Raw genomic sequence first — 57,671 nt, 5'->3', positions numbered from 1 at the left:
CGGCCGAGGCCGGCACCACCCTGATCACCGCGGCCCGCGCCACCCCGACAGGCACCCTGTGGCCCGTCGACCGGGATCGCCACCTGTCCGACTCGCCCGATCTCGCCCGGCACTGGTGCAGCGGGTCGTCCGGCGTCGGCACCTTCCTGACCAGGCTCTGGGCGGCCAAGGGCGCACCGGGCGACGACGTCCGCGACCTGGTGGACGGGGCGGCCCTGGCCGTACGGGCAGGGCGGACCACCGACTCGTCCGCCACCTGCCACGGACTCACGGGCAATGCCGAATTCCTCCTGGACGCGGCGGAGTTCACCGGCGGCGACGCCCACCGCGATGGTGCCGAACTCCTGGTGGAACACCTGGCCACGCAGGCGGTCCTGCGCGACGGCAGGCTGCTGGTCCCCGACGAGACCCGCAAACGGGTCCTCGCCGGTTACGGCACCGGTCTGGCCGGCGTCCTCGCCCTGCTGCTGCGCATGCGCGACGGCGGCCCCCGCGCCTGGCTGCCCGACCTCGGGTACCCCCGCCCCTCCTGAGTTTCCGGCGGCCACCGGCCACCGGAGAAACCAGCACAACCCCTCTGTTCCACCATCGAAGAAGGAGACAGTCATGACCGAGTACGACGTCGACGCCCTGCAGGTCCTGCCCGAGGACGTCCGCACCGAGGACGCCCGTGGTGAAGAGCACGCCGCCGCGCTGATCACCTCCTGCGGCTGGCGCACCAGCGGCTGCTGACACACGCCGCACCCCCTACGTGACCGGACCGGCCGAGGCCGGTCCGGTCACGGCCTTCTTCCTCCGCCCGCTCGGCACGGTGGTACGGGTGGCGCGCTATCCCACCGACCGCTCTCCCGCGCCGAGTTCGATCGTCGTCGTGATGCGCGTGAGGGCGGGCTCGCGGGGAACCGACCCGAACCCGAAGCGGACCGGCGGGTCGACCGGGGCGAGGTTGCCCACGTCGGTGCCGTCGAAGGTGCCCGACAGGGCGGTGACCGGGTGCAGGTCGCGTGCGCCGTACCACTCGCGGCGTCCTCCCCCGGCGCTGCCGCGCGTGCGGACGCCGGAGAGCAGGAACCGTGCGGGCACATCGGTCACCGCGCACCAGGCAGGACGGGCGGCCAGTGGGCCGGGGACCGCCCGGAGCAGGAGGCCGAGGGGGCCGCGCCGGCCGACGCGGAATCGTAGATCGAGCGGACCTGCGGACACTGCCCAGAGGCCGTCCGCCACGCTCACGCGGACCGGCGCGACGCGCACCGTGTCATAGGTGTACGTACGGCGGATGAACTCGGCGGTCTCGGGAGTGGGGGCCAGCAACAGCCTTTCCCCGTCGGCCCGTTCGACCATGGCGTCGCTGAGTGGGCCGAAGGGCGAACGCGGCCAGTGACCCAGCACGATCCGGGTTCCGCCGGAGGTTCCCATCCCGGCGATCCAGCCGTCGAAGCGCAGCCTGCGGCGAGGGGGGTGTCGGGTCGTGCTCGATGACGGATTCACCCTCACATAGTGGCTCCGGTCCGCCCGTATGTCTGCTCGCCGCACAGCTCCAGGAGCTTCTTCACCGGAGTGATCGCCACCGCCACCGGCGCGCCGAGGGGAGTACGCCTTCGTCGCGCCGCCGTGTGAGGACTCCGGGAACGGACTGCGCACAACGATGTATGCACGTTTCGTCACGGCGGATGACGAATGCCCGCTACGTGGCCGCGAGCCTGAGAAGAGGAACGGCGGTTCCGTTCCTCTCGCTCCTTTCCGGAAGGACACGTCATGCCGGGAACACGCACGACCACACGCATGCGTACGGGATCGGCGGTGCTGGTCGCCCTGCTCGCCGGGGCCGCCACCCTCGCTCCCTCCCCCGTCTCCGCCACCGCACCGACCGCACCGCCGGACCTGCGCGCCGACGTCGACCAGGACGGCCTCGTCGACGTCACCGGCGAATCGGACGAGGCCGGTGAGGAGCAGTGGCGGCCGGGGCGGGGCGCGGTGTTCCTTCCCAACCTCGATGACGACGCCCGCCGCTGCCGGGCGACCGACGCCGACCTGGACCGCGTCGACCCAGCCGTGGACGAACGCCTCGCCGCCTGCCACGACGCCGCCGACGAGCGGGTGAACGGGCCGCGCGACGAGGCGGACCTCGCCCCGCTGCGGGTGCGGCCGATGCGGGTCGGCGACGACGCCTCCGGCCGGATCGACGTGCCGCCCGGCCAGGCCCCGTACGTACGGATCTTCATCCGGCGGAGCGGTCAACTCACGCCCCTGCACGGCGATCTGACGGCACGTGAGCTGCGCACCGGGGTCGAACTCGCCGTCGAGGGACGGGACGTGGTACGCGATCCACGCCGCTGGAACGGCGAGGTGGACTTCGTTCTGACGGTACGTCAGGGGCCGTCGGGTGCGGTCACGTCCGACCGGGTACGGATGAAGGTCGCGCCCGTGCTCGTACAGCACGATCTCCAGCGCGCGGAGTCCGTGTTCGCCGCCGCACCGGGGCCCGGCAGCGGCATCGTGCCGGGCTGGATCGGGGCCCGGTACAAGCCGACGGAGTGGAAGCCATTCGCGGACTCGCTGCGCAGGGCGGCCGAGCGCGCCGGGCTGCCCCGCGACAAGGTGACGTTCACGCCGGGCACCGCGCAGTGGTGGCGGGACATCTGGCGGCAGGACATGGTCGAGCCGGGGACGGTGAGCATGCCGGTGGCCGGCGGGGTGCACCGGATGCGCGTCCTGCTGCGGGCACCGGTGGTGTGGCCGGAGAACGCGTGGGGCCCGAGCACGCTGAGCCGGTCCGCGCGGCTGCTGTTCCGGGACCTGCGCGGGCCCGACGTGGGCGTCGTCCAGCAGTTCACCCGGGCCCGCCCGGCGAACGTGGACGACCTCCAGAACTTCGCCGGGAACTTCGAGTCCGTACCGCCGCAGCCCGGCCACCCGCAGGGCCGCGTCGTGTACGGCACGAGCGCGACGCGCGCCCCCGACCCCTCCTTCGTGCGGATGCTCGCCGCGCAGGGGCAGCAGGCGCCGATCGCGATCGACACGTCGTGGCTGGTGGTGGGGCACACGGACGAGACGGTGCACGTCGTGCGCGCCGACAACGCGCGCGGCTGGACCCTGATGGTCTCCGACCCCCGGCAGGCGGTGCGGCTGCTGAAGGAGGCGTCCGCGCGGGGCGAGGGCGGCCGGAAGCTCTTCGAGGGTACGACCGCCGAGGACCGTCCGACGGTCGACGCGGTGCTCGGCGACGGGAAGTTCGTCGCGGGCAACGAGGAGGCGGCCCGCCGCATCGACGGCCAGCTCGCGACGCTCCTGCACGAAACGGGCCTGCCTGAAAGGGAGTTGGTGCGCGTTCCCGTCCTCTACGTCTGGGGGAAGTTCGACCCCTCGGTGCCGGAGGCGCGGGCCGTCGCCTTCTCCCCCGGCCTCGCCAACGGCCTCTCCCTCACCGCCCGCGACTACGCCGCCCCCGACCCGCACGGCCCGAGGGTGGGCCGCGAAGACCTGTTCCGTACGGCCACGGAACGCGCCCTGCGCGGCCAGGGGGTGCGCGTGCACTGGGTGGAGAACTTCAAGTGGGCGCACCTGGCGGGCGGCGAGGTGCACTGCGCGACCAACGCCCTGCGGGACACGTCGCGGGAAGCGCCCTGGTGGCGGGGCGGGGGCGCGCGGCAGTGAGATCCGGACATGACCGGGTGGGCACCGAGGGTGACTTCTTCGCCTCGATGTCGGGGGCCCGCCTGTTCCTGGCCGAGTCCGTCCTCGGCGAGGGGGGCCGAGCCCCGGATCGCCGCACTACTGGACCTGACGATGATGGGCATGCTCGACGGCCGTGAACGTACCCGCGCCGGTGTGCCGGGCCGGTACCCGCCCGAAAGGGTGGGTACCGCACCCTCGACGGAGATCGCTACGGTTCTCGAAGTCGGAGCGGCACTCGCGAGGGCAACGACCACCGTGGCTGCGATCCACGCCTGCTTCTCGCGTCGTACGCCGCCTCGGCAATCCTCCATGACCACCGGACACCACGAAGGAGACCTGGTGAAACGATCGGCCGTCTTGGGTCTGCGCTCCACCGCCGCTGCTCTCGCCGCATCGGCATGCCTCGTCGGAGGTGCCACGTTCGCCCGGGCGGACCCGGCCGGGGGTCGAACCGCCCCGGGGAGCGGGCACGAGTACCGCAGTTCCGCGACCGCCACGTGTCTGGACGTCCCGGCCCACGCCCGTGAACTGGGCTCCTCGGTCCGGCCGTTCGACTGCAAGAGCGCAATCGATCAGCAGCACGTCTCGACCGAGGTGCGCACGTTCACCGGCAGCGGGATGGGAACGTCGCCGTCCCAGGCGGTGGACGGCGCCGCCCGGATGGCCTACTCGATCGCCCAGGGAGCGGGCTGGCAGGCGAACCAGTGCTACGTCCGCGCCACCGATGTCCGGTGGGTCGGCGGTGGCGTGTACTCCGCGGTCGCCAGCCTGTTCTGCCAGCGCTGAATCACACCAACCTCCAGAGAACGGATACCGACATGACCTCGAAACTCATCCGAGGCGGGGCCGTCATGGCTCTCGCGGCCCTCGCCGCGCTCGCACCGACCGTGGCGCAGGCCAGCACGCAGACCAGCACGCAGGCCACGCAGGAGACGCGGGTGTTCACAGGCTTCCACTCCGGGAACAGCCCGAAGGAGGCGAAGCGGAAAGCCGAGACGGCGGCCCGCCAGAACGCGATGATCGGCGGGTTCCTCAGCGAGCAGTGCGTACTGCTCTACGCCAACTCCAGCCGGATGGGGCCCGGGTACTACTGGGGCGACGCCGCGATCAACTGCACCCGCTGATCAACTGCACCGCTGATCAGCTGCCACCGCTGATCCGCTGATCAGCCCCCCGTTGAGGCGAACCGGTGCGCCTCAACGGAACCCGCCTCCCCTGCCCACAACAGACCTTTCCTGTCAGGGCGTTGGCGGTCCTGTGACCGCCTTCACGGCTCACAGTCGATCGAGCCCGTCTTCGCGGACCCGCTGGGCCAGGTCGATCTTCGTGTAAGCAGGTCTGCCCACGGTCCGGTACTTGGCCTTGACCTGGCTGAGGTAGTACTTGGCCGTGTTCGGCGTGATGCCCGCCCGCCGGGCCGCCGACGTGAGGGTCATTCCGGAGGTGTAGTCCAACAGGATGCGCAGCTCCTTGGGGGCGAGCCGGGGTACGACGGGTTTGACGCCCGCCGGGTCGGGCCTGTCTCCGTAGGTGATCCCGTTCAGCCAGCCGGGCAGATCGGCGGCGGCGAAATCGCGGGTGAAGACCTCCGGAGGACGGCCGCAGGAGTACACGTCGTCCCGGATGCCGCCGTGCCCGCGGAAACCGAGGCCCTGGACCAGGGCCTGGTAGTTCGGGCTGGCGGTGGAGACGACCAGGCGCTCGCCCTGGACAGCCTGCCGCAGGACGTGTCTCAGCAGGTGGGCGCGCGCGGCTGGGTCGGCGCAGTGAGCGACGCCCAGAAACAGCCCGCCTGCCGTCAGTGTCCTGCTGTGCTGCTGGAGCAGCGGTTCCAGACCGTCCACCGTACGCTCGCCGATCGGCATCAGATTGGCCAGGCCGATCGCCCGGCCGTCCCGGTCGCGGGCGATGTGGAAGGCGGAGATGTCGTCCGCGCCCCAGCGCTCGGTGAGGCGGTCACAGCGGCGCGGGTCGAAGCCGCTGTCCAGGGCCCATCGGCGCATCAGCCGCCCGATGTCGTCGGCGTCTGCGGCGACGGCCGTGTGGAAGCCCACCGCGTGCTCGTCGGCCGGGAACAACTCGCGGCGCAGCAGTGGGTCGCCGGTGAGGAAGAGTCCCTGGTCGGTGAGGTCCGCGCGCTCCTTGGGGTCGCGAGCACGGTCGAGCAGGGTCAGGCGGTAGTCACGGGCGCGGGTCCTGACGCTTTCGTGTGCCTCCGGCCGCCGCCACCGGTAGGCCAGTTCGAGCACCGTCCGGTACGGTTCCGTGATCCGGAGCCCGAGGGTGTCGCGGTGGACGATGCTGAGCGCGGCGAGCGAGGAGAAGTGGTCCGGGCCACCGGGCAGCAGCTCCTCGTCCCCGCACCCGACGGTGGCGAGAAGCCGCAGCGCGTGCCGCCACCGTCTGCCGGGCAACTCGCGGCCCAGCCGGTCCAGGATCACCTCGGCGAGTTGGTCGGCGAGAGCGCCGGGTGAGACCGCCGACACGCCGGAGTCCAGAGCACGGCAGGCGGCGTCCGAGAGCAGCGGGATGCCACCTGCCAACCGGGCCACGAGTACCCGCCCGTCGGCAGGCTCGATTCCTGGGGCACGAGAGGGGAGTTCCCCGCCGCCAGCGGGTGTCATGGTGACGGCGAGCGCGCCCGAGTTCACCCAGCGAGGATGGGACAGGACCGGTCGGCGGCTGACGACGACCACGGTCGGGCACTCGCCTCCGGCGTCATCAAGCACGGCGTCATCAAGTACAGCGTCGTCGAGCACAGCGCGCAGTACGTTCAGACGCCGCAGGCCGTCGGCGCTGTCGATCACCAGCAGGCGCCGGGCGGGATCGGCCAGAGCCCTGCGCAGCGCGACGAGTGCGCCGGACCGGTCGAGGTCCACCACGGCCGCGTTCTCCAGGCGGGCCGCGAGCATCGACTTTCCCACGCCCAACGGGCCGGTCAGGTTGACCAGTCGGTGGGTGGCCACCGCCGCACGTAAGTCCTCGAGCACCTGCGATTCTTCCTTCCGGCCCCGCCCGCAGACACGTTTCTGTCCCCGGGCCCCCTGCCTGACGATGGACTGTATCGACGTGCCCGCTCCCTCTGGAAGGCACCACAGCGCCATTTCCGCGCGGGCTGCCGCGAGGTGGGTGTCGGTCCGGTCGGGCCACGGCTCGTGCTTCCCGTGCGTGTCCGGCGACCCCACGGCCGCGCGATCCGGTCCGCCTCAATCTCCGTGCCCGCTCCTGTTGCTCACCTGCGTCCGCGCTTCTCGACGAGCGTCGTACGCGGCCGCCCCCGGGCCATCAGCCCCGCCCCCGCCAGGCCCGCCGCCAGCGTCAGGGCGCCGGCCCTGCGCAGTGCGGTGCGCCTGCGGCCGTGCCAGCCGCCGTCCACCGTCGCCGGGTCGGCGGAGGGCCGCAGGACGTTGCCTTCGGTGAGCGGTGCCGTACGGGTGCGGGAGAGGTGGGAGCGGTCCATCTGCCGGGCCAGCACCCGCTCCACGAGGGCCGGGGTCAGCTTCGACTGGATGCCCAGGACCCTGCCCGCAGGGCCGACGTACGCCTCCCGGCGGGGGCGCAGCGCCAGCCGGACCACCGTCTTCGCGGCACGGCGCGCGGTGTAGACGGGGGCCATGGGGGTCACGGCGCGGCCCGAGTAGTTGGCCGCGTTGCGGAAGAAGGGGGTGTCCATGCTCGCGGGGAGCACGGTGCAGACGTGGACGTCGTCCTGCCCGGCGAGGCGGAGTTCCTGGCGGAGGCTGCCGCCCAGTGCGCGGATCGCCGCCTTGGACAGGACGTAGGGGGTGTTGTACGGGACGACGGCGGCGCCCACGACCGAGGACACGTTGACGACCGTGCCCTGCCGCTGGCCGTACATCACGCGCAGGGCCGCGCGGGAACCGTTGACGCAGCCCAGTACGTTCACGTCCAGGACCTGCCGGAACACCTCGTGCGGCACCTCGTGAAGAGCGCCGAAGGCCGCCACCGCGGCGTTGTTGAGCCAGACGTCGATCCGCCCGAACTCGGCGACGGCCCGCCGGGCGAGGTCGTCCACCGCCTTCGCGTCCGTCACGTCGGTGGGCACCGCGAGCGTGCGCGCGCCGTGTTCGGTGCGGCACTGTCCGGCGAGGTCCTCCAGTTCGTCCGCGCGGCGGGCGGCCAGCACCAGGGCGCACCCCCGTTCCGCGAATTCCCGCGCGCAGGCCCGGCCGACGCCGCTCGACGCCCCCGTGATCACGACGACCTTGTCCATGTCAGCAGTCACGTGCTCCGGCTCCTTCCGTTCGTACGAGGTCGGATCCCGGTGCGCTGCCCGCGCACCGGCCCGGCCGGGTACCCAGGACCGAGGGGAGCCACACCACCCGTCGGTGCGACGCGGCGAGGGGTGTAAAGCGGGCCCGGCTGGTCACTCGGCACCTGCGGGGGCAACCACCAGCGTCCAACCAGCGGCCACCAGCTGTCAGACGATCTGACGGCCGAGCGGGCCGACCGGAGGAACCATGGCAGTACGACACCAGCTCATCCGCCGACCTCCCCACGCGCTGTGGGACGTGCTGTGCGACCCATCGCGCTACCACGAATGGGTGGTCGGCACGCACGCGTCGCGGCCGGGCGAGGGCGACTGGCCGAAACCCGGCTCGACCCTGCTCTACACCGTCCGGTTCGGCCCCGGGGAGTTCGAGGGAACCACCGTCGTGCGCCGCCACGAGCCGCCGTACGCCCTGGAGTTGGAGGCCCACAGCGGCCCCCTCGGCACTGCCCGCATCGCCTTCGACATCCGCCCCTGGGGCGAGCACACCCTGGTCGTCCTCGACGAACATCCGCTGCGCGGCGTGGGGGGTGCCCTGCACAACAGTGCCGTGGACGCCCTGCTGCAACTGCGCCACCGCCGTCTGCTCGGCAGGCTCGCCCGGATCGTCGAGGAGTCGGCACCTCACGGGAGCGACGAGCGGGCTCCGGACCGGGGCGGAGAGCGGGCCGATGCCTGACGCCGTGGTGATCGGCAGCGGGCCCAACGGGCTCGTCGCCGCGAACCTGCTGGCCGACGCCGGATGGCAGGTGACCGTCCTGGAGGCGCAGGACCAGCCGGGCGGTGCGGTGCGCAGCGATCGTGCCGTGCACCCGGACTACGTCAGTGACGTCTTCAGCGCGTTCTACCCGCTCGCCGCTGCCTCCCCCGTGATCGGCGCCCTCGGTCTGGACCGGTACGGCCTGCGCTGGAGCCACGCCCCGCACGTACTCGCCCACCCGCTGCCGGACGGGCGCTGTGCGGTGCTGGACCGCGACCGTGAGGTGACCGCCGGGAGCCTGGACGGTTTCGCACCGGGCGACGGGCAGGCGTGGCGGGAGCTGTGCGCGGGCTGGGACCGGGTCGGCGGGCCCGTGCTGGACGCCCTGTTCACGCCCTTCCCGCCCGTGCGGTCGGGTGCGGCGCTCGCCGCGCGCGTACGTGCTGCGGGCGGGCTCCGCTTCGTACGGGAACTGCTGCTTCCGGTACGGCGGCTGGGCGAGGAGAAGTTCGCCGGGGAAGGCGGCAGGCTGCTGCTGGCCGGGAACGCGCTGCACGCGGACCTGGCCCCGGAGGCGGCCGGAAGCGGCGGATTCGGCTGGCTGATGTCCATGCTCGGCCAGAGCCACGGCTTCCCGGTGCCGGTCGGCGGCGCGGGGGCGCTCACCGACGCCCTGGTGGCCCGGCTGCGCGAGCGCGGAGGCGATGTGTACTGCGGGCGGCAGGTCACCGAGGTGGTGGTGCGCGGCGGCAGGGCGCTGGGCGTACGCACCGCCGACGGGGAGGCGGTACGCGCCCGGCACGCGGTGCTCGCCGACGTCAGCGCACCCCAGCTCTACCGCGAGCTGGTCGCCTCGGCCCATCTCCCGTCCCGTGTCCACGACGACCTGCGGCGGTTCGCCTGGGACTTCGCGACGTTCAAGGTGGACTGGGCGCTCGAAGGACCCGTCCCGTGGACCGCGTCCGAGGCCGCGGGGGCGGGCACCGTGCACCTCACGGACGGCGTCGACGACCTCACCCGGTTCGCCGCCCAACTGGCCACCGGCCGGGTCCCGGACCGCCCGTTCCTGCTCTTCGGGCAGATGACCACGGCGGACCCGTCCCGCTCCCCCACCGGCACGGAATCCGCCTGGGCGTACACCCACGTGCCGCAGGAGGTGCGCGGCGACGCCGGAGACAGCCGGATCAGCGGCAGCTGGGACAAGGGGGAGCAGGAGGCGATGGCCGACCGGATGGAGGAGCAGGTCGAACGGTACGCACCGGGTTTCCGCGACCGCGTCCGCGACCGCCGCGTCCTCGCCCCGCCCACCCTCCAGGCGGCGAACGCCAATCTGCGCAACGGGGCCATCAACGGCGGCACCGCGTCCTTGCACCAACAGCTCGTCTGGCGCCCCGTCCCGGGCACCGGCCGCCCCGAGACCCCGGTGCGCGGCCTCTACCTCGCCTCGGCCTCCGCCCACCCCGGCGGCGGCGTGCACGGCGCCCCGGGAGCCAACGCGGCCCGGGCCGCCCTGCGCGCCCGAGGCCCGTTCCGCAGCGCCGCCGTGGCGGCACAGCGCGCGCTGACCGGGCGACGGCGGTGAACACCCTGCCCCTCGCCCCCGTCCGGTCCGTCCGCACCCCGAGTTCACCGGAAGGACAGCGATCATGATCGACAACACCCTCCCCCTCCTCGTCAAGGGCTACGGCTGGCTGCCCGACCTGCGACGCCGCAGCGACGACGGCCCGTTGTGGACGCGGCTGGCGGGCCGCAGCGCCCTCGCCCTGCACGGCACGGACGCGGTGCGCTGGTTCTACGACGAGCGGCACGTCGTACGGCAGGACGCGCTGCCCGGCCCCCTCCTCGACACGCTCTTCGGGCGTGGAGCCGTGCACACCCTGGACGGAGAATCCCACCGCACCCGGAAGGCGATGTTCCTGACCGAGCTCAAGGACCCGGAGGCCGTGCACGAACTGACCGGCCTCGCGGCCACCGAATGGGACCGCGCGGCAGCACGCTGGGCGGCACGGGGCCGGGCGGTGCTGTTCGACGAAGCAGCCGAAGTGATCACGCGCGCCGTCTGTGCCTGGGCCGGGGTGGCTCTGCCGGAAGGACCCGACGGCGCCCGGCAGACGGCCGCGGACCTGGTGGCGATGGTCGACGGGTTCGCCACGGCCGGCCCACGCCACTTCCGGGCCCGCCGCGCCCGTCACCGCCAAGAGGCGAGGATCGCCGACCTCGTCACCACGGAACGCGAGCGCGCCCGTGCGGCAGAGCCCGGACAGGAGGGCCCCGGCAGTGCCTCCACCGCACTCGCCGCCGTAGCCGCCCACCGGGATGCCGACGGCACACGGCTCGATCCGCGCACGGCGGCCGTGGAAGTCCTCAACGTCGTCCGGCCGACCGTGGCCGTCAGCTGGTTCGTCGCCTTCGCCGCCCACGCCCTGCACCGGTGGCCGCGACAGCGTGAGTTCCTGGTGCGCGGCGGTGCCGAGGAGGCCGTGGCCTTCGCCCACGAGGTGCGCCGCTTCTACCCGTTCGCACCCTTCGTCGCGGGCCTGGCCGCCGAAGGGGCCCGGTGGCAGGACAGGGAGATCCCGGCCGGGACGATGGTCCTGCTCGACCTCTACGGCCTGAACCACGACGAGAAGCTGTGGCCCGACCCGTACGCCTTCGACCCGGACCGCTTCCTCGGCCGCCCGCCGGAACGCGACACGCTCGTCCCGCAGGGCGGCGGCGATCCGGCCGCCGGTCACCGCTGCCCGGGCGAGGACGTCACCGTGGCCCTGCTGGCCACCCTCGCGCCGCGTCTGGCCCGGCTGTCCTACGACGTCCCCGCCCAGGACCTGACGATCCCGCTGCACCGCATCCCGACCCGGCCGCGCAGCGGGGTCGTCCTGGCGAACGTACGGTCACCGCATTCCGAGCGACCGCTCGGGGCCGCAGCCACCCGCTGACCCGCGCGCACGCCTCTCGGCACGCTGAGGCCGCCCTGCGATTCCTTCCGCAGGGCGGCCTCGGTACCACGTACGCGAAAGGAGGTCTCCTGCAGGATGCGGGAAGGCGAAGGCGACCTTCAGCCCGCTGAACGTCCTCGGACAGTCTGATGAGCGGTTCGAGACGGCCCTGGACCGCGAAGCGGTGAAACCCGCGCTGCGGGCCCTGCCCGAGCGGGAGTAGCGGATCCTCTACCAGCGGTACTTCGCCGACATGACCCAGGCGAACACAGCCACCGAAGTCGGCCTCTCCCAGATGCACGTCTCCCGCATCATCACCGGAGCGTGCAGCCGCATCCGCGCCCAGGTCCTGGCCGAACGGCCTGGCGCGTAGCGTCCGCCTCCGTCCGGACCGCAGCAGCAGGAACTGCCGCATTGCTCTGGGACGCAGAGGCGCGAACAACTGAACAATTGCACGGGCGACTTACTCAGACACGCCTTCTCGACTTCCCTCCCACCTTCTTCCTGGCGTACGCGATCGTCCTGCTGCCGTAGCGATCTGCTGCGGCAACGCGGAGGGCGGGACGGGTGGTTCCCGTCCCGCCCATTCCCCGGACTTCAGCCTTGTTCCGCCACGACACGCTCACACGCCCGGGCCAGGGCCTCCCTGATCGGCTGCGAGGGTGCGGGTCCCTGCACGCTGTCGACAAGGCGTTGCGCCACCGTGTGGAGCGTAGCGCCGGTGTGCTGGGACACCTCCACCAGGATGTGCCACGCCTGGTGCGGCGAGCACGGGGTCATCGCCATCACCACACCGCGTGCCATGTCGGTCAGTTGGTGAGCCCTCAACTCCCTCCGCAGATGCTCCAGTTCCTCCCGCAGCGCGGCAGGCGGCTGCGCGGGCGGAGTGTTGCGTGCGGAGGCCGGTCGCGCGGTTCGCTCCGCTTCGCCTCCACCGGGCGGCACTTGAACGGCCTCGGGTTCGTTCAGCTCTTTCGTCGCCATGGGGCTTGTCCCTTCCCTCGTCCCCATCGCTCCGCTGAACGGTGAGGCGTCTCCACTGTCACTTCTCGTTCCCCGCCGGTGTCCTGGCGGGGAACGAGGAGTTGAGCCCCCTGGCCCCGCTACGGGCCATCGCTGCTTCACCTGAGGATCGAGGGCTGGAGCCACCTTGCCGAGAGGGCAGCGGTCGACCGGAAGTGCTGGAGTCAGGGGGCGCGTCGCTCCGCACGGAGTTGTTCGTACCGTACGAAACGTCCGCTTCGGGCCACGTCCTGACCGCTCAATGTCCCCTACCCCGCTCTCGGCCCCACATTCCCGCGAGCACGACGGGTCGCTGTCGTACCGCCCGTCACCGCGCGCTCCCGGTATCCGGCGCCTCGTTCGTCCAGCGCAGTAGGGCGCCGAGGCCGCCCACGGGGACATCGGCGGCCATTCCCTCCACGGAATCCTCGGAGCCCTCGGCGCCCTCGGCGCCCTCGGAAGGGAGGATCAGGACCTCCGCCGAGGCCGCCGCCGCAGCCCTCACCAGAGCGTCGTCGGCGCGTGCCGGAACCGGATCGCGCTCACCGAGAGCCTGTACGTCGGTCCGGCGCACCGCCAGTTGGTCCGGTTCGGCCCCGACCCAGGTCTCCCGCGAGAGGTCGGCACCGCCGGGCCGCAGGAGGAGGGTGCCGATCCGGTGCTCCCGGGCGGCTTCCACCAGGGCGGGTACTCCCTCGACCGCGTCGGTCGCCCGGTCCGTGCCCACCCGGCCCGCGCGGAAGCGGTCGAGCGCCTCCTCGGCCCGGCGACGGGTGTACTGCCTGCGGGCCGCCTCGATCGCCTCGTCCAGCGCGGGTGAGCCGGAGCCGGGTGCGCGGCCTCCGTGTTCCGTCTCCACCGCGACCCGGCGGACGGTCTCGGGCAGCCTCTCGCGCACGGCGGGCCGCTCGCGGGGGTCGCCGACCAGGAGGACCAGATCGGCGCCGGACTCCTCGAACGCCGTACTCAGCGCTGCGGCGATCTCGCCCGCGTTGTGGTCCCAGGTGTTCTCGACCTTGAGCTGGAAGTGCCGCTCCGACCAGTCGGCGGAGGCCGTACGGTGAACCGGCCACTGGCGGCCTTCCACGGCGCCCGCTTCCCGCACCCCGCCGGTGTGGCGCAGTTCGAAGTCGGCGCCTGTCCGGTCGATGTAGGCGACGAGGCAGACCGGGTCCTGGTCGACGAGTTCCAGCAGGGGCGTCAGACGGGGCAGTGGGGCCCAGCAGGCGTTCTGCCGCTGCGGCGGCCGGGCGAGGCGACGGCTGAACGTCACCTCGCCCCCGGCAGCGAAGACCACGTGACCACCCGGTTCCTCCGCTTCCGCGGCTCCCGTCAGAGCTTGGCGCACTGCCTCGACGGTTGCCGCGTCGGCGCCTTCCTCCGCCAGCGCCCGGCAGGCTTCCCGTACCGACAGCTCACGCTGTTTGGCTCCGGACTCGTCGGTCTGGGCCAGGTCCGCATAGACGGAGGCCCACGGCCCGGGGCGGTCCAACAGCGTTGCCAGAGGTGACAGTTGCACAATTCCTCCTTATTCGTCCTCGATCAGGGCCCGGGTACCCGAGGGACGCAGGAGGACACACACCGATCGCTCCCGGCCCGAAACAGCCGTCGGACCGTGGCCACCACCCCCGGGCAGAACCCTCGTGTCGGACGCGGGCAGACGGGTACTCCGCCCGGACCGGCCCGTCGGCGGACAGCCGGGCGACGCGCCGGTCCGAAGAATCCGAAGTGGACAAGAACGTGGACAAGAAAACGGACAAAAACCGTGAAGGGCAGGGAAATCATGCCGATCGACGTCGCATCAGGCACGATCGCCGTCTACACGGACGTGGCCTGCGGATGGGCCACCGTGGGGCTGACGCGGCTGTACGCCGCCCGTGAGCGGGCGCGGGTACAGGACCGCCTGCGGGTGGACCACCGCCTCTTCCTGCTGGAAGACGTGAACCGGTTCCCCATCCCTAAGCGCTATCTGGACGCCGAGATCCCCGTAGTGGGGCACTTGGAGCCCCAGTTGGAGTTCAAGCCCTGGCAGCAGGATCCGTCGGCCTGGCCGGTGACCACGGCACCCGCGAACGAGGCGGTGCACGCCGCGAAGGCCCAGTCGTACGCGGCGGCCGAACAGCTCGACATGGCGCTGCGGCTGGCGTTCTTCCGCGACAGCCGCTGCATCTCGCTCCAGCACGAGATCCTCGACGTCGCCTCCGGCTGCGACCAGGTGGACACCGACGCCCTGGCCGAGGCCCTCGACACCGGAAGCGCCCGCGCCTCCATGATCCGCGACTACCGGGAACACCGCGACGAGATCCAGGGCAGCCCGCACTTCTTCCTCGCGGACGGCACCGACACCCACAACCCGGGCATCGAACTGCGCTGGGAGGGCGAACCCGGAGCCGGATACCCCGTGGTCGAGCACGACGATCCCCACGCCTACGACACCCTCGTGCAGCAGGCACTGAAGTGACGCCGCCACGCCGGTGCCCCGCGCACGTCGCCCTGCTGACTCTTCCCGTCGGCAACCGGCGCGCACGGCCCTGTTTATCCGCCACGAGGCGGGTCACCCGGGCCTGACGCAGTCGTCAACGAGCTGTCGATCAGGACGGGAGGACAGGCAATGGAGCGGTGGACGCAGGACGCGGCATGCACAGAGGTGGATCCGGAACTCTTCTTCCCGGTCAGCGCTTTGGGACCGGGAGCGGCACAGACGCAGCGCGCCAAGGAGGTGTGCGCTCGCTGTCCCGTGCGGGCGCAATGCCTGGGCTGGGCCCTGGAGACCCGTCAGCGGGCAGGTGTGTGGGGCGGGACCGACGAGAAGGAGCGCGCGACGATGCTGCGCCGCCGCGCGACGGCGGGGTCGGCGGCGTCCTGACGTACGGGAGGCCCGGTAGGAATAGGAAAAGGCAGGTGCGGGTCACTGGCCCGCCGTCGGGAATTCCTTGGCCTGCTGCTGCTTCGTCCCGGGCCTGCGAGGTACCCGCCCCAGGGACACCCACTCGTACCCGTCACAACCCCTGGGAGGCGACATCACCGCCGCGCACGCAGCGAACGTATCCGTCGGTGCCTGTTCCTGGACCGACCCGGCACTGGTCTCCAGCGGCTGGTACCCGCCGGGCTCCCGAGGAGCGGAGGGCCGACTGCGGCACTACGCCACCCGGTTCCCGCTGGTCGAGGTGGACAGCAGCTTCTACGCACTGCCCACGGAGCGCGTGGCCGGGCTGTGGGCCGAGCGGACGCCGGACGGCTTCGTCTTCGACGTCAAGGCTTTCGCCCTGCTCACCGACCACAGCGCCCGCACCACGGCGCTGCCCCCGGAGCTGCGGCACGTGGCGCGGGGCGCGGCCCGGGTCCGCAGGCGGGATCTGCCGCCGGAGGTCCTCGACGAGGTGTGGCGGCTGTTCCGCGCCGGGCTCGCTCCGCTGCGCGACGCCGGGCGGCTGGGCAGCGTGCTGTTCCAGTTCTCCCCTCGGTTCGGCCCGGAGGCCCGCTCCCTGGCGTATCTCGACGAGTGCCGCGAGCGCCTCGACGTGCCGATCAGCGTGGAGTTCCGCCACCCCGGCTGGTACGCGCCCCCAACACTGCCCGGTGCCCTCGCGTTCCTGAGGGAGCGGGACCTGCCGCTGGTGGCCGTCGACACCGCGCAGGGCCTGCCTTCCTCGCTGCCCCCGGTGGCGGAGGCGACGGCCGGGGACCTCGCGGTCGTACGGTTCCACGGGCGCAGCCCGCAGTGGGGAACCGGCAGCAAGGAGGACAGCTACCGGCACCACTACACGGAGGCCGAACTGCTCCCCTGGGTGCCGCGCGTCGAAGCGCTCGCCGCACGGGCCGGGCAGGTCCACGTCCTGTTCAACAACTGCTGCGCAACCGCCTCGGTGACGGCTGCGGAGCTGATGAGCCGACTGCTCGGACAGGAGCGGCCGGTGCCGGGTTGACGGTGTCTCCCGTCCGTGGCGCGGCTGGGCCCTGAGCGCGGTCAGCGGCAGGGCCGGTTCCTGGAGAGGACGGTCGGTCACCGGCTCCCCGGCAGGCCCGCCCGGCCGGGCGGGCCTGCCGAACCCTGACCGTGCCGCCGGTCAGCCGAGGAACTCGACGCGGTCGATGAGGCCGTCGCGGACGCGATAGGCCACCAGCACGCGCACCGGTTCTTCGCCCAGACCGTGGGCGACTTCGTGATCCACCACCCAGTCGCCCTCGGCGAGCCGGCCCACGATCTCCGCCCGGCAGCGGCGCTGGGCGAACTGCCCGGTGTACTGCTCCCGCAGGGCTTCACGGCCGTGCAGTTCGCTGCCGTCACGGCGGTGGACGACGACGTCCGGCGCGTACGTGGCGGCGAAGGCGTCGATGTCATGGGCGTTGTAGGCGGCGAGTTGCCGGTCGACCACCGCGCTCGGTCCGGTCGGATCGGTCATGTTCGTGCTCATTCCTGTGGTTCGGCCGCGAGGCGGCGGGTGGCGAGTTCCGCGTACAGTGCCGCGCCGTCGGCCAGCACCGCGTCGTCGAACTGCGCGTAGGGCGAGTGGTTGGGCGGCAGCTCCTCCGGGTCCGCCCCCTGGGGAGCGGCGCCGAGCCACACGAAAGAGCCGGGAACCTCGGCGAGGACCCGGGAGAAGTCCTCCGACCCGGTCAGCGGGTTCTGGAGTGTCGAGAAGCGCTCTTCCCCGAAGACCTCGCGGACGGTGTCCGCCAGGAAGTCGGTCTCGGCGCCGTCGGTCTCGGTCACCGGGTACTCGGGGACGTACTCGACTTCGGCCCGCAGGCCATGGGCTTCCGCGATGCCGCGGACCAGTGCGACCACCGTGTCGGCGACCCGGTCCTGCGCGGCGGCCGAGAAGGTGCGCACCGTCGCCTCGAAGGAGGCTGTCTCGGGGATCACGTTGCGCTGTGTTCCCGCGTGGAGGGAGCCGACGGTGATCACCACGGGGTCGAACACGTCGAACCGGCGGGTCACCATGGTCTGTAGGGCGGTGACCATCTCACACACCACCGGAATGGGGTCCTTGGCCCCGTGCGGTGCCGCTCCGTGCCCGCCCGCGCCTCGGACGGTGACGTTCAGCGCGCCGGAAGCGGCGAGGATCGGCCCGCGCCGTGAGGAGAACTCCCCGTGTCGCATGAACGCCCCCACGTGCAGGGCGTACGCGGCGACCGGACGTCGGCCCGCCGCCTCCAGCACGCCCTCGGCCAGCATGGCCCCTGCCCCGTCCCAACCCTCTTCGCCGGGCTGGAACATGAAGACCACGTCGCCCTGGAGCTGCTCCCGCCGCGCGGCCAGCAGGCGGGCCGCCCCGGCGAGCATGGTGGTGTGCAGATCGTGCCCGCAGGCGTGCATGGCCCCGTTCTGGGATGCGTACGACAACGAGGTCTTCTCCACGACGGGCAGTGCGTCCATGTCGCCGCGGAGCAGCACCACGGGGCCCGGCCTGCCGCCGCGCAGCACTGCGGTGACCGAGCTCAGGCCGGTGCCCCGGCTCACTTCCAGTGGCAGTCCGTCCAGCGCCTCCAGCACCCGTTCCTGGGTGCGCGGCAGGTCGAGTCCCGCTTCCGGGAAGCGATGGAGTTCGTGGCGGAGACGGACCAGCTCCGGGGCCAGGCCGAGAGCGTCGTCGTACAAGGACATGGATACCTCTCACTGAGCGTATGTGCGCCGGAACCTGGTTCCGTGCGGACTCGTTCGGTGATTCTGAAACTCTGGGCTGAGGTTTCCGGCAGAATCGCAGGATCACACCACGGAAGGGCCATCTGATGAACGAATCCACCGCATGCTGCCAGTGAGCCGCGCCGACACCGAGGCGGACGAGCTGGACCTCGCGCTGGTGAACGCGCTCCAGCTCCAGCCCCGGGCATCCTGGGCGCTGCTCGGCCAGACCCTGGGCATCAGCCCGGTCACCGCCGCCCGCCGCTGGCGCCGTCTCACGGAGGCCGGGATCGCCTGGGTGACCGCGTACGGCCTGCCCTCGCCCCATGACCGAGGGTGCATCGCGTTCCTGGATCTCGACTGCGCTCCCGGCCGTCTCTGGCAGATCGCGAACGTGCTGGCGGACGATCCGCACGTGCTGAGCATCGAGCACCTCGCCCAGGGCTGCGACCTCTTCGTCACCGCGGCCTTCACCGACCTGGCGCTGGTCTCCCGTTACGCCGCCGACCGGATCGGCGAGCTGCCGGGCATCACCGCCGTGCGCGTACGCCTGGCCACCGGCTTCTACGCCGAGGGGGTCCGCTGGCGCCTGGGATCCCTGGAACCCGGCCAGCGCCAGGAGCTCCACGGCAGACCCCCCGGCGGCTACACGCAGCCCTCCCAGGTCCGCGAGGAGGACCGGGGTCTGCTCATCCAACTGGGCATCGACGGCCGCCGCGACCAGACCGAACTGGCCGCCGCCACCGGACTCAGCCCCTCCACCGTGCGCCGCCGCCTCGACCGCATCGCCGCCTGCGACACCATCCGCTTCCGCTGCGAGATCGCCACGCGCGACGCCGGACGCCCCGTCCTCGCGTCCTACGAGGCGACCCTGCCCCCCGACCAGCTCGACGAGATCGGCCCCCGGATCGCCCGACTCCCCGAAACCCGGCTGTGCACCGCCGTCACCGGCCCCCACAACCTCCATCTCTCCCTCTGGCTGCGCTCCCTCGCCGACGGCCAACGGCTGGAAGCCTCACTCAGCCACACCTACCCCGACCTGCACATCGCCCAGCGCCGGATCTCGCTGCACACCGTCAAGCGCATGGGGCGGATCCTGGACGCGGACGGACGGGCGGTACGCGCCGTGCCCATGGACATCTGGCAGGACCCCGTCCCCGCAGCAGGACCCCATCCCCCGCACCTGAACAGAGCGGCATCCTGAACAGAGCGGCACGACGCGGTAAGTACAAGATCCGGTCGTCTTCCTTTCCGGGTACGGCGCGGGGTACCTCTGGACCGTGAGCGGCCGGTCGGCGGGCGCGGTGCGGGAGGCAGCGGTGACGATGAACCAGGAGCGGTACGAGGACGGCTGGCGGGTGGACGAACGGTGCACGAACTGCGACGTCGCCCGACAGCTCGCGCCCGGTCTGATACGCGAGGTCGACGGCCGTTCGGTCGTGCTGCGCCAGCCGCGCGACCGCAGCGAGGTCCAGCGGTTGAACGCCGCGGCGCACGCCTGCCCCTCCCGTTCGATCCGCCCGCCGGCCGGACGGCTGGAGGCGGCACTGGACCCCTTCCCGATGGCCCTGGACAGCGCCGTGTTCCTGTGCGGGCACAACTCCCCGCACACGGCGGGAGCCAACTCCTACCTGCTGCGCCGCCCCGGCGGCACCTCGATGATGGTGGACACGCCGCGCTGGAGCGCCTCGTTGGCCGCACGCTACGAACAACTGGGTGCCGTCACGGATGTCCTGCTCACCCATCGCGACCACGCCGCGCACGGCCGTCGGTACGCCGATCACTTCGGCGCCAGGCTGTGGATACACGAGGGTGACCTGGATGCCGCCCCGGACGCCGATCGGGTGCTTCGCGGGACCGGCCCGGCGCGGATCGGCGAAGGAGTGGTCGCCTTCCCCTTACCGGGGCACACCCGGGGCAGCGTGCTGTTCCTCGCGGACGAGCGGTACTGCTTCAGCGGCGACAGCTTCTACTGGTCACGCGGTACGGCGGACATCGAGGTGGCCGACAGCATCACCTGGTACTCCATCGGCGAACTGGCCGACTCCCTGGCCCGGACGGCCGACCGGCTGCACTTCGAATGGCTGCTGCCCGGCCACGGCGACCGCCGGCGCCTCCCCGCCGACGACATGGCCCTGCGATTGCGGCAGTTGGCGGCGCGCACCCGCGAACTCCGGCCCCGCCCGATCGATTTCACCGCGATGCGGTGGTGACGCACCCCGGCGTCGGGCGGACGCACCGGTCGTGGTCCGCCCGTCGGCGATGGTGCAACCCGGCTCGACCTAGCCGAACCGCAGGACGCGCGGTGCGAAGGTGCCCTCGGGGCCGCTCGCGCGGCCGACCGCCCACACCGTCGTGGTGCCCGGCACCGGGGCCAGGTGCAGGGCCGCAGAGTCACCTTCTCCCGGTACCTTCGGTTCGTCGTACTCGGCGAACGACTGGCCGTTCCAGACGAGGAAGTCCGGTCCCGGGACGAGCGGCGGGTTGCTGCCGGGCGGGCCCCACTTCAGCGAGCGGGCCACCGCGACCCAGCCCAGTGCGCCGGAGGGGGCGGGAGCCAGTGAGGTGACCGAGCCGAAGGTGGTGGGCATGGTCACCGTGCGCCACGCCTGGCCGTCCCAACGGGCCAGCAGCGGCGGGATCGGCTTGCCCGCCGGGCCTCCGATGAAGCCGCCCGTGCCGCCCGCCCACACCTCGGTCGGCGAGACCGCCAGGACACTGCCCACGGCCGCGCGGGGGAACCCGCTCACGACGGTCTGCCGCCATTCCTGCCCGTCCCAGTGCGACACGGTGGCTCCCGAGCCGGAGGCGCCCGCCGCCCAGACGTCGTCGGCGGCCACCAGGTGCAGGCCGTAGACGGATCCCGGTGGCACCGGCAGGTCCCGCCAGCCCTTCCCCTCCCGGCGCAGCAGTACCTGGGCGTTGTCCCGCGTACCGATCAGCCAGGTCTGGCCCGCTCCCGCGACGGCCTTGGTCAGGACGACGCCGCTCGGAACGCGGCTCTCGGACCAGGTGGTGCCGTCGGAGCGGAGCAGGCGGGTGGCGCCCGCCGCGTCGCGACCGACCGCCCATGCCTCGGTCGGGCCGGTCGCCGCGACGGACAGCAGCTCGCCCTGCCAGCGGATGCCCGGCAGGTTCTGGCGCTGCCACGCGGTGCCGTCCCAGCGCAGTACCAGCGGGTAGCCCGGCGCGGAGCGGCCGACGGCGTCCGCGCCCACCGCCCAGGCCCGGTCCGGCCCCAGCGCCGCGGCCTCGTTCAGCGCGGCTTGCGGGCGTACCTGTGCGGGCACCGCCACGTGTTGCCAGGTCGGGGACTGGGCCGATGCCGAGGGCAGTACGAGAGTGACGGCGGCGGCGAGGGCCGTGACGAGGAGTCGGCGTGCCATGGTCAGCCTCCCAGGCGTTCGCTCATGAGGTTCGGCCGGGAACCGTAGATCTCGACGGTTCCGAAGGACAGCAGTGCGGTGCCGGTGCTCGTCAGCGCCCGCGCCGCGACCTCGATCGCGTTCTCGCGCTCGGGGCCGTACGAGAAGGTGACGCGGGCCGGTCCCACGCGTGCGTACTTGGACTGGAAGGCACGGTCGCTGCGCAGCGGCAGCCACAGCGCGCCGTCCGGGCCGCGCACCATGCCCTCGGTGTGGGCGTCGGCGAGGGCTGCGGGGAAGGTGGTGCGCCAGGTGTTCCCGATCCGGGTCATCAGGTAGGTGCGGGACACCCCGTCGGTGTACTGGCTGCCGCCGAGGGTGATCCGGCCGGACGGTTCGAGGAGCATCGTGTGGACGTTGCCGTCGCGCGGCAGCGGCACCTTCGCGTCCCGCCAGGCCGTACCGTCCCAGCGCAGGACGACGGTGCCGCTGGTGGTGTCCGCCCAGGCCCAGGCGTCGGTGGCGCTGCGCGCGGTGATCCCCATCAGGAAGAGAACGCCTTCGGGGGTGGTCTGCGAGGTCCAGCCGGAGCCGTCGTAGCGCAGCACCTTCAGTCCGGTGCTGTCCTCACCGACCACCCAGGCGGCGCCGGGCACCGCGGTGAAGTCCTGGTACGTCCAGAGGGTGTGCGGCAGCGGTACGACGCTCCAGGTCGCCGCCCCTCCCGGGCTCGCGGCCGACCGGCGCAGGATCTCTCCCGCGCCCGCCCGGTTGCGGAAGATCCACACCTCCTCGCCGACGAACTGCACCTTGCGCAGCGAGCCCGGCTCGTCGGCGCCGGGGAAGGTGGTGTCCCTGCTCCACGCCCTGCCGTCCCACCGGTACAGCAGCGGCCGCTGCCCGTCGGCGGTGCCCTCGGAGCCGGTCGCCCATGCCTCGCCCGGTCTTCGGGCCGCGATGTCGGACACGTACGCGGGCGGACCCGCCGCGGGCACCGGCACCGTGGACCAGCCGGGTGTGGGGGCCGCCGCTGCGGGTGACACCGTCGACAGCACGGCGGCACACGCGGTCAGCAGGCAGACGAAGACCGCACGGAGACGGTTCACAAGACCTCCCGGAGTACGAACCGGAGCACGACCGGAGCACGAAGGGCGCACAGCCTAAGGGCGTTCGCTCACCATGAACAGAGCACGCACGCCTGCCAGTTGGGCCGGAAGTGGCGGCTGTCAGGCGGTCCGGTGCCGGGCGCACGGGGGGGGCAGCGGCCACCAGGGCCGCTCCAGGGACACCCCAACCGCACCTCGTGGAAGACCTCGTGGAAGCCGAGTTGCTTGTCGAGCTGAGCGGGTCGCCGACCAGCGGGGCGAGCGCCCCCTTGAGTACGGTGAAGGCGCGGCGGGCTCCGCTTGGGGCGAGGGAGGACCGGCCGGGCAGCCCGTCGGCGTACACCCCGGTGAACCTGTAGCGGCTCCGCCACACCACTGAGGCGCTACGGGACCCGATCGCAGCGGGCCGCATCGCGCCCCCGAGACCGGAGCACCAGCATGGGGTGCTGGCGCTGGGAACCGCGCCAGGCACGGCACCCTGGCCCCGGTGCGCGACGGACGTTCAGGCTCGCATGCCGCCGTCGACCCGGAGGACGGTGCCCGTGACGTAGGAGGAACGGTCACTGAGGAGCCAGGCGGCGGCCTGGGCGATCTCGTCGGGCTCGGCCGCGCGGCGCAGTGGAGTCTTCGCGTTGAGCTGGTCCAGGACACCGGGCGAGTTCGCTTCCCAGGAGCGGATCATCTCGGTCAGCGTGGTGCCGGGGGCGATCGCGTTGACGCGTATGCCTTCGGGGCCGTAGGTGACGGCAGCCGACTCGGTGAGGCTGTTCACAGCCCGCTTCATCGCCCCGTAGGCGGGCAGTTCGGGGTTGCCCCTCAGGCTGCCGACGCTGGAGTTGTTGACGATGGCCCCCTTCCCCGCGGTGGCGCGGATGGCGGCGACCTCGGCGACCATGGCCAGCCACGGGCCCTTGAGGTTCACGGAGTAGATGTAGTCGAAGTCGGCCTCGGTCACCTGGTCCATCGGGCCGGGAGGGATTCCCGTCGCGGCGTTGTTGAAGGCGACGTCGAGTCGGCCGTACAAGTCCACCGCTCGGTCGACAGCGGCGCGCGTACTGGCCGCGTCGGCGAGATCGCACACCACGTAGTCCGCGATGCCGCCTGCCGCCCGGACTTCCTCGGTGACCGCTTTCAACTGGTCCTCCGTGCGGGCCGCGAGCAGCACGTGAGCGCCCTCCCGGGCGAACAGCCGAGCCGCTGCGGCGCCGATGCCTCGACCGGCACCCGTGATGAAGGCGACCTTCCCGGCCAACAGGCCCGGTTCGGCGGGTAGGGGAGATGTGCTGGTGGTGGGTGTGTTGTTCATGGGACTGATTCTGCGCCGAGTGGTGTCGGTGAAGTCAACTCCGCCTGCGGGCAGGAATTTTGATGGGTTCGGCGGCCGTACCTACGAGGCCACCGCCCCGGTGGGCGACGATCGGGTGGCTGCCAGAGGGTCGCGCGGTGGCCCGGCCGATGCGGTAGGCCGACCAGCCCCGTGCGCGCAGGCGCACCAGCAGGGGCCCGGCCGCCGGGACCCCGGATTTCACGGGCCGCCGGGGTCCCGGCGTGGAGCGTGGACGCGTCCCGTGCGGCGGTGCAGCGTGAGTGCCATGGAACAGTACGACGCGATCGGATCGCGGTTCATGGAGTCGAAGACGACCGCGGCCTTCTCCGCCGCTGATACGCACAGCCTCCTGCTGGAGGTCGGAGATGTGGCCGGAGTGGCGGCCCTGGACCTGGCCTGCGGTTACGGGCACAACACCCGCCTGCTGGCAGACCGAGGAGCACGGCCCGTGGTCGGAGTCGACGTCTCCCCGGAGATGATCGGTCTCGCGAGGAGTGCACGGGACGACAGGATCGAATTCGTCCTCGCGGACGTGGTCGCGATGCCCGTGATCGGGAAGTTCGGGCTCGCCACGGCTGTCTACCTCTTCCACTACGCACCCACCCGCGAGGCCCTGCGGGGGATGTTCCGCAGCATCCGGGCGAACCTCTCGCAGGAGGGCCGCCTGGTGGCCATCGTGCCGAACCCCTCCCCTTATCCGGAGGCGAACTGGGACGACTTCGACGTGACCGTGCGCGAACGGGTGGCCACCGGTACGGGCTCAGACGTGCCGCTGCTCAAGGCAGCGTTCCTGACGGACCCTCCGATCCCGTACGAGTTCTGGGAATGGCAGCGGGACGATCTCGAACGAGCGGCGGTCGAGAGCGGGTTCTCCGACGTGCGGTGGAAGCCCATCTCGACTCCGCCCGCGCATGCTCAGCAGGAGGAGGAAGTGTGGGCGAAGTACCGGGCGAATCCCGTCAGTTCACTCTTGGTCTGCCACGCCCGGTAGGACCCCGTCAGATCCATCCGGCGGAGCTGCCCGAGGCGCCTCGCGACAGGTGACGGTCTGGCGGTCTGGCGGTCGTCGAGAGCCCGACGCGCTCCGGGTGGTTCCGGTTGCCTCGTTCCGCTGCGTCGTTGAACACGTTCCCTCGACATTGTCACTCGACAATGTCGGGCGATAAGCTGCCGTCAAGGCAAGCGGCTGCTGGTGCGGCACGAGAGGCGGAGTCATGACTCACACGTCCACGATCACCCCGGTGAAGACGGCGAATACCGCGAAGACCGCGAGCGAGGGAACGGCGGCGCTCACAGAGATCCCCGAGCGCCCCGCGCTCCCCCTGATCGGTCACGCCCTCACCATCCCCCGGGGCGCCGACGGCCTCCTCCATCTCGTCAAGGAGGTCAAAGAGCTCGGCCCGCTGTACCGGGTGCGCGCCTTCGGCAACGAGACCGTGGTCGTCGGCGGCCTCGACCTCGTCACCGAACTGGCGGACGAGACCCGGTTCCGCAAGAACGTCCACGCGGACCTCGTGGAGATCCGGCAGATCGCCGGGGACGGCCTCTTCACCGCCTTCGCCCACGAGCCCAACTGGCAGAAGGCGCACGACATCCTGATGCCCGCCTTCTCGCTGGGGGCGATGCGCGGGTACCACGCGACCATGCTCGGCGTGGCGCGGTCACTGATCGCCAAGTGGGACCGCGCGGCGGGAAGTTCGGCGGTCGACGTGCCCGCCGACATGACGCGGCTGACCTTCGACACCATCGGACTGTGCGGATTCGGGTACGACTTCGAGTCGTTCCGCAGCGAAGAGGCGCACCCCTTCGTCGGGGCGATGGGGCGCGCACTGGCCTTCACCCAGGCCAAGAGCGAGTCGTTGCCGGGTACGGAGATCTTCCGGCGGAAGCAGGCGGAGCGGTTCCGCAAGGACGCGGCCCTCATGACGGACCTCGTCGACGAGGTGATCCGGCAGCGCCGGGCCTCCGGCGACACCTCCACCGACGACCTGCTCGGCCGGATGCTGCACACCCGCGACGCGGCCACCGGCGAGCCGCTGGACGACCTGAACATCCGCCACCAGGTGATCACCTTCCTCATCGCGGGCCACGAGACCACCAGCGGCGCCCTGTCCTTCGCCCTGCACTACCTGACCAAACACCCCGAAGTCCTCGCCCGCGCCCAGGCCGAGGTCGACACGTTGTGGGGCGATGCCGAGACGCCGTCGCCCTCGTACGGGGACGTAGGAAAGCTGACGTACCTCCGGCAGGTGCTCAACGAGAGCCTGCGGCTGTGGCCGACCGCGCCCGCGTTCGCCGTGGAACCCCTGGAGGACACCGTCATCGGCGGCAGGTACCCGGTGCGCAAGGGCGAGACGCTCATGGTGCTCATCCCCGCCCTGCACCGGGACCCGGCCTGGGGCGAGAACGTCGAGCTGTTCGACCCCGAGCGGTTCTCGCCGGAGCGCGAGGCGGAGCGGCCCGTGCACCTCTTCAAGCCGTTCGGCAGCGGTGAACGGGCTTGCATCGGGCGGCAGTTCGCGCTGTACGAGGCAACTCTGCTACTGGGCCTCATCGTTCACCGCTATCGGCTCGTCGACCATGCCGACTACCGGTTGAAGCTCCACCAGTCGCTCACCATCAAGCCCGACGGGCTCACCCTCGGACTCGTGCGGCGCACCGCCGGGGAGCGGCGGACGCCCGTCGTCGTGCACCAGGCCCCGGTGGCTGCCGATCCTCAACGCCGCGCGACCGCTACCGCGTTGACCCTGCTGCACGGCTCCAACCTCGGCACCTGCGCCGGTCTCGCCCGCGACCTGGCGTCCGAGGGGGACGCGTACGGCTTCAGCGCCTCGGTGGCCTCGCTCGACGAGCGGGCCGGGAAGCTCCGCGGGGCCGACGGGCCCGTGGTGATCGTGGCCGCCTCGTACAACGGCCGTCCCACCGACGACGCCGCCCGCTTCGTGGAGTGGCTGGAGGGTCTGGAGCCGGGCGCGCTGGAGGGGTTGCGGTACGCCGTCCTGGGCGTCGGCGACCGCAACTGGGCCGCGACCTACCAGCGCATACCGACCCTCGTCGCCGAGCGGCTGCGTGCGGCCGGGGCCGTACCGCTCCTTGAGCGCGGGGCTGCGGACGCCTCGGGGGACTTCGCCGGGGCCGTGGACCGGTGGAGCGCCGGTCTGTGGGCGGCCCTGCTCGACCAGTACGGCGAGGGCCAAGTGCCCGAGGCGCCGGAAGCGGAGGAGGAAGCCGGGCTCTACTCGCTCACCGATGTCTCCGACTCCGTCGTCGGCGAGCTCGCCGGGCAGTACGGCGTGCGGCCCATGCGGGTCGTGGAGGCGTACGAACTCGTCGACACGGAGCACCCGTTGGGCCGCTCCAAGCGCTTCCTGAGGATCCGGCTGCCGGAGGGCGTCGGCTATCGCACCGGCGACCACCTGGCCGTCCTGCCGCGCAACTCCGAGGCTCTCGTCCAGCGGGTCGCCGACCGGTTCGGGCTCGACCTCGACCGCACCGTCCGCCTCGACGCCCGCCGCCACAGCCGGGCCGTGCTCCCCGTCGACCGGCCGCTGACCCTGCGCCGTCTGCTCACCGAGTTCGTCGAGCTCCAGCAGCCCGCGACCCCGGAACAGGTGGCCCAGATCGCCGAACACACCGCGTGTCCGCCGGAGCGGCAGGCCCTCGTCGCGGCCGGTGCGGAGGCAGCCGACGGGCGCAGCGTCCTGGACGTGCTGGAGACGTACCGTTCCTGCACGCTGCCGTTCGAGCGGTTCCTGGAGACGCTGCCCGCGCTGCGCCCGCGCCAGTACTCGATCTCCTCGTCCGCACAGGCGTCCCCCGGCGAGGTGGAACTGATGGTGTCGCTGCTCGCCGCGCCGCACCGGAGCGCCTCCGGCACCTTCCGGGGCGTCGCGTCCCACTACGTACAGACGCTGGAGGCCGGGGACGAGGTGCTGGCCGGGGTGCTGCCGTGCGCGGAGCCCTTCCGGCTGCCCGAGGGCGACGACGCCCCGGTGATCCTGGTCAGCGCGGGCACCGGCCTGGCACCGTTCCGCGGGGCCGTCCTCGACCGGCTGCACCGGGGGTCGACGGAGACGCTGCTGTGCTACTTCGGCTGCGACCACGCGGACGTCGACTACCTGCACCGCGAGGAGTTCGCGCGGGCCGAGGCGGCGGGCGCGGTCAGCATGCGACCCACGTTCTCGCGGGCCGCCGTGGACGGCGTGCGGTACGTCCAGGACCGGATCGCCCGTGAGAGCCGCGAGGTCTGGGACGTGCTGGCGGCGGGCGGCCGCGTCCGGGTCTGCGGGGACGGGCGGCGGATGGCTCCGGCGGTGCGGGAGGCGTTCCTGGCCGTGTACCGCGAGCACACCGGCGCGGACGACGCGGAGGCGAGCGCGTGGCTGGCCGCGCTGAGGGAGTCCGGCGCGTACGTCGAGGACGTCTGGGCGGGCTGACCCCGCTCCGCGCGAGCTGCCTCCCTCCGTACGGTACGAAGTGGGCCCCGCAGCCGGTGATCACCGGCTGCGGGGCCTTCGCGCGCTCGGGCGCGGGGCGTTGGCCTGCGCCCGCTCGAAGCGTCGGACCGCTCAGACGGACCGCTCAGACGGACCGCTCAGACGGACCGCTCAGACGGACCGCTCAGACGGACCGCTCAGGCGGACCGCTCAGGCGGACCGCTCAGGCGGCGGGCGGCGTCACCTCGTCCGGGGTCCCGCCCGCCAGCACGACCGTGCTCGACACCAGGGCGTGCAGGCAGTGCCGTTCGGCCTCCTCGTCGGGGAGGGTCAGGAGCTGGAGGCTGAGGCCGTCGAAGGCGCCCAGGAAGTAGTGCGCGACGACGGTGGCGGGAACGGCGAGCGCGTGTCCGGTCCGTTCGGCGACCTCCTCGATCAGCCGTGCCGTCACCCTCTCCACCGCGAGGTGGTGGCCGTGCACGACGTCGTGGAGCTTCGGTGTGCGCAGCGCGAACAGCGTGAGTTCGTTGAGCAGTTGGTGGGTGGCGCGCTGCTCGCGCACGGTGTGCCAGAGGGCGGTGGCCATGACGGTCAGGCTCTCCGCGAAACCGCCGTTCGTCGGCGACGTCTTCTCGACGTGGACGACGAGGTTCTGGGTGAGCTGCTCCATGACGGCCCGGTACAGGTCCTCCTTCGTACCGAAGGTGTAGTGCACCGTCGCCTGCGCGACACCGAGCTCGGCGGCGATGGCGCGGGTGCTGCCGGCGGCGACGCCCTCGCGGGACATGAGGGCGATGGCCGCCTCGACGAGTTGGGGGCGGCGTTCTGCCGCGGTCACGTGAGCCATGCCCGCACTCTATCGACATGGTCGGTCGAAACAGTCACCCGATCATCCTCGGGCGCTCCGGCCGTCCCCGTGGATTCTTACACCGCTCTGTCATAGCTCTGCCGTCGCTGTGAAACGCGCCCGGCAATGTCGTTCTCGCAGCCCAGGGGCACCCCGAGGCGCAGGAACCACCACGAGGAGCGGACATGACGTACGCGAACACGTCCAAGGTCAAGAAGACCGCACGCCGGGCCGGACCGGCCGTCGCCGTCGCGGCGCTGCTGGCGACCGCCGCGACCACCCTGCCGGTGAGCGGGCCGAAGGTGACCACCGTGGCCGCCACCACCGTCGGCGTCTCCCCGGCCGCGACCGTCCCGGAATGGTGCCCCGCCGTCCCCGGGCACCGGGTCGACTGCGGGGCGCTGGACCGCCCGCTGGTCACGGGCAGTCCCCGGCTCGGGAAGGTGAAGGTGAGCTACGCGGTCGTACGGCACAGCGGGCCGGGCCCCGCCAAGGGCACCGTGGCCGTCAACACCGGCGGGCCCGGCGAGGTCGTCGTTGACCGTGCCCCCGTCTTCGGCCAAGCGCTGGGCGACCTGCTCAGGGACCACGACCTCCTTCTCGTCGACCCGCGCGGCACCGGCCGCTCCGGGCGCATCCCCTGCGGGGTCACCGACGCCGAGTACCGCTTCGGCACTCGCGCCCGGCAGCGGGCCGCCGTCGAACGGTGTGCCGCGAACCTCGGGCCCAGGGCCGCCGCCTACACCAGCGCGGCCACCGCCGACGACATCGACGCCGTCCGCGCGCGGCTCGGGGTGCGCCAGCTCTCCCTGTACGGGCTGTCGTACGGCACGTATCTGATGCCGGTGTACGCCTCCCGGCACCCGGAGCGGGTCCGCTCGATCGTGCAGTCCGGGGCCTATCCGCTCGGGTTCGACCCGCTGTCGCGTCCCCAGGCTCAGGCCGTCTCGAAGTCCCTGCACCGCGTGTGTGGGCGCAGCCTCGCGAAGTCCTGCGACGGGAGGCAGGCGGTGAACGACCTCAGGACCGTCGCCGCCCGGCTGCGGGCCCGGCCGATGACCGTGCCGGTGACGACCGAGCACGGCACGTACTCCGTACGGTTCACCGAGGGCAAGCTCGCCAACCTGATGTTCGAGGCGGCGAGCCGCGAGGTCGGGGCGGCGCCGGGCGAGCCCTCGCTGCTCGGGCGGCTGCCCTCGGCCCTGAGCGAGTTCGCCCGCGGCGACGCCGCTCCCCTGCGCGCGCTCGCCCAGGAGGACGGGGCGTCCGGCAGCCTGGAGGACCAGGCCCCGTACATCGGCGTGGTGTGCAACGACTACCGTCGGGCCTGGTCGGTGGAGGCGCCGGTGTCCGAGCGGTGGCGTCAGTACCGGGCCGCGCTGGCGGGCGCGGGGCGCGGCGAGCACGGCGCGTTCAGCGCCGGGGGGTTCAACGAGGGCGCCACGGACGGCGGCGACGTGTGCATCGGCTGGCCGCGCGAGAACACCGCGGCGCAGCCGCAGCCCACGCACCCGAAGCTGCCCGACGTCCCGGTGCTCGTGCTCTCCGGCGACCTCGACGCCAACACGCCCGACGCCAACGGGGTCAAGGCGGCACGGCAGTTCCGTGACAGCAGGTTCCTCTCGGTGGTCAACACCGGTCACGTCCCCGAGTGGGAGCCGACCGGCTGCGTCACCGGTGTCTCGACCCGCTTCCTGCGTACCGGCACGACCGGCGACACGTCGTGCCTGCGCGGCCTGGAGCCGATCACCGTCGAGCCCGTTCGCAAGTGACTTCCGCAGACGGGCAGCACCCACAGCCCGGTGCCGTGACCAGGGACGACACCGGCGAAGATGATCACATGAGAGACGCAACGGAGCACCCCCGCACGGTGCTCGTCGCCGAGGACGACCCCGGTGTGCGCAGCACCCTGGACCAACTGCTGCGCTTCGAGGGGTACAAGGTGCTGCTGGCCACCGACGGGCTGGAGGCGCTCGCCCTCCTCGAAGGGGAGCGGCCGGACGTGGCCGTGCTGGACGTGGTGATGCCGAATCTGGACGGTCTGGGCCTGTGCCGGATGCTCCGCAGGCGCGGAGACCGGCTGCCCGTACTGGTTCTGACGGCACGTCATGAAGTGGGCGACCGGGTGGCCGGTCTGGACGCGGGCGCCGACGACTACCTGGCGAAGCCGTTCGCGACCGAGGAACTCTTCGCGCGGATGCGGGCGTTGCTGCGGCGCACCGAACCCGCCGAGGCGGCGGGCGAGCTGACGGTCGGCGATCTCGCCCTGGACCCCGAGGCGCGCCTGGCCTTCCGGGGCGGGCGTCAACTCGACCTGACCAAGACCGAGTTCGACGTACTGGAGCTGCTGCTCTGCCATCCGGGTGTGGTGCTCACCCGGTCCCAGATCTACGAGAGCATCTGGGGGTACGACTTCGACACCACCTCGCGGTCCCTGGACGTCTACATCGGCTATCTCCGGCAGAAGACCGAGCAGGGCGGCGAGCCCCGGCTGATCCACACCGTGCGCAGCGTCGGCTACACCGTGCGGGCCGCGTGATGGGAGCGGTGCGCACGGAAACCGGGACGAACCGCCGGGTAAGTGTCCTGCTCCGTACGAAGATCACCGCAGTGGTCGTCGCGGCCGCCGCGCTCGCCATGGCCCTCGCCGCGGTCATGTCGTACCGAGGTGTCAGCGATCTCGTGGGCGAGGAGCTGGAACGCGGCCTGGAGGACCGCATGCACACCGTCCACACGCTGGTCGTCGCGGGGCTCACCCCGCCGCCCCGGCGGGGCATCGCCGACCAGGTGGTCTCCGAGCGGGGAACGGTGCGCCGCCTCACCCCTTCCGGCCCGCGCATCCCGGTCTCGGCCGCCGCACTGCGGGTGGCCGCGACCGGGCAGGGCGGGTTCGTGGAGGACCTGGTCATCGGCGGCACCGAGTACGGCGTCCTCACCCGGCCGCTGCCCGGCGGGGGCGCGGTCATGGTGGCGCAGAGCTACGAGGGTGCGGCCCGCGTCGACGACGCGTTCCTGTGGCGGGTCACGGCCACGACCGCCGCCGCGCTCGCCCTGTCCGCACTGCTGAGCTGGTTCGTGGTCGGCCGGATCCTGCGGCCGGTGCGCAGGCTCGCCAGGACCACCGCGCGCATCACGGCCACCCGGGACCTCACCACCGAGCTGCCCCCCGCAGGGTCCGACGAGGTGGGCCAGCTCACCCGCAGCTTCGCCTCCATGCTCACGGCGCTGCGCCGCTCCCGCGACCAGCAGCAACGGCTCGTCCAGGACGCGAGCCACGAACTGCGCACCCCGCTCACCTCGGTGCGCGGCAGCGCCGAACTCCTGCAGCGGGGGCGCGGCAGGCTCGCCCCCGAGGACGAGGAGCAGATCCTGACCACCCTGGTCACCGAGACGGCCGCCCTCGACGACCTGGTGCGCGAACTCGTCGAGCTGGCCACCGACCGGTACACCGACGAGCCTCCGGAGGCCGTCGACCTGGCGGTCCTCGCCGAGGACAGCGCGCTCCGCCACCGCGCCAGGACCGGCCGTACCATCACCGTCACCACGGAGGATCCCGTTCCGGTACGGGCCAGACCCCGGGCCCTCCAGCGCTGCGTCGACAACCTCATCGGCAACGCGGTGAAGTTCAGCCCGGAGGGCACCCCGGTGGCCCTGCACGTCCACGGGTGCCGCCTGTCCGTGCGCGACCGGGGGCCCGGCATCGCGCCGGACGAACGCGAGGCCGTCTTCGACCGCTTCCACCGGGGCGCGCGCACGCAGGCCACCCCGGGGTCCGGCCTCGGTCTGGCGATCGTGCACGACAGCGTCACGGCGGACGGGGGCACGGTGTTCGCGACGGACGCCGCCGACGGCGGCGCGGAGGTCGGCTTCGTCCTCCCCCCGGCCGGACCACCGCATGCACCGGCCGTCGGGCGGCGGCTCCGCAGGCGGAGCTGACCCGGCCAGGACCGAAGGGACTCAAGGGACTCGGTCCCACAACCGCGCTCAGCCCCGGTCGAGGGGGAAGACCATGGCCGGGCGGGCGCGGGCACGAGTGTCACGAGTGTCCGGAGGGGCACGGGCACGCGTGTCCGCAGGGGCTCGGGCAGGAATGTTCCGGAGTTGTTCACCGGCGCGCGGCCGGGACCTCTCCCGGCGCGGAGGGCGAACCCTGTCGAATAGGGGCGGACCAGAGGTCTAAACCAATTGAGTCACGCCATTTCCCTGTCTCATTTACGAGCGTTGACCACTCATGGCGCAACTGGTCTAGACCTCTGGCAGTAAGGTGCACGACAGAAACACGCACATACACAGCCGTGGGGGGCTTTATGACTGTGCATCACCTTCCGCAACCTCCGTCCGACGACGAGCTGTACGGGTACTTCGGGCCGCAGCACCGCTGGGTGCTGGTCAGCACCTCGCTCGCCTTCGTCTGCACGGCGGCCACCATGTTCACCTTCGCCCTGCGCACTCCGGCCCTGTGGGCCTTCCTCGCCGTCCTCGGCCTCAACGTCGTGGCCCTCGCGCTCTCCTCCGTCAACAGCCTGCGCCGCCGCCGGCTCACCCGCAGCTCGCACGAACTCCTCGTGCACGCCTGGCAGCCCGCCGCGCCTCCCGGTGTCGACCTCTACCTGCCCACCTGCGGCGAGCCGCTCGACGTCCTGGCCAACGCCTACCGCGCGGTGTCCCGACTGGACTGGCCGGGCGAGCTGACCGTCTGGGTCCTGGACGACGGCGACCGGCCCGAAGTCGGCGCGCTCGCAGCCGAGTTCGGCTACGCGTACGTCGTACGGCCCGACCGGGGGCACCTGAAGAAGGCCGGCAACCTCAATCACGCCCTGACCCTCAGCAGCGCCGAGGTCGTCGCGATCCTGGACGCCGACTTCGCTCCCCGCCCGGACTTCCTCCGCCACCTCGTCCCGTATCTCGCCGACCCGGGTGTCGGCATCGTGCAGAGCCCCCAGTGGTTCGACACGGACGAGTCCATGAGCTGGATCGAGCGCGCCGCCGGTTCCGCCCAGGAGTGGTTCTTCCGCTGGATACAGCCCTCCCGCGACGTGAGCGACGCCGCCATCTGCTGCGGCAGCAACGCCGTCTACCGGCGCAGCGCCCTCGACCTGGCCGGCGGGTTCGCCCGCCTCGACCACAGCGAGGACCTGTACACCGGACTCGCCCTGCACGCCCGGGGGTTCCGCACCGTCTACGTACCGGTGCTCGTCGCCAAGGGCACCTCCCCCGAGTCGGTCACCTCCTTCGTCAACCAGCAGTACCGCTGGGCGATGGGCAACCTCCATCTGCTGAGCAAGCCCGTGCTCAAGGAGATGGGCGCGCCCTGGCGCATGCGGCTGTGCTTCGCCGAAGGCATCGTCGGCTACCTGACCACGGCGGTGAACACCTTCGTCGCGCCGCTGCCGCCGCTGGTGATGATGTTCTGGTACCCCGACGACGTGCGGCCCTGGCACGTACTGCCGCTGCTGGCCCCGCTGTGGCTCTGGCACGTGCTGCTGCCCCGCGTCAGCCGCACCCGCTGGCGGGTGGAGGTGATCCGGGCGAACGTCCTGACCAGTGTGGCCGCCGCCGTGGCGTTCGTGCACACGCTGCGCGGCCGCAGCGCCGCCTGGGTGCCCACCGGCGCGAAGGGCGCGGCCGCTTCGGGCGGCATGGCGCGCCGGGTGGTGGCCGTCTCGCTGGGCTGGCTGCTCCTCTCCCACGCGGCGGCCGCCGCGGGCCTGGTGCTGATCGTGGCGCGCAACGGCTGGGAGCCCACCTGGGGGCTGCTCCTCTACGTGCTGGTGCAGTGCCAGATCAACGTGCCGCTGATGCGCCACCTCTTCGTGGAGCTCCGCCCGACGACTTCCGGGCGCACCGGCACGAACTCCGGCCCGGCCACCGCCGTACGGGCGCTGCTCGCGCGCGCCGCCCGGTCGCTGCCCCGCTCCCCCGCCGCCGTGCTGCCCCGCCGCTGGCCCGAGACCCTGGCCGCCACCGTCCTCCTGCTGCTGATCGGCCTGATGGCGTCCGGCTGGGTCAACCCGATGCTCCCCTGGGCAAGTTGAACACCGCGAAAGGCTCTCCTTCCATGCCCTCCTCCGTGGCCCCCGGCCAACGGCAGTCCGCCGGGCGCACTCCCGCGCCGCCCGGCTCCAGCACCCCGCCGCCCACGACCCCCGGCACCGAGTCGGGACCCAGCCCGCACCGCTCGGCCTTCCGGCCCGACATCGAGGGGCTGCGCGCCGTTGCCGTGCTCGCGGTCCTCGCCTTCCACGCCGAGATCCCGGGTCTCCAGGGCGGCTTCGTCGGCGTGGACGTCTTCTTCGTCATCTCCGGCTACCTCATCACCGGCCTCCTGGTGCGCGAGGCGATCACCACGGGCCGCATCCGGCTCGGGGACTTCTTCTCCCGGCGGGCCCGACGGCTGCTGCCCTCCGCCGCCGTGGTCCTGGTCGCGGTGGCGGCGGTCGGCGCCTGGCTGACCGTGCCCCTGCGGCGTGCGGATCTGGAGCACGACGTGCTCGCGGCGGCGCTGTCCTTCGTCAACTGGCGGTTCGTCGCGCAGCAGACCGACTACCTCGCCGCCGGACACGACCAGAGCCCGCTGCTGCACTTCTGGTCCCTCGCCGTCGAGGAGCAGTTCTACTTCTTCTGGGCTCCGCTGCTGGCGGTCGCCGGGCTGTGTGTCGCACGGGCGGTGCGCAGGGGGCGTGCGGTGCGTGCCGCCGTGGCCGTGGTCGCGGCGGTGCTGGTCCTCGGTTCGTTCGTGCTGTCCCTGTACTGGACGCAGGGTTCGGCCTCGCTCGCGTACCTCGCGACTCCCTCGCGGATCTGGCAGTTCGGGGTGGGGGCGCTGCTCGCGCTGCTGCCCTGGCACCTGATGCGCGGGCCCCGGCCGCTGCGGCTGCTGTGCGGGTGGGCCGGGGCGGCGGCCATCGGCTGGTGCGTCGTCCGGTACGACCACACGACGCCGTACCCCGGATTCGCGGCGCTCGTACCGACCCTGGCCACCGCGGCCGTCATCCTGGCCGCGATACCCGGCCGAGGCGAACGCGACGTGCAAGGCGGCTACGGGGTGGGGCGTTTGCTGGCGATGCGGGCCCCGCGGGCGGTGGGGCGGCTGTCGTACACGCTGTACCTGTGGCACTGGCCGGTACTGGTGCTCGCCGAGGCCCGGCTCGGGACGCTCGGCTGGCCCGCGAAGACCGCGCTGACGCTGGCCGCCGTCCTGCCCGCGCTCGCCACGATGTACGGGGTGGAGCGCCCGCTGCGCCGCAGCCGTACGGTCTCCGCGTACACCCGGCGCGGTCTCTCGGTGGGCGTCACGGCGATCGTGCTGCCGGTCGCGCTCGCGCTGACGGTCGGCACGACGACGCTTCAACTGCTGGGAGACACCAAGCCGTTGGACCCGCAGAGCCTGCCCGCCGGCGCGGCCTCGGGACCGCAGCTGCTGGTACGTCAGCCGGGCGCGCCCCTTCCCGGGGGCCCGGTGGTGCCGGGGCCGGCCCAGGCGCGCAAGGACTTCCCGCCGGACGGCGGGTGCCAGGTCGCCCCGGCCGCGACCCGCAGCCCGGACTGCCTGTTCGGCGCGGTGAACAGTCCCGACCGGATCGTGCTGCTCGGCGACTCGCACGCCGGGCAGTGGTTCTCACCACTGCTCGGACTCGCCGCCGAGCGGGGCTGGGCGCTCCAGGAACTCGTCAAGCAGGGGTGCCCGCTGCCGAGGATCGCGGTGCACAGCCCGCAGCTCGGCCGCGCCTACCGGGAGTGCGACACCTGGCGGACGCACGCCCTGGAGCGGCTGCGGCAGCAGCCCAGGCCGCGCCTCGTGGTGATCTCCTCCCTGAACCGGTACACCGCCGACGAGAAGCTGCTGGCCCGGGGCTGGGAGGAAACCCTGCGTCCGCTGCGGGAGTTGGGGGTTCCGGTCGTCTACGTCGAGGACACGCCCGTGCCCGGCAAGGACGTCCCGGCCTGCGTCTCCGGTCACCTGGATTCGCCGGACGCCTGCGCGTTCAGCCGCCGGGAGTCGCAGCGGCCCGACCCGCTGGCCCGGCGCATCGCGTCGGGCGCACTGCCCGGTGTGCGCAGCGTCGGTGTGAACGAGGTGCTCTGCCCGGGCGACGGGCCGACCTGCCCCGCCGTACTGGACCGGGTGCTGCTCTACCGCGACGACGCCCACCTGACGAACGCGGCCGCCGTCGTCCTCGCCGCCCGGCTGGAGCGGCTGCTCACGCAGGCGGGCGCACTGCCCGCCTCGGGCACGACCGGGAATCCGGCGGGCCGGCGGCCGGGGCCCGACGGCTGGGTCCGGCTGCTGCGCGACGACTTCGAAGGCCCGGCGGGCAGCCCCCCGTCGCCCGCTGTCTGGCTCCACGACACGGGCACCTGCTACCCCGGCTGCCCGGCCCCGCAGTGGGGCACCGGAGAGATCGAGACGATGACCGCCTCGACCGACAACGTCCGCCTCGACGGGAAGGGAGCACTGGAGATCGTGCCCACCCGCAAGGACGGACGGTGGAGTTCGGGCCGGATCGAGACCCGGCGCTCCGACTTCGCCGCGCCGCCCGGCGGAACCCTGCGCATCGAGGCGTCGATCGCACTGCCCGACGTCACCGGGCCGAAGGCGGCGGGCTACTGGCCCGCGTTCTGGACCCTGGGCGCGCCGCTGCGCGACGGCTACACCGGCTGGCCGGGCGTCGGGGAACTGGACGTGATGGAGTCGGTCAACGGACGGGACACCGTCTTCGGCACCCTGCACTGCGGTGTCCTGGGCGGCGGCCCCTGCAAGGAACCGGCCGGTCTGAGCTCGGCCCCGCAGAAGTGCCCGGGGTGCCGCACGGCGTTCCACTCGTACGCCGTGGAGGTCGACCGCACCGTGGGCGCGGAGGAGGTGCGCTGGTACCTGGACGGGCGGGTGTACCACCGGGTGGCGGCGAGCCGGATGGACGCGGGAACGTGGAAGCGGGCCGTGGACCACGGTCTCTTCCTGATCCTCAACGTGGCGATCGGCGGCGAACTCCCGCGCCAGGACGGCGCTTCGCCCGGTCCGGCCACGGAACCGGGGCACCCGATGCGGGTCGACCACGTCACCGTGTCGACCCGCACGGCGTGAATCCCGCGGACCTGTCTCTTTCCAGCCAACTGGCCGCTCGGACGGGCCGCACCGTCGCCCGGGGGAACACCGGCCGTGGCGGCGGGAGAGGCCAGCGCGAACCGCTGGGAGGACGGCTCCGCTGAGCTGGGGCGGGTACCCCCGGGCGGACCGGGGGCAGCGGCCCGGCGGGTGGGCAGAAAGAGGCGGGTTCGGCATGAGTACGACGGCTGAATTCGGACTTTGGACGACCCTTGACGGTACGTGAGGGTTGTGCGAATCTCTCGACAGGTCTGGACCAATGGTTTTCATCAGGTGGGAACCACTGATACCCGGACGCCTCGGGAATGTGCCGATTTCGCGCGGTCTGAGCGCCCGCGAAATCGGCCGCTTCCCGTGGGCACCGCACCATACGGCGACCGGTGTACTCGCACCGGACTCCGTTGCTACAGAACGTCTTTGAGGTTCCCTGCTCCGACGTGCGTCAGCCCGTGCCCCACACCGTGCACGCACGCTCTCCTCCGTTCTGCTCCGACTTCCTAAGTGAGCCGCTCATGCCCGAAGCCCTCTCCCTGACCGACCGCACCCCGGCCTCCCCGGCCCAACAGGGTGTCTGGTTGACCGAACGGTTGGGGCTGGCCCGTGAGGCGTTCCACATGCCTGTCCGGATCTCGTTCCAACGGATCGACACGGCAGCGCTGGCGCACGCGGTGGATGCACTGACACACCGTCACCCGGCCCTCGCGGCACGGGTGGTGGAGAGAGACGGCGGGGTGTGGCAGGAGCCTGCGGCAGTACGGCCGACGCTGGTCGTTCTCGAAGCAGCTGCGGACGAGGCGGACGTGGAGAAGCAGTTGGCGGAACAGGCCGCGCTCCCCTTCGCCCTGGAGACCGGGCCGCTCAGCCGTTTCACCCTGTACCGGCGGCCCGACGCGAGCGCCGAACTCCTGATCACCGCACACCACGTGGTCTTCGACGGCAACTCCAAGGACGTGTTGGTCCACGACCTCGCCCAGGCATACGAGTTGCTCGCCCAGGCATACGAGTTGGCACCCCTGCCCCCGAACGGCGCACCGGTCGCGTCGCCCGCACCGCCGGATCTCGTACGCAGGGCCGCCGACCGGTACGGTCCGCGCTGGGCCACCGCCACCGAACCGGTTCTGCCCGGCGCACCGCGCCTCTCGACCACGGCACAGGGTGGCGAGACGACCGAGTGGCGACTCGACGTCATCGAAACCGCCGCACTGGCGGCGGCGTCCGACGCCTGCGGCACCACCGTCTTCGAGTTCCTGCTCGCGGCCCTGCACGGCCTGCTGCGCCGCTACGGCGGCGAGGCGGTGCCGGTATCCGTTCCGCTCTCCACCCGGACGCCCGAACTCGCCCGCGAAATAGGGCTTTTCGTGAACGAGCTGCCCGTCTTCCCGCCCGTCTGCGACGCCTCGCAGACCTTCGCCGACTTCGCCGGTGCCGTCCGGGCCGAGCTGCGGGCCCTGTACCCGTACCGCACGGTGCCCTTCGGCACGGCCGTCCCCGGACTGAGCCCCCGGGTCGGGCTGGCCCCCGTATCGCTCGGGTACCGAAGACGCGGCACCGGCCCGCAGTTCGCCGACACCGGTGCACGGATCGACTGGACCGTGCACAACCGCACCGCCCGCAACACCCTTCACCTCCAGATCGTCGAGGCTCCCCCGTCCCCGTACGCGTCCGGAACCCCTGGCGGCGGCCTCGACTTCAGTCTTCAGTACGACCCGGCCGCCCTCGCCCCGGACGTCGCCCGCCGGATCGCCGGGCACTTCAGGGCCCTGCTCGCCGGTGCGGTCGCCGCGCCGGACGCGCGGCTCGTGGACCTGCCGCTCCTGGACGCCACGGAACTCCGGGCCGTCACCACCGCGCCCAACGCCACCGAACGGCCCTACCCGGCCGACCGTACCGTCGTCGACCTGGTGCGCGACCAGGCCCGCGCCACCCCCGAGGCGCTGGCCGTCAGCGCTTCGGGAAAGGACCTGCGGTACCGCGAACTCCTTGCCCGCGTCGATCAGTTGGCGGCGGCACTGCGCGCCGAAGGCGTTCGGCCCGGCGACCTGGTCGCCCTCCATCTGGACCGCACCGCCGATCTCCCCCCGGCGCTGCTCGCCGTCCTCGCCATCGGCGCTTCCTACCTGCCGCTGGACCCCGGCTATCCGGACGAGCGCCTCGCGCTCGTCCTGGGCGACTCCCACGCCGTACTGCTGCTCGCCGACCGCGAACCGGCACCCTCGGTGGCCGCCGCCGCTCCGGCCGTCCTGCGCCTTCCCGCGCCGATCGGGCAGGGCCAGGAAGGGCAGGCAGGACCGGCAGGGCAGACGGAGGCTGCGTCCGGCAGCGACGTGGCTCGCCCCGACCACGTGGCGTACGTCCTCTACACCTCCGGCTCCACGGGTCGCCCCAAGGGCGTCGCGGTCGGCCACCGGGGACTGGTCAACCTCCTCACGTCCTTCGCCGACCTCCTCGGCTCCGGCCCCCAGCACACCTGGCTGGGTCTGACCTCGCTCTCGTTCGACATCTCCGCGCTGGAGCTCTTCCTGCCGCTGGTCACCGGCGGACGGCTGGTCCTGGCTCCGGACGGCCTCGCCGTCGACGGCCCCGGCCTGCTCGCACTGATCGGCGCACAGGGCGTCACCCACGTCCAGGCCACCCCGTCCGGCTGGCGGGTCATGCTCGCGGCGGGGGCCTCGGCGAACGCGCTCTCCGGCGTCACCGGGCTGGTGGGCGGCGAGGCCCTGCCGCTCGCCCTCGCCCACGAACTGGGCCGGTGCACCGCCCGGCTGTTCAACGTGTACGGCCCCACCGAGACCACCGTCTGGTCCACCTGCGCCGAACTCCCCGCCGGAAGGGCCGACAGCACCCAAGACAGCACCCAAGCCGAGCAGGTCGGCATCGGGCACCCGATCGCCAACACCCAGGTGTACGTCGTCGACGAGCAGCTCACCCCCACCCCGATCGGTGTCCCCGGCGAGCTGGTGATCGGCGGGGACGGCGTCGCCCACGGCTACCTCGGCCGTCCGGAACTCACCACCGGGCGCTTCGTGCCGAACCCGTTCGGCGCGCCGGACACCCGGTTGTACCGCACCGGGGACCGAGGTGTCCGGGCGGCCGACGGCTCCCTCCGGTTCCTCGGCAGGATGGACGACCAGGTCAAGATCCGCGGCCACCGGATCGAACTCGGCGAGATCGAATCCGCCCTTCTGGAGCATCCGGATCTCGCCCAGGCCGCCGTCGCCCTGTGGACCGACGACGACGGGGAACCCTTCCTCGCCGGTTACACGGTTCCGGCAGCCGGGGCCCGGCCCCCCGCGCCCGCCGCACTGCGCGCGCATCTGCTGCGTACCCTGCCCGCCGCCATGACGCCGCAGCGCTGGCTCACCCTGGAGCGCCTGCCGCTCACCCCGAACCGCAAGCTGGACCGACGCGCGTTGCCCTTGCCCCTGCCCCCGCACGACAACGAAACCGCACTCCCCCCGGCAGCCGACGACGGCGACGAGACGACCGCGACGGTCCGCCGGATCTGGGCCGAGGTGCTGCGCCTTCCCGAAGTCGGCCCCGAGGACGACCTGTTCGACCTCGGCGGGCATTCACTGACGGTCATTCAGATCGCGGCCCGCATCCGTGACGCACTCGGCGTGGAACTGGACTTCGACGTCTTCTTCGACGTTCCGACCCCGGCCGCGATCGCCGCCCTCGTGCGCGAGCGCCCGTAGGCGCCGCGTGGGGCAGACCGGGTGCGGGGCCACTGGCCCCGCACCCGGCCCACCGCGCCGCCCTGCCCGTGGCCGTCCTCCCACCGCTCTTCCTCGTCGCATTCGTCGAACGCCCGAACAGGAAACCGATGACGGATATCCAGGACCTGCCGACCGACTGGTCCGCAGCGAAACGTGCCCTGCTCAACCAGCGGCTGACCGGCACCTCGGCCCCCACCCGGACAGTGGCCCCGCGCCCGGACGGCAGCGCACCCCCGCTCTCCAGCAGCCAGGAACGGCTCTGGTTCATGGACCAGTTGGCCCCCGGCTCCACCGCCTACACGCTGGCTCCGGCCCGCAGGCTCCGGGGCCCCTTCGACCGCGCCGCACTGGACGCGGCACTGACCGACCTCGTGGCCCGGCACGAGAGCCTGCGGATGACCTTCCCCATTACCGAGGCCGGTACCGCCGAGGTCCGGGTCGCCGCGCCAGCGCCGTTCGCCGCCCGGCACCTGGACGCCGGGTCGGCCCTCGATCCGCAGGCGCACGCCGCCGCCGCACTCGGCGCGCTGATCGCCGAACCCTTCAACCTCCGGACCGGCCCGCTGCTGCGCGTCCTGGCGGTCCGGATCGCCGAGGACGACCACGTACTCGCCCTGGTGATGCACCACATCATCAGCGACGGCTGGTCGATCGACCTCCTGCACCGCGAACTCGACCTCCGCTACGCCCACCACGCCCACGGCACACCGGGTGAACTCCCGCTGCTGCCCGTACAGTTCGGCGACTACGCGCACTGGCAGCGCGAGCGGCTGGAGAGCGGGAAGCTCGCTGCCTCGCGTGCGCACTGGCGGGCCGAACTCGACGGCGTACCCGCCCTGGACCTGCCCACCGACCGGCCCCGCCCGCCGGTGCTCACCTTCGAAGGAGCGGCGACCGAGTTCCGCTGGAGCCCCGAGCTCGCCCGTCAGGTCGGCGAGGCGGCGCGGGCCCACGGCGCCTCCCCGTACATGGTGCTGATGGCCGCCTTCCAGGCGCTCCTCGGCCGCCACGCCGGACAGCGCGACTTCGCCGTCGGCTCCGCCGTCGCGGGACGACTGCACCGCGAACTCGAAGGTGTGGTCGGCGCGTTCGTCAATATGCTGCCGATACGGGCCCGGCTCTCGGCCGATCTCACCTTCGGCCGACTGGTCGGCAGGGTCCGCGAGACCACCCTCGACGCGTACGCGCACCAGGAGGTGCCGTTCGAGCAGATGGTCAAGGACCTCGCGGTGGAACGCGACGTCAGCCGCGCCGCCGTCTTCCAGACGACCTTCGCCTTCCAGAACTACGGCGACCGCGCCCCGGCCCCGGACTCGGCCCTGACGTCGGAGGGATTCGGCTACGAGGCGACCACCACCCATGCCGACCTCGCCCTCTACATGCGCGAGGAAGCCGACGGCGGCCTCTACGGACTGCTCACCCACCGCACCGACCTCTTCGACGCCGACACCGCCCAGCGACTCGTCGAGCGGTTCGAGCTGCTGACCTCGGCGGGCACCGCCGACCCGACCCTCTCCGTCGACCGGCTCCCGCTGCTCACCGCCGCCGAGCGGACGGCCGTACTGGAGACCTGGGCCGTCGGCCCCCCGCTGGAGGACGACGGGCCCGGCACACTCACCCGGGCCCTTTCCCGCACGGCGGCCCGGACACCCGGGGCACCGGTGCTGGTCCTGGGGGACCGTACGCTCACCTACGGCGAACTCGACCGCCGGGCGAACGCCATGGCCCGCCGCCTCCGGGCGCTGGGCGTGGGCCCCGACGACAGGGTGGCCGTCTGTCTGGAACAGTCGGCCGAGCTGGCGATCGCCCTGGTGGCCGTCCTCAAGGCCGGGGGCGGGTACCTGCCGCTCGACCCCGAACAGCCGCCCGCGCGGCTCGCCCGTCTGGTCGCGGACGCCGGGGCCCGGGTACTGATCACGGACACGGTGCTGCGCCCCCGGTTCGGCGACCACGCGGCGGCCGACCTGCTCACCGACGACACCGGCGACGCCGCGCAGTGGAGCGAGGCTCCCCTGAAGGAGGTCTCCGGCCCTGACCATCTCGCGTACGTGATCTACACGTCGGGTTCCACCGGTGCCCCCAAGGGCGTCGCGGTGCAGCACCGCCAGGTTCTCCACTACCTCGCGGGGGCGGGCGACCGGCTGCGGATCGAGCCCGGGTCGTCCTTCGGACTGTTGCAGTCGCTCTCCTTCGACTTCAGCGTGACGATGCTCTACCTGGCGCTGACGACCGGCGGGAGGGTGCACCTGCTGCCGCGCCGGATCGCGGGCGTGGAACTCGCGGCGGAGATCGAACGGGCGCGCATCGACTACCTCAAGATGACGCCCTCCCACCTCGCCGCGCTGACCGCCGACGCACCGCTCGAACAACTGCTGCCGCGCCGCGCGCTGGTCCTCGGCGGGGAGGCGAGCAGCTGGTCCTGGGCGGCCGGGATCGCCGCCCTGGGCCGGTGCGCGGTGTTCAACCACTACGGACCGACCGAGGCGACGGTGGGCATCACCGTCCACGAGGTCACCGCCGACGGCGTGAGCGCGCAGGGCCACACCCCGATCGGCAGCCCGCTGGCCGGTGGGCGCGGCTACGTGCTCGACGAGGCCCGCAGGCCCGTACCACCGGGCGTCACCGGCGAGTTGTACGTGGGCGGGGACCGGCTGGCCCGAGGCTACCTGGGGCGGCCCGACCTGACCGCCGAGCGGTTCCTGCCCGATCCGTACGCCGCCGGAGCCGATCCGTACTCCCCTGCGGAGAGGGGGCGGCCGAGCACCGCCGGCGGCCCGCGCATGTACCGCACCGGTGACCTCGCGCGCTGGCGCACCGACGGGACCCTGGAGTACCTCGGCCGCGCCGACGACCAGATCAAGGTCCGCGGCCACCGGGTCGAGCCCGGCGAGATCGAGGCCGCTCTGACCGCGCTGCCCGGCATCACCCAGACGGTGGTCCTGGCCCGGGGCGAGGGCGTCAGGCAGAACCTCGTCGCCTATCTGGAGCACCCGGGCGGCGGCGAACCGCCCGCAGCCGCGGAACTGCGGTCCGTCCTGGGCGAGGTCCTGCCGCAGTACATGGTTCCCGCCCGGTACGTCGTCCTGGAGCGGCTGCCGCTCCTCGCCCACGGCAAGGTCGACCGCAAGGCACTGCCCGAGCCCGCCGACGCACCGACCGCTGGCCTTCGCGTGGCCCCCGAGGGCGAGACCGAGCAGGTGATCGCCGCCCTGTGGGCGGACCTGCTGGACGTGGCGGAGGTCGGCGCGCTGGACGACTTCTTCGCCCTCGGCGGCCACTCCCTGCTCGCCACCCAGGTGGTGGCCAGGCTGCGGCGGGCCTTCCCCCACCTGGCCACGCCGGTCGGCGTCATGGACCTCTTCACGTACCCCACGGTGCGCAGGCTGGCCGCTCTGGTGGCCGCCCCGGAGGGCGAGCGCGGTCCCCAGCGGCTGCTGCACCGGCTGACGCCCGAGCGCCGCCCGGTGGCCGGCAGTGTGGTCTGCGCGCCCTACGGCGGTGGCAGCGCGCTGATCTACAAGCCGCTCGCCGAGGCGATGCCGTCCGACTGGGCCCTGCACTCCATCGCCGTACCCGGTCACGAACTGGGCGAAGAGGCGATGGACATCGACGAGGTCGCCCGGCTCTGCGCCGAGGAGATCCTCACCACGGTCACGGGACCGCTGGTGCTCTACGGGCACTGCGGGGTCGGCGTCCGGCTGACCATCGAGATCGCCCGCCGGGTGGAGGCGGCGGGCCGGGAGATCGACGCCGTCCACCTCGGGGGCATCTTCCCGTTCGCCCGCCCGAAGGGCCGTGGCGCGGCGCTGGCCGAGCGCTTCGCCGAGCTGGCCGCCCGTCTCCGCAGCGACCAGGGCATGATCAACGCCCTCGCTTCGGCGGGTCTCGACGTGGACGAGGTCGACGAGGACCAACTGCGGCTGATCGTGCGCAACCGCCGGGTCGGCACCAAGGACGCCGAGCGTTACTTCGGTGAGCTGTACGAGAGCGAGGGCGGGGCCCTCTCGGCTCCGGTGATCGCCGTCTGCGGCGACCGCGATCCGGCCACCGAGTTCTACCAGGAGCGGTTCCGCGAGTGGCACCGGCTCACCGGGACCGCCGCCGTGGTGGTGCTGGACGAGGCCGGGCACTTCTACCTCAAGTACCGCGCGCGGGAGCTGGCCGACATCGTCACCGGGGTGCACCGTTCGGTCGCCGCCGGTCAGGAGGCGCGTCACGAACGGACGGCCGACGCCACCTGGTGGCTGGCGGGCGTCTCCCGCGACGGCGTCCGCACGGATCCGGACCCACGGGCGGAGCCCGTACGGCCGACGAAGCCGGAAGCTTCCGTACGGCTGACCAAGCCGGAGGCATCCGTACGGCCGGGCAAGCCGGAAGCGGCCGAGCGGGCGGGCGCGTCGCGGAAGGGGCGCGCACGCCGACCCGTCCGCCCCACCATGGGACGCTTCCTGGCCGTCGCCACCGGTCAGCAGCTGTCGATGATCGGCTCGGCGCTCACCGAGTTCGCCCTGCCGGTGTGGATCTACCTCCAGACCGGCTCACTGTTCCAGCTCGGTCTGCTCGCCGCCTTCGGTCTGGTGCCCGGCATCGTGGTCGCCCCGCTGGCCGGTGCCGTCGTCGACCGGGGCGACCGCCGCACGGTGATGCTGTGGGGCGACGTCGCGGCCGGGCTCACCCAGGCGGCCCTGCTGGTGCTCTACCTCAGCGGCTCGCTGGAGATCTGGCACTGCTACGTGATGATCTCCGTGCTCTCCACCGCGCTCGCCTTCCAGCGCGTGGCCTGGGGCTCGGCGGTGCCGCAGCTGGTGCCCAAGCGCTTCCTGGGCCGCGCCAACGGTGTCGTACAAATGGCCCTCGGGCTCGCCCAGTTCCTCGTTCCGCTGATCGCGGTCGGCATCCTGCACGTGATCGGCCTCGGCGGCATCCTGGTCTTCGACGTCGTCAGCTACCTGATCGCCACCGGTGTCACGCTGGCGCTGCGGTTCCCCGACGTGATGGCCGCCACCCGCCGCGAGAGCGTGGGCGCCGAGATCCGGGCGGGCTTCCAACGGGCCCTCGGCAGCCGCCACTTCCGGGCGATGCTGTTCTGGTTCGCGGTGCTGAACATCTTCCTCTCTCCTCTGTTCCTGCTCGTCACGCCGTTGGTGCTCTCCTTCTCCACGACCGCCGCCGCGGGCTGGGTGGCCACCGCCGCCGGTCTGGGCGCCGTCCTCGGCGGTCTCACCCTGCTGGTGTGGGGAGGGCCGCGCCGGATGCGGCTGCGCGGTGTCCTGTTCGCCGCCCTCGGTCTCGCCTCGGCCTGCGTCGTCACCGGGCTGCGGCCCTCGGTGGCCGTGGTCGCCGCGGGCGCGTTCGGCATGACGTACGGGCTGGCTCTGCTCAACGGCATCTACGCGACGGTCGTCCAGACCAAGGTGCCGATGCGCTTCCACGGCCGGGTGATCGCGGTGAACACCATGGTCGCCTGGTCCACCCTGCCGGTCGGCTTCGCCCTGGTCGCTCCCTCGGGTCCCGGGCTGCTCCAGCCGCTGATGGACGAGGGCGGTGCGCTGGCCTCCAGCGTCGGCGCGCTGATCGGCACCGGCGACGGGCGCGGCATCGGCCTGCTCTACCTGGTGTTCGGTCTCGCCATGGCCGCACTGGTCCTGATCAGCTTCTGCATTCCCGTCCTGGCCCGCTTCGACCGGGAGGTCCCGGACGCCGACTCCGACGACCTGATCGGCCTCGAAACCCTGCGGTCCCGCGTGAACAGCGGCCGCGTGAACAGCGAGAGAACCTCATGAACTCCCCCGCACCGACAGCCCGTCATCCGCTGACCGACGAACAGCGCCGTCTCTGGTTCCTCCAGCAACTCGCCCCGCACGACGCCGGTTTCAACATGTACCTGAACCGGCGCTGGAGCGGACCCGTCGATCCGGCCGCACTCCGGGCGGCCCTCACGCGGCTCACCGCACGGCACCAGGTGCTGCGCACCCGCTTCGCCCTCGACGGCGAACAGCCCGTCCAGCTCGTGGAGCCCGTGCGTCAGGTCGACCTCGACCTCGTCGCGATACCGGACGCCACCGAGGAGTCGTTCACCTCAGCCTGCGCGCCCTTCGTCAACGACCCGTTCGACCTGGGCGCACGCCCACCGCTACGGGCGGTTCTGGTCAGTGCGGGCGAGCACGAACACGCCCTGGGCATAGTGGTCCACCACATCGTCAGCGACGGCTGGTCCTTCACCGTGCTGTGGCGCGAACTGCTCGCGCTGTACCGCGAGGAGATCGGCGAAGGCCGGGCCGGACTTCCTGACCTCGCACTGGAATACGGCGACTTCGCGCGCACCGAACGGGCCAGGCTGGACGCGGGAGCGGCCGACGAAGCGGCCCGGTACTGGAGCGCACGGCTGGCGGGCGTCAGCGCCCTGCGTATGCCGACGGACCACCCCCGGCCCGCCGATCCCGCCCACCCGGCCGGTTTCGTCGACCTCGCCCTCGATCCGGGTCTGGTCACCGCCGTCGACGCTCTGGCCCGTGAACAGCGCTGCACCCCGTTCATGGTGCTGCTCGCCGCCTACCAGTGCGTGCTGGCCCGCTGGAGCGGCACCTACGACTTCGCCGTCGGCACCCCGCTGGCGGGCCGCAACGAGACCGCCCACGAGGCGCTGATCGGCTACTTCTCCCGCACCGGGGTGATCCGTGCGGACCTCACCGGCGAGCCCGGCTTCCGTACCGTGCTGCGCCGGGTGCGGTCCGCCACGATGGCCGCGCTGAGCCACCAGGACGTCCCGGTCGAGCGGGTGGCGGCCGAACTGGGGCTGCCCGTACTGCCCGGCGCAGGACCGCTCTTCCAGGCGGTGTTCGTCCACCAGAGCCAGTTCGATCCGGCAGCCGTCGACGACCGGACCGCGCTCCCGTCGGGCGTCACCACGACGAGCATGGACTCCGGGTTCGACCGGGCCAAGACCGATCTGCTGCTGGACAGTTGGCGCACCCCGCACGGCGGGATGACGCTCTCGTTCTGCTTCGACAGGGAACTCTTCGAGCGCGCCACGGTCGAGGCCCTGGCCCGCCGCGTCCGCGCCCTCCTCACCCTGGCCGTCGTGGACGTGGACGTCCCGCTGCACGGTGACTGGCCGACGGCGGGCGAGGAGCGCGCCACGCTGCTCGCCCTCGGTGCCGGGCCCACCGTCACCGAGGACGCCCCTCCCGTCCTGCGCGGCTTCGCCGACCAGGTCGCCGTCCGGCCGGGCGCGCCCGCGCTGGAGTGTGCGGGCAGGACGCTCACGTACGCCGAACTCAACTGCGCGAGCGACGCGTTGGCCCGCCGGTTGGGTCCCGTGGCGGGCCGTGTGGTGGGCGTGCGGATCGAGCCGTCCTTCGAGCTGGTCACCGCTCTGCTCGCGGTCTGGAAGGCCGGTGCGGGCTACCTGCCGCTGGACCCCGCGCTCCCCGTCGAGCGCCAGAAGCTGATGCTCGGCGAGGCGGACGCGGCGCTGCTGGTCACCCGGGGCACCGAGCGCCCGGAGCTCGGCGTCCCGGTGCTGGCGGTCGGCGACTTGGACAGCGGAGCGGTCCGCGACGCGGGCACCGGAGCGATCGGCGACGCGGACAGCGGGGTGACAGATGCCGCACCGCCCGGGACCGTCCCGGGCGGCCTCGCCTACGTCCTCTACACCTCGGGCTCCACCGGCACCCCCAAGGGCGTCGCCGTCGAGCACGCCGCGCTGGCCGAACGCGTCCGGTGGATGGCGGGACCGGAGGGCTACCGGCTCGGTCCTGGCGACCGGATCGTCCAGTTCGCGTCCGTCGGCTTCGACACCCACGCCGAGGAGATCTGGCCCGCCCTCACCGTGGGGGCGTGCGTCGTCCTTTTGCCCGGCGGCGGCCGGATGCTGCCGGACCTGCTGCGTAGCGCGAGCGGCGGGTCCGTCACCGTACTCGACCTGCCCACCGCGTACTGGCAGGAGCTGGTGTCCCTCGGGGATCAGGCTCCGTGGCCGCCGGCGCTGCGGCTGGTGATCCTCGGGGGTTCCGAGGCGGACGCGGTCACCCTGGCACAGTGGCGGGCACGTCACGGTGACTCCGTACGGCTGGTGAACACCTACGGGCCGACCGAGGCCACGGTCATCGTCACCGCGGGCGACCTCGGGGGTGACGGCGCCGGGCGGCGTCCGCCGCTCGGCAGGCCGCTGCCGGGGGTGCGGATCCGCCTGTTGGACGAGCGCGGCCACTTGGTGCCCACGGGTTCCGAGGGCGAGCTGTACATCGGCGGCAGCGGGCTCGCCAGTGGGTACCTGGCCCAGCCCGAACTGACCGCCGGTTCCTTCCTGCCGGACCCGTACGCCGACGCACCCGACGCCCGGATGTACCGCACGGGCGACCGTGCCCGGTGGCGGACCGACGGGCAACTGGAGTTCCTGGGCCGCACCGACGCCCAGGTGAAGATCCGGGGGCATCGGATCGAGCCCGGCGAGATCGAGGCGGCTCTCACCGCGCACCCGGCGGTCGGGCAGGCGGCCGTGCACGTGCGGGACGGCCAACGGCTGATCGCCTACGTCGTCCCGCGACCGGCCGCGGGGCAAGGGCCCGCATCCGGGTCGGAACCCGTGCCCGGACCGGGGCCCGGCGAACTGCGCGAGCACCTGGCGCTGCGGCTGCCCGCCTTCCTGGTGCCGGACACCGTGGTGCTGCTCGACGCGCTCCCGCTCACCGTCAACGGCAAGCTCGACACCGCCGCCCTGCCCGACCCGGGCCCGGCGGGCCCGTCCGCCGGGTACCTGGCGCCGCGCAGCGACGCCGAGGCGCTCGTGGTGGAGCTCTGGCAGGAGGTCCTCGGCGTGCCGCGCGTCGGCGTCCTGGACGACTTCCTCGAACTCGGCGGCGACTCGCTCCTGGTCACCAGGATCGCCGCTCGCATCCGGGCCGGTGTCGGCCTCGACGTGTCGGTCCGCGACGTCTTCGACAGCCCCACGCCCGCCGCCCTCGCCGCCAGGATCGAGGCCCTGCTGATCGCGGAGATCGACGCCCTCAGCGAGGAGGAGACCGCCGAACGGCTGAGCTGACGCGGTGGTGGGGTCCCGGCACGCGTCCCGGGACCCCACCTCGTCACCCGGCCCCCGCAGCAAGGACCGCGCCGATTCCCGCCCGCCGCCCTCCCCTTCAACCGTTACGGAGAACGTCATCGCCACCACGACGCCGCCCGCCGCGACCACCGTCCCCGAACTCCTCGACGCGCGGGCCGCCGAACACCCGGACCGCGTGGCACTGCAGGTCGTCGGCCACGGGGAGATCAGCTACCGCCGCTGGCGCGAGGAGGCGCTGCGTGCCGCGACGGGACTGGCCGCCTCGGGGGTCGAACCGTACGACCGGGTACTGCTGCGGTTCTCCAACAGGCACTGGGAGCGGTACGCCGTCGCCTTCCTCGCCGTTCAGTACGCGGGCGGGGTGCCCGTACCGGTCCGCGAGGACCTGTCCCACGACGATGCCGCCGCCCTGGCCGAGCTCGCCGAGGCCAGAACCGTACTGACAGGCAGTCACATTCCTTTTGGATCAGCCCTGTTGGTACTGTCCCTGGACGCCCTGCTGGCCGCCTGTCCCGAGCCGCCCGCCCGTCCTCCGTACGTGGTCGGCCCGGAAGATCCCGCCCAGGTGATCGGCACCTCCGGCACCACCGGCGCGCCCAAGGGGGTGATCGCCGCCCACGCCAGTCTGACCGCCGGGCTGGCCGCCCGCCCCCGGCACCGCGCCTACGCCCACTCGCGGCACGCCCTGCACGCCTTCCCGATCGGGACGAACGCGGGGCAGGTGATGCTGCTCGGCGCACTGACCGCCGCGCCCACCACGCTCAGCCTGCCGCGCTTCGACGCGGACGAGTTCGGCGGCGCGGTCGAGAGGTTCCGGGTCGGCACCGCCTTCCTGGTGCCCTCGATGGCCATCGAGCTGATCAACACGGGCACCGCCGACCGGTACGACCTGAGCAGTCTGCGTCTGGTCAATTCCTCCGCCGCCGCGCTGCCCGTGCCGGTGGCGGCCGCACTGGGCGCGGCGCTGCCGGGAGCGACGATCGTGAACACGTACACCTCCGCCGAAGCCTCCCCCGCGCAGATCTCCACGGTGGTCGACGCCCGTCGCCCGGGTTCGCTGGGCCGCCCGGCGAATCCCCGTGACGTCCGGATACGCGATGCGGAAGGGCTGCCGCTGCCCGCCGGTGAGGTGGGCGAGGTGTGGCTTCGGCAGCCCGGACCTTCGCGCGACTACCTCGGCGACGCCGAACAGAGCGCCCGGGTGTTCCACGACGGGTGGGTGCGGATGGGCGACGTCGGACGGCTCGACGCGGACGGCCACCTGTATCTGGTCGACCGGGAGAGCGATGTCATCAAGAGCGGTGCGCTGAAGGTCTCCACGCTGCGGATCGAGGAGGTGCTGCACGAGCACCCCGGGGTGGCGGACGCCGCCGCGTTCGGTCTGCCGCACCCCGTGATGGGAGCCGTTCCGGTGGCGGTGGTGGTGGCGGGGCCCGGCGGGCTCGGCCTGGACGAGCTCCGGCTGTTCCTGAGCGCCCGGTTGAGCAGGCCGGAGCTGCCGGTGCGCATCCTGCTCGCCGCTGACCTGCCCCGGAACCCGAGCGGCAAGGTGGTCAAGCACCGGCTCCGCGCCCTGTTCGACGCGCCCGTGGAGCAATCGGCGGATGCCGTGGCCCCGGCGACCGCGACGGAACAGCGGCTGGCCGCGCTCTGGCGGCGGCTGCTCGGCCGTCCGGTGACGGACGTGTCGGCGGAGTTCTTCGCGCTGGGCGGCGACTCGTTCCGGGCGGTCCAGCTCGCCACGGGCATCAGCGTCGAGTTCGGCGTCCGCGCGGGCACCGCCCTGATCTTCGAGCGGCCTTCGCTGCGGTCCCAGGCGACCTGGGTGGACCACCCCGACCGGCGGCTGGATGACGCCGCCGGAGCGTCGCCGGAGGCACAGACCGTGACGCCCTACCTGGCCGCGCTCCGTGCGCAGCCGCACGCCGTTCCCCTCACCTCGCAGCAGGAGAACTTCTTCCGCTGGATGTCCGAGGCTCCCGGGCGGGACGCGGGCGCGGTGACGGCGCTGTTCCGGGTGACCGACCGGCTGGAGCCGGAGATCCTGGGCCGGGCGCTCACCGAGGCGGTGCGCCGCCATCCGGCGCTGCGGACCCGCTTCGAGGCGGTCGGGGAGGGAGTCGTCCGGGTGGTGCTGGACGAGGAGCCCCGGGCGCGGATCACCCTGACCGGGGCCCCCGGGGCGTCGGACGCGGAGGTGGACGCCCTGCTGCTGGCCGAACGCGACCGCCTCACCGACCTGGGCCGGGACCCGATGGCGCGGCTCCTGGTGGTCAGCAGGTCGCCGACGGACCACGTGGTGCTCGTCGCGGTGCACCACATGGCCGGTGACGGCTGGTCGGTCGGTGTGCTGCTGGCGGACCTCGGGGTGTTCTACTCCGCGCTGCGACGTGGGCGTCCGGTCCCGCCGGTCCGCCCGGGTCCTGGCTATCCGGAGCTGGTGGAGGGGGCGAACGCGCACTGGCCCGCCTCCCGGGCCCACTTCGTCTCGGCGCTCGCCGGGGCACCGGAGGCCGTCGAGCGGTTCGCCGGTCGCCGGGCGGTGGACGAAGTACTCACGAAGGCGCACGAGTTCGAGGTGCCCGCAGCACTGGCCGAGGCCCTGCGGGCACGGGCTGCCGAGCTGGGTGCCACCCCGTTCCTCGCCGTCGCGGCGGCCTGGGCGGGGCTGCTGGCGGACCGCAGCGGCCAGCCGGACCTGGTGGTGATGACCCCGGTGCCCGGCCGCCCGCATCCGGACGCGGAGCGGACGGTGGGCTGCTTCGTCCAGTCGCTGCTGCTGCGGGTGGATGCGAGCGGCGGGCCCGGTTTCGCCGAGCTGGTGGACCGGCTGCGGGCGGTCTACAGCGACGCGCTGGACCATCAGCTGTATCCGTACGCCGAGTTCAGTACGGCCGTGCCGTTCGCGGCCTGGCTGCGGTACGAGGCGTGGGCGGCGCCCGCCCAACTGCCCGGCCTGGCATGCGCGCCCTGGGAACTGCCCCGGGGAAGCACCGTTCCCTGGCCGCTGCCGGGCGGCGACCGGGGCGTACCCGAACTGACGGTTGTCGAGCAGCCGGAGGGGGGCTTGCGGTGCTGGCTTCAGTACAACGCGCTGGCCTTCGGCCTTCCCACGGTCGTCGGCCTCGCCACGGCGTTCACCTCGGCGCTGGCGGACGGGTGCGGGTGGGTCGCGCCCGGCACCGGAGGGTGAGGCAGGGCGCCTTCCGCGTTCGACCGCAGGGGTGATCCGTGGGGCTCCCGTTGGTGTCGCTGGTAGCAGGGCCGGGCGCTCCGCCGATCGTGAAGGGCCCGGACCACGGAGCCCGGGCGGCGTGGGCGGCCCCAGACGTTCTCGGGCGGCTGAGGACGCGCCCTCGTTCCCCCTCCCGCGAGTCTCAGGAGACCCCTCATGCCGCTTCCCCCTCCCGGGCCGGTACGCAGACCGTCCCGGCTGTTGCCTCCGCTGTGCGCCCTCGTCCTGGCGGCGGCCGCCGCGGGACCGGTCCGCGCCGCACCGCCGCAGACGCCGCCGCACGCGCCGTCGCACGCGCCGTCGTCGGACTGGAGCGAGCTGCGGGTGTTCGGGACCCAGTGCCTGACGGTGGGCGACCTCGGCCGGACCTGGCTCGCCTCCTGCCGGTCCGGCCTGGGCGAACCGACCCCGGCAAACCAGCGCTGGCGGTTCGACGCCGCACCGGGCGTGCTCCGCGGTGCCGTCGCGGACAGCGGTGGACGCCCCCAGGAACTCTCGGTGCCCGGCGGCGCCAAGGCAGGACGCAGCGCACGGCCCGTCCTGGTGCCCGCCGGACAGGCGCAGGGCGGTTGGGCTTACGGCCCCCAGCAGCATCTGGAGTGGGCGGGCACCTCCATGGTGCTCGACTACCACACCTCGGACGACTACCCGGCGCTGTACAGCGCCGGTGAGGGCGACAACCAGAAGTGGGAGTTCACACCGGCCGCCGAGGCGGTCGTCGCGCCGGACCCCACGGACGCGGCCACGGAACTCCGGGTGGACGGGCGGTGCCTGACGCTCGCCGGATACTCGGTGCCGAACGCCGCCGTGACCGTGGAACCGTGTGCGTCGGCGGCCGGCCGCGTCACTCCGTCCGGGCAGCGGTGGGTGGTGGCGGACGGTCAGGTGCGTACGGCGGCGCCGCCGTACCGCGTGCTCGGCATCGAGGACGGAGGAGGCAAGGCCCCCGTGGCACGCCTGGTGAACGACGGCTCCGACCGGATGCGCTGGCAGTACGACGCGCCGACAGGCGCCCTGCGCTGGGCCGCCGACCCCTCCCGGGCCCTGGACCACGCGCGCGGCACCTCGTACGCCGGGCTGTACGGCTACCACGGTGACACCAACCAGCAATGGAAGCAGCACCCCCCGCGCACCTCGCCGGGCCCCTCGGTCACGCAGGCGACGCCCGGCGAGGTGCGGGCGACCGCGCTGACACCCACGTCGGCCCGGCTGGAGTGGGCGGCCCCCGAGGAGGGTGCGCGGCCGGCGTCCTACGTGGTCCACCGGGACGGCGGACGGATCGCCACGACGGGCGGCACGTCCTACACGGACGAAGGCGTGGGCCCGGGCGGAAACCACCGCTACCAGGTGACGGCGGTGTCGGCGGACGGCGTGGAGTCGGCGCCGGGGGCGGCGGGCACGCTGAAGGCCACGGCGTGTCCCGCGTCCACGGAGGCCCCGGACCTGGCACTACCCGTGCCGGTGCGCGGTACTCCGTACACGGTGACACTGACCGGGCAGCCCTCCGCCTCGGCGGAACAGGAACGGCTGGGGCTGAACCTGGCGCCCTCCGACGTGCGGCCGACCGGGCTGTACCTGCCGCCGGGCGGCACGCTGAACGTGGCGGTCGGGGCCGGGGCGGCGGAGGGGTCGCTGCGGGTGCGCGTCGGCCCGCCGGTGGCCTGGCCCGCCCCGCGCGGCCGCGCCTATCCGCTCGCCTCGTCCGGGACGGCGAAGGTCACCGACCGGCGCGGCGGGATGGTGTACCTGGCCTTCGACGGGCAGCCTTCCGCGCGGGTCACGGTGACGCTGTCGGGTGACGCGGAGCCCGTACCGGTGTTCCGCCTCGGCCGTACGACCGCCGATCAGTGGCGTGCCGCGCTGGCGGCCGGTACGTCCCGCTACGCGGAACTGGTGGGCGGGCGCACGCTGGTGACGCTCTCCCGGGACACGGCCGCCCGGTACGCACAGGCGTCACCGGAGGCGGTGCTGCGCCACCTGGAGTGTGCGCGGGCCCTGGAAGACGCGGCGGCGGGGCTGGACGACAGCGCCCCGGAGCATGCGCCCGGCGTGTTCCCGTACCACTACGTCGAGGTGGAGAGGCGCATCGGTGCGGCCTTCGCGGCGGACGCGTACACGGGCTTCCAGTACGACTCCGCGCCGTGGATCGCGGACAGCGCGGCGGCGGGCTGGGGCGTGTGGCACGAGCAGGGTCACAAACGCCAGCAGCGGGCGGTGCAGCCGTCGGCGTTGACCGAGGTGTCGGTGAACGTCTTCTCGCTGGCCGTGCAGAAGGCGTTCCAGCAGCGCTCACGGCTGGTGTCGGACTCCGTGTACGACCGGGCGCTGAAGAAGGTCGGCGCGCCGGGCGTGGACTTCGACAAGTCCTTCGACGCCTTCGAACGACTGGTGATGCTCCAGCAGTTGACCCTCCAGTACGGTGACGATTTCTGGCCGAGGGCGCAGCGGCGACTGCGTGAGCGCCCGATGCCGGGCGGCGACCGCTGGCGGAACCTGGCCGTCCTGACCAGCCGCGTCGCCGGGCAGGATCTCACCGCGTTCTACGCGGCGTGGGGGGTGCCGCTCACGGACGGGGCGAAGGGGGAGATCGCGGCCCTGGGGCTGCCGACGGCACCGGCCTCGCTGGCCGCACTGCGGGAGAAGTAGTCACGGCGCTCCGGCTCGGGCGGGCACCTGCGGGGAATCCGAGCCGGAGCGACACCACCGTGCCGTCCGGGACGTCGTAGGAGGTGCGGAGCTGCCTGCCGATCAGCGTGGTCACCCAGGAGGGGGCACGCCCGGCCCTCCGTCCGGCCGTACGCGACCGGGCCTGGCGCCGGGCGGACGCCGGGCTTCTCCTGTCGGTGCGGGGCACGCCCGGGGCCCCCGGGTCGCGGGCGTCCGGGAGCCGTCGGCAGGGCAGGCGGGGTGGAGCCAGCGGCGCAGGAGGCGGGTCACGAGCGGCATGGACACATAGGTCATCAGCACGCTGAAGAGCGGGGCGAACACCGCCGTGCGGGCGGCATCGGGGAGCGCGGTCAGGTGGGGCATGAGGTAGGTGCTGCCGAGCAGGGAGATCGGGAGGATTCCCAGCGCGGAGCTCGCCGCCATCTTCCAGCGGGGCGGACCGGGCGCCGGGCGGTCCGGGGTGGTGAACCAGGCTTCCATGCCGGTCAGTTCGCGGCGTGCGACCTCGTGGTGGCGGTGGCCGGATACGTCGGCGAAGTGCGCGGCCCGTTGCGGCGAGTCGAGCCAGGTGC

38 protein-coding genes (2 of these 38 cut by a window edge) are annotated in these 57,671 nt (G+C 72.8%); 26 read left to right on the top strand and 12 right to left on the bottom strand.

Going from position 1 to position 57,671, the window contains the following annotated elements:
• Both lanL and OG897_RS29375 read left to right on the top strand, forming a co-directional pair.
• A protein-coding gene (gene lanL, locus OG897_RS29380; protein WP_266661431.1) for a class IV lanthionine synthetase LanL crosses the window boundary here: on the top strand, positions 1-533 show its 3' end. The gene continues 2,347 nt to the left of window position 1, outside the view; the window shows 533 of its 2,880 coding nt (coding positions 2,348-2,880); its start codon lies off the left edge, out of view; it ends in the stop codon at positions 531-533.
• A gap of 73 nt (positions 534-606) precedes the next feature.
• Positions 607-732, top strand: a complete 126-nt coding sequence (locus tag OG897_RS29375) for an ALQxL family class IV lanthipeptide (RefSeq protein WP_266661430.1) — start codon at positions 607-609, stop codon at positions 730-732.
• 96 nt (positions 733-828) lie between these two features.
• Here the strand turns inward: OG897_RS29375 and OG897_RS29370 are convergent, their stop codons facing one another.
• A complete protein-coding gene (locus OG897_RS29370; RefSeq protein ID WP_266662487.1) occupies positions 829-1,416 on the bottom strand; it encodes a hypothetical protein in 588 nt (195 codons plus the stop codon).
• Between the two features lie 366 nt (positions 1,417-1,782).
• Between OG897_RS29370 and OG897_RS29365 the strand changes: the two genes are divergently transcribed.
• The 3 genes from OG897_RS29365 to OG897_RS29355 all read left to right on the top strand — a co-directional run bounded on the left by OG897_RS29365 (position 1,783) and on the right by OG897_RS29355 (position 4,799).
• Positions 1,783-3,654: a protein-arginine deiminase family protein gene (locus OG897_RS29365; RefSeq protein WP_266661428.1), complete on the top strand. Its 1,872-nt coding sequence runs from the start codon at positions 1,783-1,785 to the stop codon at positions 3,652-3,654.
• Between the two features lie 360 nt (positions 3,655-4,014).
• The gene (locus OG897_RS29360; protein WP_266661426.1) at positions 4,015-4,461 is read left to right on the top strand and encodes a hypothetical protein; all 447 of its coding nucleotides are present in this window, start codon (positions 4,015-4,017) and stop codon (positions 4,459-4,461) included.
• A gap of 32 nt (positions 4,462-4,493) precedes the next feature.
• Positions 4,494-4,799 carry a hypothetical protein gene (locus OG897_RS29355; RefSeq protein WP_266661424.1) on the top strand — a complete coding sequence of 102 codons (306 nt, stop codon included), beginning with the start codon at positions 4,494-4,496 and terminating at the stop codon, positions 4,797-4,799.
• A 150-nt stretch (positions 4,800-4,949) separates the two neighbouring features.
• On the opposite strand, the gene OG897_RS29350 is transcribed toward OG897_RS29355, so the two are convergent.
• Both OG897_RS29350 and OG897_RS29345 read right to left on the bottom strand, forming a co-directional pair.
• Positions 4,950-6,665 (bottom strand): hypothetical protein, encoded by a 1,716-nt coding sequence (locus OG897_RS29350; protein ID WP_266661422.1) that lies wholly within the window; start codon positions 6,663-6,665, stop codon positions 4,950-4,952.
• 242 nt (positions 6,666-6,907) lie between these two features.
• Positions 6,908-7,921, bottom strand: a complete 1,014-nt coding sequence (locus OG897_RS29345) for an SDR family oxidoreductase (protein ID WP_266661420.1) — start codon at positions 7,919-7,921, stop codon at positions 6,908-6,910.
• Between the two features lie 235 nt (positions 7,922-8,156).
• Between OG897_RS29345 and OG897_RS29340 the strand changes: the two genes are divergently transcribed.
• From OG897_RS29340 to OG897_RS29325, 4 genes are all read left to right on the top strand, one after another.
• Positions 8,157-8,645, top strand: coding sequence for an SRPBCC family protein (locus OG897_RS29340; protein ID WP_266661418.1), 489 nt, complete (start codon positions 8,157-8,159; stop codon positions 8,643-8,645).
• Positions 8,638-10,248, top strand: coding sequence for an NAD(P)/FAD-dependent oxidoreductase (locus OG897_RS29335; RefSeq protein WP_266661416.1), 1,611 nt, complete (start codon positions 8,638-8,640; stop codon positions 10,246-10,248). The genes OG897_RS29340 and OG897_RS29335 overlap by 8 nt, the downstream gene beginning before the upstream one ends.
• 64 nt (positions 10,249-10,312) lie before the next feature.
• Positions 10,313-11,602, top strand: a complete 1,290-nt coding sequence (locus OG897_RS29330) for a cytochrome P450 (protein ID WP_266661414.1) — start codon at positions 10,313-10,315, stop codon at positions 11,600-11,602.
• A 226-nt stretch (positions 11,603-11,828) separates the two neighbouring features.
• Positions 11,829-11,975 (top strand): sigma factor-like helix-turn-helix DNA-binding protein, encoded by a 147-nt coding sequence (locus tag OG897_RS29325; protein WP_266662485.1) that lies wholly within the window; start codon positions 11,829-11,831, stop codon positions 11,973-11,975.
• 224 nt (positions 11,976-12,199) lie between these two features.
• Here OG897_RS29325 and OG897_RS29320 read toward each other — a convergent pair whose 3' ends face one another.
• Both OG897_RS29320 and OG897_RS29315 read right to left on the bottom strand, forming a co-directional pair.
• Positions 12,200-12,586 carry an ANTAR domain-containing protein gene (locus OG897_RS29320; RefSeq protein WP_266661412.1) on the bottom strand — a complete coding sequence of 129 codons (387 nt, stop codon included), beginning with the start codon at positions 12,584-12,586 and terminating at the stop codon, positions 12,200-12,202.
• Between the two features lie 346 nt (positions 12,587-12,932).
• Positions 12,933-14,123, bottom strand: a complete 1,191-nt coding sequence (locus OG897_RS29315; RefSeq protein WP_266661410.1) for a Vms1/Ankzf1 family peptidyl-tRNA hydrolase — start codon at positions 14,121-14,123, stop codon at positions 12,933-12,935.
• Positions 14,124-14,387: 264 nt separating this feature from the next.
• Here OG897_RS29315 and OG897_RS29310 point away from each other — a divergent pair, with 264 nt between their 5' ends.
• From OG897_RS29310 to OG897_RS29300, 3 genes are all read left to right on the top strand, one after another.
• Complete coding sequence (locus tag OG897_RS29310) at positions 14,388-15,065, top strand: DsbA family protein (RefSeq protein WP_266661408.1); 678 nt, start codon at positions 14,388-14,390, stop codon at positions 15,063-15,065.
• 150 nt (positions 15,066-15,215) lie between these two features.
• The gene (locus OG897_RS29305; protein ID WP_266661406.1) at positions 15,216-15,470 is read left to right on the top strand and encodes a WhiB family transcriptional regulator; all 255 of its coding nucleotides are present in this window, start codon (positions 15,216-15,218) and stop codon (positions 15,468-15,470) included.
• A gap of 142 nt (positions 15,471-15,612) precedes the next feature.
• Positions 15,613-16,530: a DUF72 domain-containing protein gene (locus OG897_RS29300; protein ID WP_323188127.1), complete on the top strand. Its 918-nt coding sequence runs from the start codon at positions 15,613-15,615 to the stop codon at positions 16,528-16,530.
• A 141-nt stretch (positions 16,531-16,671) separates the two neighbouring features.
• Here the strand turns inward: OG897_RS29300 and OG897_RS29295 are convergent, their stop codons facing one another.
• Positions 16,672-17,007, bottom strand: a complete 336-nt coding sequence (locus OG897_RS29295) for a nuclear transport factor 2 family protein (protein ID WP_266661404.1) — start codon at positions 17,005-17,007, stop codon at positions 16,672-16,674.
• Positions 17,008-17,015: 8 nt separating this feature from the next.
• The gene (locus OG897_RS29290) at positions 17,016-18,212 is read right to left on the bottom strand and encodes a M20 family metallopeptidase (protein WP_266661403.1); all 1,197 of its coding nucleotides are present in this window, start codon (positions 18,210-18,212) and stop codon (positions 17,016-17,018) included.
• 142 nt (positions 18,213-18,354) lie between these two features.
• Here OG897_RS29290 and OG897_RS29285 point away from each other — a divergent pair, with 142 nt between their 5' ends.
• The gene (locus OG897_RS29285) at positions 18,355-19,434 is read left to right on the top strand and encodes an Lrp/AsnC family transcriptional regulator (protein ID WP_266661401.1); all 1,080 of its coding nucleotides are present in this window, start codon (positions 18,355-18,357) and stop codon (positions 19,432-19,434) included.
• 121 nt (positions 19,435-19,555) lie between these two features.
• The gene (locus OG897_RS29280; RefSeq protein WP_266662481.1) at positions 19,556-20,443 is read left to right on the top strand and encodes an MBL fold metallo-hydrolase; all 888 of its coding nucleotides are present in this window, start codon (positions 19,556-19,558) and stop codon (positions 20,441-20,443) included.
• A 69-nt stretch (positions 20,444-20,512) separates the two neighbouring features.
• On the opposite strand, the gene OG897_RS29275 is transcribed toward OG897_RS29280, so the two are convergent.
• From OG897_RS29275 to OG897_RS29265, 3 genes are all read right to left on the bottom strand, one after another.
• Positions 20,513-21,616 (bottom strand): hypothetical protein, encoded by a 1,104-nt coding sequence (locus OG897_RS29275; protein WP_266661399.1) that lies wholly within the window; start codon positions 21,614-21,616, stop codon positions 20,513-20,515.
• A 2-nt stretch (positions 21,617-21,618) separates the two neighbouring features.
• A complete protein-coding gene (locus OG897_RS29270; RefSeq protein WP_266661397.1) occupies positions 21,619-22,701 on the bottom strand; it encodes a hypothetical protein in 1,083 nt (360 codons plus the stop codon).
• Positions 22,702-23,203: 502 nt separating this feature from the next.
• Complete coding sequence (locus tag OG897_RS29265) at positions 23,204-24,007, bottom strand: SDR family NAD(P)-dependent oxidoreductase (RefSeq protein ID WP_266661395.1); 804 nt, start codon at positions 24,005-24,007, stop codon at positions 23,204-23,206.
• A 286-nt stretch (positions 24,008-24,293) separates the two neighbouring features.
• Between OG897_RS29265 and OG897_RS29260 the strand changes: the two genes are divergently transcribed.
• Positions 24,294-25,019, top strand: coding sequence for a trans-aconitate 2-methyltransferase (locus OG897_RS29260; protein ID WP_266661393.1), 726 nt, complete (start codon positions 24,294-24,296; stop codon positions 25,017-25,019).
• A 223-nt stretch (positions 25,020-25,242) separates the two neighbouring features.
• Positions 25,243-28,464 (top strand): bifunctional cytochrome P450/NADPH--P450 reductase, encoded by a 3,222-nt coding sequence (locus OG897_RS29255; protein ID WP_266661391.1) that lies wholly within the window; start codon positions 25,243-25,245, stop codon positions 28,462-28,464.
• A gap of 223 nt (positions 28,465-28,687) precedes the next feature.
• Here the strand turns inward: OG897_RS29255 and OG897_RS29250 are convergent, their stop codons facing one another.
• Positions 28,688-29,311 (bottom strand): TetR/AcrR family transcriptional regulator, encoded by a 624-nt coding sequence (locus tag OG897_RS29250; protein WP_266661389.1) that lies wholly within the window; start codon positions 29,309-29,311, stop codon positions 28,688-28,690.
• 185 nt (positions 29,312-29,496) lie between these two features.
• Between OG897_RS29250 and OG897_RS29245 the strand changes: the two genes are divergently transcribed.
• The 10 genes from OG897_RS29245 to OG897_RS29200 all read left to right on the top strand — a co-directional run bounded on the left by OG897_RS29245 (position 29,497) and on the right by OG897_RS29200 (position 57,078).
• Positions 29,497-31,083: an alpha/beta fold hydrolase gene (locus tag OG897_RS29245; RefSeq protein WP_266661387.1), complete on the top strand. Its 1,587-nt coding sequence runs from the start codon at positions 29,497-29,499 to the stop codon at positions 31,081-31,083.
• A gap of 68 nt (positions 31,084-31,151) precedes the next feature.
• Positions 31,152-31,850, top strand: a complete 699-nt coding sequence (locus OG897_RS29240; RefSeq protein WP_266661385.1) for a response regulator transcription factor — start codon at positions 31,152-31,154, stop codon at positions 31,848-31,850.
• 8 nt (positions 31,851-31,858) lie between these two features.
• Positions 31,859-33,247, top strand: coding sequence for a HAMP domain-containing sensor histidine kinase (locus tag OG897_RS29235; protein WP_266661383.1), 1,389 nt, complete (start codon positions 31,859-31,861; stop codon positions 33,245-33,247).
• 371 nt (positions 33,248-33,618) lie between these two features.
• Complete coding sequence (locus tag OG897_RS29230) at positions 33,619-35,346, top strand: cellulose synthase catalytic subunit (protein WP_266661381.1); 1,728 nt, start codon at positions 33,619-33,621, stop codon at positions 35,344-35,346.
• Positions 35,347-35,369: 23 nt separating this feature from the next.
• The gene (locus tag OG897_RS29225) at positions 35,370-38,396 is read left to right on the top strand and encodes an SGNH hydrolase domain-containing protein (protein ID WP_266661379.1); all 3,027 of its coding nucleotides are present in this window, start codon (positions 35,370-35,372) and stop codon (positions 38,394-38,396) included.
• A gap of 533 nt (positions 38,397-38,929) precedes the next feature.
• A complete protein-coding gene (locus OG897_RS29220; protein WP_266661377.1) occupies positions 38,930-42,112 on the top strand; it encodes an amino acid adenylation domain-containing protein in 3,183 nt (1,060 codons plus the stop codon).
• Positions 42,113-42,240: 128 nt separating this feature from the next.
• On the top strand, positions 42,241-47,916 hold the full coding sequence (locus OG897_RS29215; protein WP_266661375.1) for a non-ribosomal peptide synthetase/MFS transporter: 5,676 nt from the start codon (positions 42,241-42,243) through the stop codon (positions 47,914-47,916).
• Entirely contained in the window at positions 47,913-51,176 is a 3,264-nt protein-coding gene (locus OG897_RS29210) for an amino acid adenylation domain-containing protein (protein WP_266661373.1), read from the top strand. The genes OG897_RS29215 and OG897_RS29210 overlap by 4 nt, the downstream gene beginning before the upstream one ends.
• Before the next feature lie 4 nt (positions 51,177-51,180).
• Entirely contained in the window at positions 51,181-54,390 is a 3,210-nt protein-coding gene (locus OG897_RS29205; protein ID WP_266661371.1) for an AMP-binding protein, read from the top strand.
• Positions 54,391-54,588: 198 nt separating this feature from the next.
• Positions 54,589-57,078, top strand: a complete 2,490-nt coding sequence (locus OG897_RS29200) for a M60 family metallopeptidase (protein ID WP_266661369.1) — start codon at positions 54,589-54,591, stop codon at positions 57,076-57,078.
• Positions 57,079-57,189: 111 nt separating this feature from the next.
• Here the strand turns inward: OG897_RS29200 and OG897_RS29195 are convergent, their stop codons facing one another.
• Positions 57,190-57,671: the 3' portion of an antibiotic biosynthesis monooxygenase gene (locus OG897_RS29195; RefSeq protein WP_266661367.1), read on the bottom strand. 238 nt of this gene lie beyond the right edge of the window; only the last 482 of its 720 coding nucleotides appear in the window; its start codon lies beyond the right edge, outside the window; the stop codon is at positions 57,190-57,192.

Origin of the sequence: Streptomyces sp. NBC_00237 (assembly GCF_026342435.1) — a bacterium.
Taxonomy (GTDB): Bacteria; Actinomycetota; Actinomycetes; order Streptomycetales; family Streptomycetaceae; genus Streptomyces.
Note: the sequence above shows the minus strand (reverse complement) of the source record. Positions and strands in the feature narration are given on the sequence as shown.

Bases quoted from the DNA above. Each gene is read 5' to 3' on its own strand.
- OG897_RS29375 (WP_266661430.1), top strand. From the start codon at position 607: ATGACCGAGTACGACGTCGACGCCCTGCAGGTCCTGCCCGAGGACGTC.
- OG897_RS29370 (WP_266662487.1), bottom strand. From the start codon at position 1,416: ATGGGAACCTCCGGCGGAACCCGGATCGTGCTGGGTCACTGGCCGCGT.
- OG897_RS29365 (WP_266661428.1), top strand. From the start codon at position 1,783: ATGCGTACGGGATCGGCGGTGCTGGTCGCCCTGCTCGCCGGGGCCGCC.
- OG897_RS29355 (WP_266661424.1), top strand. From the start codon at position 4,494: ATGACCTCGAAACTCATCCGAGGCGGGGCCGTCATGGCTCTCGCGGCC.
- OG897_RS29340 (WP_266661418.1), top strand. From the start codon at position 8,157: ATGGCAGTACGACACCAGCTCATCCGCCGACCTCCCCACGCGCTGTGG.
- OG897_RS29335 (WP_266661416.1), top strand. From the start codon at position 8,638: ATGCCTGACGCCGTGGTGATCGGCAGCGGGCCCAACGGGCTCGTCGCC.
- OG897_RS29330 (WP_266661414.1), top strand. From the start codon at position 10,313: ATGATCGACAACACCCTCCCCCTCCTCGTCAAGGGCTACGGCTGGCTG.
- OG897_RS29320 (WP_266661412.1), bottom strand. From the start codon at position 12,586: ATGGCGACGAAAGAGCTGAACGAACCCGAGGCCGTTCAAGTGCCGCCC.
- OG897_RS29310 (WP_266661408.1), top strand. From the start codon at position 14,388: ATGCCGATCGACGTCGCATCAGGCACGATCGCCGTCTACACGGACGTG.
- OG897_RS29305 (WP_266661406.1), top strand. From the start codon at position 15,216: ATGGAGCGGTGGACGCAGGACGCGGCATGCACAGAGGTGGATCCGGAA.
- OG897_RS29295 (WP_266661404.1), bottom strand. From the start codon at position 17,007: ATGACCGATCCGACCGGACCGAGCGCGGTGGTCGACCGGCAACTCGCC.
- OG897_RS29290 (WP_266661403.1), bottom strand. From the start codon at position 18,212: ATGTCCTTGTACGACGACGCTCTCGGCCTGGCCCCGGAGCTGGTCCGT.
- OG897_RS29285 (WP_266661401.1), top strand. From the start codon at position 18,355: ATGCTGCCAGTGAGCCGCGCCGACACCGAGGCGGACGAGCTGGACCTC.
- OG897_RS29280 (WP_266662481.1), top strand. From the start codon at position 19,556: ATGAACCAGGAGCGGTACGAGGACGGCTGGCGGGTGGACGAACGGTGC.
- OG897_RS29275 (WP_266661399.1), bottom strand. From the start codon at position 21,616: ATGGCACGCCGACTCCTCGTCACGGCCCTCGCCGCCGCCGTCACTCTC.
- OG897_RS29265 (WP_266661395.1), bottom strand. From the start codon at position 24,007: ATGAACAACACACCCACCACCAGCACATCTCCCCTACCCGCCGAACCG.
- OG897_RS29260 (WP_266661393.1), top strand. From the start codon at position 24,294: ATGGAACAGTACGACGCGATCGGATCGCGGTTCATGGAGTCGAAGACG.
- OG897_RS29255 (WP_266661391.1), top strand. From the start codon at position 25,243: ATGACTCACACGTCCACGATCACCCCGGTGAAGACGGCGAATACCGCG.
- OG897_RS29250 (WP_266661389.1), bottom strand. From the start codon at position 29,311: ATGGCTCACGTGACCGCGGCAGAACGCCGCCCCCAACTCGTCGAGGCG.
- OG897_RS29245 (WP_266661387.1), top strand. From the start codon at position 29,497: ATGACGTACGCGAACACGTCCAAGGTCAAGAAGACCGCACGCCGGGCC.
- OG897_RS29240 (WP_266661385.1), top strand. From the start codon at position 31,152: ATGAGAGACGCAACGGAGCACCCCCGCACGGTGCTCGTCGCCGAGGAC.
- OG897_RS29230 (WP_266661381.1), top strand. From the start codon at position 33,619: ATGACTGTGCATCACCTTCCGCAACCTCCGTCCGACGACGAGCTGTAC.
- OG897_RS29225 (WP_266661379.1), top strand. From the start codon at position 35,370: ATGCCCTCCTCCGTGGCCCCCGGCCAACGGCAGTCCGCCGGGCGCACT.
- OG897_RS29220 (WP_266661377.1), top strand. From the start codon at position 38,930: ATGCCCGAAGCCCTCTCCCTGACCGACCGCACCCCGGCCTCCCCGGCC.
- OG897_RS29215 (WP_266661375.1), top strand. From the start codon at position 42,241: ATGACGGATATCCAGGACCTGCCGACCGACTGGTCCGCAGCGAAACGT.
- OG897_RS29210 (WP_266661373.1), top strand. From the start codon at position 47,913: ATGAACTCCCCCGCACCGACAGCCCGTCATCCGCTGACCGACGAACAG.
- OG897_RS29200 (WP_266661369.1), top strand. From the start codon at position 54,589: ATGCCGCTTCCCCCTCCCGGGCCGGTACGCAGACCGTCCCGGCTGTTG.